This is a genomic window from Enterococcus sp. VV15 (assembly GCF_005236045.1).
Lineage (GTDB): Bacteria > Bacillota > Bacilli > Lactobacillales > Enterococcaceae > Enterococcus_B > Enterococcus_B durans.
Genome location: NZ_QPTY01000008.1, coordinates 1 through 57,671, shown reverse-complemented (window position 1 = coordinate 57,671; position 57,671 = coordinate 1). Strand labels below are relative to the sequence as shown.

The 57,671-nt window shown below is 37.6% G+C and carries 47 protein-coding genes, 1 tRNA gene, 3 pseudogenes and 1 other annotated feature (1 of these 52 running past the window's edge); of the genes and pseudogenes, 40 read left to right on the top strand and 11 right to left on the bottom strand.

The genetic code is table 11. The features are described 5' to 3' along the window. Both DVW83_RS04840 and DVW83_RS04835 read left to right on the top strand, forming a co-directional pair. Nucleotides 1–1,013, top strand: the 3' portion of a protein-coding gene (locus tag DVW83_RS04840; RefSeq protein ID WP_123862657.1) for an ABC transporter permease/substrate binding protein. Its footprint begins 715 nt before the window's first position; 1,013 of the gene's 1,728 nt are visible here — the last part of the coding sequence; its start codon lies off the left edge, out of view; the stop codon is at nucleotides 1,011–1,013. 176 nt (nucleotides 1,014–1,189) lie between these two features. Next, nucleotides 1,190–1,993, top strand: a complete 804-nt coding sequence (locus tag DVW83_RS04835; protein ID WP_104661935.1) for a Cof-type HAD-IIB family hydrolase — start codon at nucleotides 1,190–1,192, stop codon at nucleotides 1,991–1,993. A 181-nt stretch (nucleotides 1,994–2,174) separates the two neighbouring features. Here DVW83_RS04835 and DVW83_RS04830 read toward each other — a convergent pair. Continuing rightward, nucleotides 2,175–2,247 (bottom strand) — tRNA-Lys (locus DVW83_RS04830). Nucleotides 2,248–2,566: 319 nt separating this feature from the next. After that, nucleotides 2,567–3,511, bottom strand: a complete 945-nt coding sequence (locus DVW83_RS04825; protein ID WP_123862656.1) for a tocopherol cyclase family protein — start codon at nucleotides 3,509–3,511, stop codon at nucleotides 2,567–2,569. 254 nt (nucleotides 3,512–3,765) lie between these two features. On the opposite strand from DVW83_RS04825, the gene DVW83_RS04820 reads away from it, so the two are divergent. From DVW83_RS04820 to DVW83_RS04780, 9 genes are all read left to right on the top strand, one after another. Next, entirely contained in the window at nucleotides 3,766–4,332 is a 567-nt protein-coding gene (locus DVW83_RS04820) for a DUF1836 domain-containing protein (RefSeq protein ID WP_137239088.1), read from the top strand. Further along, nucleotides 4,322–5,179: a DegV family protein gene (locus DVW83_RS04815; RefSeq protein WP_137239086.1), complete on the top strand. Its 858-nt coding sequence runs from the start codon at nucleotides 4,322–4,324 to the stop codon at nucleotides 5,177–5,179. Before DVW83_RS04820 ends, DVW83_RS04815 begins: the two co-directional genes overlap by 11 nt. Nucleotides 5,180–5,405: 226 nt before the next feature. Continuing rightward, nucleotides 5,406–6,089: an MIP/aquaporin family protein gene (locus tag DVW83_RS04810; RefSeq protein ID WP_104661937.1), complete on the top strand. Its 684-nt coding sequence runs from the start codon at nucleotides 5,406–5,408 to the stop codon at nucleotides 6,087–6,089. 338 nt (nucleotides 6,090–6,427) lie between these two features. After that, nucleotides 6,428–7,132, top strand: coding sequence for a response regulator YycF (gene yycF, locus DVW83_RS04805; protein ID WP_005878934.1), 705 nt, complete (start codon nucleotides 6,428–6,430; stop codon nucleotides 7,130–7,132). A 3-nt stretch (nucleotides 7,133–7,135) separates the two neighbouring features. Beyond that, complete coding sequence (gene walK / locus DVW83_RS04800) at nucleotides 7,136–8,971, top strand: cell wall metabolism sensor histidine kinase WalK (RefSeq protein ID WP_005878932.1); 1,836 nt, start codon at nucleotides 7,136–7,138, stop codon at nucleotides 8,969–8,971. Further along, complete coding sequence (locus DVW83_RS04795; protein ID WP_104661938.1) at nucleotides 8,968–10,278, top strand: YycH family regulatory protein; 1,311 nt, start codon at nucleotides 8,968–8,970, stop codon at nucleotides 10,276–10,278. Before walK ends, DVW83_RS04795 begins: the two co-directional genes overlap by 4 nt. Continuing rightward, a complete protein-coding gene (locus DVW83_RS04790) occupies nucleotides 10,279–11,157 on the top strand; it encodes a two-component system regulatory protein YycI (RefSeq protein WP_104661939.1) in 879 nt (292 codons plus the stop codon). A 51-nt stretch (nucleotides 11,158–11,208) separates the two neighbouring features. Further along, nucleotides 11,209–12,018, top strand: a complete 810-nt coding sequence (locus DVW83_RS04785; RefSeq protein WP_104661940.1) for an MBL fold metallo-hydrolase — start codon at nucleotides 11,209–11,211, stop codon at nucleotides 12,016–12,018. 225 nt (nucleotides 12,019–12,243) lie between these two features. Continuing rightward, nucleotides 12,244–13,179 carry a hypothetical protein gene (locus DVW83_RS04780; RefSeq protein ID WP_104661941.1) on the top strand — a complete coding sequence of 312 codons (936 nt, stop codon included), beginning with the start codon at nucleotides 12,244–12,246 and terminating at the stop codon, nucleotides 13,177–13,179. Nucleotides 13,180–13,477: 298 nt separating this feature from the next. Here DVW83_RS04780 and DVW83_RS04775 read toward each other — a convergent pair whose 3' ends face one another. After that, complete coding sequence (locus tag DVW83_RS04775) at nucleotides 13,478–14,146, bottom strand: CPBP family intramembrane glutamic endopeptidase (protein ID WP_104661942.1); 669 nt, start codon at nucleotides 14,144–14,146, stop codon at nucleotides 13,478–13,480. 389 nt (nucleotides 14,147–14,535) lie between these two features. On the opposite strand from DVW83_RS04775, the gene groES reads away from it, so the two are divergent. Further along, nucleotides 14,536–14,820 (top strand): co-chaperone GroES, encoded by a 285-nt coding sequence (gene groES / locus DVW83_RS04770; RefSeq protein WP_104661349.1) that lies wholly within the window; start codon nucleotides 14,536–14,538, stop codon nucleotides 14,818–14,820. Nucleotides 14,821–14,872: 52 nt separating this feature from the next. Continuing rightward, nucleotides 14,873–16,498 (top strand): chaperonin GroEL, encoded by a 1,626-nt coding sequence (groL, locus tag DVW83_RS04765; RefSeq protein ID WP_005880136.1) that lies wholly within the window; start codon nucleotides 14,873–14,875, stop codon nucleotides 16,496–16,498. A 269-nt stretch (nucleotides 16,499–16,767) separates the two neighbouring features. On the opposite strand, the gene DVW83_RS04760 is transcribed toward groL, so the two are convergent. Both DVW83_RS04760 and DVW83_RS04755 read right to left on the bottom strand, forming a co-directional pair. Continuing rightward, nucleotides 16,768–19,518, bottom strand: a complete 2,751-nt coding sequence (locus DVW83_RS04760; protein WP_137239084.1) for a cation-translocating P-type ATPase — start codon at nucleotides 19,516–19,518, stop codon at nucleotides 16,768–16,770. Between the two features lie 501 nt (nucleotides 19,519–20,019). Beyond that, the gene (locus DVW83_RS04755; RefSeq protein WP_104662156.1) at nucleotides 20,020–20,448 is read right to left on the bottom strand and encodes a GFA family protein; all 429 of its coding nucleotides are present in this window, start codon (nucleotides 20,446–20,448) and stop codon (nucleotides 20,020–20,022) included. 900 nt (nucleotides 20,449–21,348) lie between these two features. On the opposite strand from DVW83_RS04755, the gene DVW83_RS04750 reads away from it, so the two are divergent. From DVW83_RS04750 to DVW83_RS04740, 3 genes are all read left to right on the top strand, one after another. Continuing rightward, complete coding sequence (locus DVW83_RS04750) at nucleotides 21,349–22,749, top strand: PTS sugar transporter subunit IIC (RefSeq protein ID WP_104662155.1); 1,401 nt, start codon at nucleotides 21,349–21,351, stop codon at nucleotides 22,747–22,749. Nucleotides 22,750–22,820: 71 nt separating this feature from the next. Further along, entirely contained in the window at nucleotides 22,821–23,093 is a 273-nt protein-coding gene (locus tag DVW83_RS04745; RefSeq protein ID WP_104662154.1) for a hypothetical protein, read from the top strand. A 16-nt stretch (nucleotides 23,094–23,109) separates the two neighbouring features. Next, complete coding sequence (locus tag DVW83_RS04740) at nucleotides 23,110–24,033, top strand: LacI family DNA-binding transcriptional regulator (RefSeq protein WP_104662153.1); 924 nt, start codon at nucleotides 23,110–23,112, stop codon at nucleotides 24,031–24,033. A 389-nt stretch (nucleotides 24,034–24,422) separates the two neighbouring features. Here the strand turns inward: DVW83_RS04740 and DVW83_RS04730 are convergent, their stop codons facing one another. Further along, nucleotides 24,423–25,178, bottom strand: a complete 756-nt coding sequence (locus DVW83_RS04730; RefSeq protein WP_104661347.1) for a MerR family transcriptional regulator — start codon at nucleotides 25,176–25,178, stop codon at nucleotides 24,423–24,425. A gap of 193 nt (nucleotides 25,179–25,371) precedes the next feature. On the opposite strand from DVW83_RS04730, the gene DVW83_RS04725 reads away from it, so the two are divergent. From DVW83_RS04725 to DVW83_RS04690, 8 genes are all read left to right on the top strand, one after another. Next, a complete protein-coding gene (locus DVW83_RS04725; RefSeq protein ID WP_104661346.1) occupies nucleotides 25,372–25,734 on the top strand; it encodes a DUF1827 family protein in 363 nt (120 codons plus the stop codon). Between the two features lie 147 nt (nucleotides 25,735–25,881). Next, complete coding sequence (locus DVW83_RS04720; protein ID WP_104661345.1) at nucleotides 25,882–27,354, top strand: nicotinate phosphoribosyltransferase; 1,473 nt, start codon at nucleotides 25,882–25,884, stop codon at nucleotides 27,352–27,354. A gap of 12 nt (nucleotides 27,355–27,366) precedes the next feature. Next, on the top strand, nucleotides 27,367–28,194 hold the full coding sequence (gene nadE / locus DVW83_RS04715; RefSeq protein ID WP_104661344.1) for an ammonia-dependent NAD(+) synthetase: 828 nt from the start codon (nucleotides 27,367–27,369) through the stop codon (nucleotides 28,192–28,194). A 301-nt stretch (nucleotides 28,195–28,495) separates the two neighbouring features. Then, complete coding sequence (locus DVW83_RS04710; protein WP_104661343.1) at nucleotides 28,496–30,364, top strand: LTA synthase family protein; 1,869 nt, start codon at nucleotides 28,496–28,498, stop codon at nucleotides 30,362–30,364. Between the two features lie 111 nt (nucleotides 30,365–30,475). Beyond that, the gene (locus DVW83_RS04705) at nucleotides 30,476–30,910 is read left to right on the top strand and encodes a hypothetical protein (RefSeq protein WP_104661342.1); all 435 of its coding nucleotides are present in this window, start codon (nucleotides 30,476–30,478) and stop codon (nucleotides 30,908–30,910) included. Nucleotides 30,911–31,223: 313 nt separating this feature from the next. Next, nucleotides 31,224–31,919 carry a GTP pyrophosphokinase gene (locus DVW83_RS04700; protein WP_123862611.1) on the top strand — a complete coding sequence of 232 codons (696 nt, stop codon included), beginning with the start codon at nucleotides 31,224–31,226 and terminating at the stop codon, nucleotides 31,917–31,919. Between the two features lie 58 nt (nucleotides 31,920–31,977). Further along, on the top strand, nucleotides 31,978–33,204 hold the full coding sequence (locus tag DVW83_RS04695) for a chloride channel protein (protein WP_137239082.1): 1,227 nt from the start codon (nucleotides 31,978–31,980) through the stop codon (nucleotides 33,202–33,204). 146 nt (nucleotides 33,205–33,350) lie between these two features. Continuing rightward, the gene (locus DVW83_RS04690; RefSeq protein WP_005880167.1) at nucleotides 33,351–33,692 is read left to right on the top strand and encodes a DUF1831 domain-containing protein; all 342 of its coding nucleotides are present in this window, start codon (nucleotides 33,351–33,353) and stop codon (nucleotides 33,690–33,692) included. A gap of 98 nt (nucleotides 33,693–33,790) precedes the next feature. On the opposite strand, the gene DVW83_RS04685 is transcribed toward DVW83_RS04690, so the two are convergent. After that, entirely contained in the window at nucleotides 33,791–34,570 is a 780-nt protein-coding gene (locus DVW83_RS04685) for a hypothetical protein (protein WP_104661340.1), read from the bottom strand. Between the two features lie 125 nt (nucleotides 34,571–34,695). On the opposite strand from DVW83_RS04685, the gene DVW83_RS15825 reads away from it, so the two are divergent. Both DVW83_RS15825 and DVW83_RS04680 read left to right on the top strand, forming a co-directional pair. Next, complete coding sequence (locus tag DVW83_RS15825; protein WP_261796690.1) at nucleotides 34,696–34,827, top strand: hypothetical protein; 132 nt, start codon at nucleotides 34,696–34,698, stop codon at nucleotides 34,825–34,827. Nucleotides 34,828–34,892: 65 nt separating this feature from the next. Then, a complete protein-coding gene (locus DVW83_RS04680) occupies nucleotides 34,893–35,498 on the top strand; it encodes a metallophosphoesterase (RefSeq protein WP_104661339.1) in 606 nt (201 codons plus the stop codon). Nucleotides 35,499–35,613: 115 nt separating this feature from the next. Here the strand turns inward: DVW83_RS04680 and DVW83_RS15420 are convergent, their stop codons facing one another. Next, nucleotides 35,614–36,576: a hypothetical protein gene (locus DVW83_RS15420; protein WP_224784405.1), complete on the bottom strand. Its 963-nt coding sequence runs from the start codon at nucleotides 36,574–36,576 to the stop codon at nucleotides 35,614–35,616. Nucleotides 36,577–36,614: 38 nt separating this feature from the next. After that, the gene (locus tag DVW83_RS15415) at nucleotides 36,615–37,532 is read right to left on the bottom strand and encodes a hypothetical protein (RefSeq protein ID WP_224784406.1); all 918 of its coding nucleotides are present in this window, start codon (nucleotides 37,530–37,532) and stop codon (nucleotides 36,615–36,617) included. Between the two features lie 1,195 nt (nucleotides 37,533–38,727). On the opposite strand from DVW83_RS15415, the pseudogene DVW83_RS04660 reads away from it, so the two are divergent. Further along, nucleotides 38,728–39,369 (top strand): annotated as a pseudogene (locus DVW83_RS04660) (hypothetical protein). Between the two features lie 285 nt (nucleotides 39,370–39,654). Further along, nucleotides 39,655–40,776, top strand: coding sequence for a tRNA 2-thiouridine(34) synthase MnmA (gene mnmA, locus DVW83_RS04655; protein WP_104661337.1), 1,122 nt, complete (start codon nucleotides 39,655–39,657; stop codon nucleotides 40,774–40,776). Nucleotides 40,777–41,215: 439 nt separating this feature from the next. Here mnmA and DVW83_RS04650 read toward each other — a convergent pair whose 3' ends face one another. Further along, entirely contained in the window at nucleotides 41,216–42,499 is a 1,284-nt protein-coding gene (locus DVW83_RS04650; RefSeq protein WP_104661336.1) for a multidrug efflux MFS transporter, read from the bottom strand. A gap of 149 nt (nucleotides 42,500–42,648) precedes the next feature. Between DVW83_RS04650 and DVW83_RS04645 the strand changes: the two genes are divergently transcribed. From DVW83_RS04645 to DVW83_RS04635, 3 genes are all read left to right on the top strand, one after another. After that, nucleotides 42,649–43,215 carry a TetR/AcrR family transcriptional regulator gene (locus DVW83_RS04645; protein WP_005880196.1) on the top strand — a complete coding sequence of 189 codons (567 nt, stop codon included), beginning with the start codon at nucleotides 42,649–42,651 and terminating at the stop codon, nucleotides 43,213–43,215. A gap of 124 nt (nucleotides 43,216–43,339) precedes the next feature. Then, nucleotides 43,340–43,717, top strand: a complete 378-nt coding sequence (locus DVW83_RS04640; RefSeq protein WP_005880198.1) for a DUF1033 family protein — start codon at nucleotides 43,340–43,342, stop codon at nucleotides 43,715–43,717. After that, nucleotides 43,650–45,722 (top strand): DNA topoisomerase III, encoded by a 2,073-nt coding sequence (locus tag DVW83_RS04635; protein WP_104661335.1) that lies wholly within the window; start codon nucleotides 43,650–43,652, stop codon nucleotides 45,720–45,722. The genes DVW83_RS04640 and DVW83_RS04635 overlap by 68 nt, the downstream gene beginning before the upstream one ends. Before the next feature lie 360 nt (nucleotides 45,723–46,082). Here DVW83_RS04635 and DVW83_RS04630 read toward each other — a convergent pair whose 3' ends face one another. Continuing rightward, nucleotides 46,083–46,568 carry a prolyl-tRNA synthetase associated domain-containing protein gene (locus tag DVW83_RS04630; protein ID WP_104661334.1) on the bottom strand — a complete coding sequence of 162 codons (486 nt, stop codon included), beginning with the start codon at nucleotides 46,566–46,568 and terminating at the stop codon, nucleotides 46,083–46,085. Nucleotides 46,569–46,657: 89 nt separating this feature from the next. Next, nucleotides 46,658–46,888, top strand: a binding site (T-box leader). Nucleotides 46,889–47,088: 200 nt separating this feature from the next. Here DVW83_RS04630 and DVW83_RS04620 point away from each other — a divergent pair. The 9 genes and pseudogenes from DVW83_RS04620 to aac(6') all read left to right on the top strand — a co-directional run bounded on the left by DVW83_RS04620 (nucleotide 47,089) and on the right by aac(6') (nucleotide 57,388). Next, on the top strand, nucleotides 47,089–47,730 hold the full coding sequence (locus DVW83_RS04620) for an amino acid ABC transporter permease (RefSeq protein WP_104661333.1): 642 nt from the start codon (nucleotides 47,089–47,091) through the stop codon (nucleotides 47,728–47,730). An 11-nt stretch (nucleotides 47,731–47,741) separates the two neighbouring features. Beyond that, entirely contained in the window at nucleotides 47,742–48,377 is a 636-nt protein-coding gene (locus DVW83_RS04615) for an amino acid ABC transporter ATP-binding protein (protein ID WP_081134115.1), read from the top strand. A gap of 17 nt (nucleotides 48,378–48,394) precedes the next feature. Then, nucleotides 48,395–49,213, top strand: a complete 819-nt coding sequence (locus DVW83_RS04610) for an amino acid ABC transporter substrate-binding protein (RefSeq protein ID WP_104661332.1) — start codon at nucleotides 48,395–48,397, stop codon at nucleotides 49,211–49,213. Nucleotides 49,214–49,631: 418 nt separating this feature from the next. Then, complete coding sequence (locus DVW83_RS04605; protein WP_104661855.1) at nucleotides 49,632–51,068, top strand: glycoside hydrolase family 1 protein; 1,437 nt, start codon at nucleotides 49,632–49,634, stop codon at nucleotides 51,066–51,068. 170 nt (nucleotides 51,069–51,238) lie between these two features. Next, nucleotides 51,239–51,965 (top strand): annotated as a pseudogene (locus DVW83_RS16100) (cell division protein FtsK); the annotation flags it as partial. Between the two features lie 203 nt (nucleotides 51,966–52,168). Further along, nucleotides 52,169–53,680, top strand: a pseudogene (locus DVW83_RS16095) (DNA translocase FtsK); the annotation flags it as partial. Between the two features lie 379 nt (nucleotides 53,681–54,059). Continuing rightward, nucleotides 54,060–55,082, top strand: a complete 1,023-nt coding sequence (locus DVW83_RS04595) for an LLM class flavin-dependent oxidoreductase (RefSeq protein WP_104661853.1) — start codon at nucleotides 54,060–54,062, stop codon at nucleotides 55,080–55,082. A gap of 172 nt (nucleotides 55,083–55,254) precedes the next feature. Continuing rightward, complete coding sequence (gene rlmN, locus DVW83_RS04590) at nucleotides 55,255–56,328, top strand: 23S rRNA (adenine(2503)-C(2))-methyltransferase RlmN (RefSeq protein WP_081134119.1); 1,074 nt, start codon at nucleotides 55,255–55,257, stop codon at nucleotides 56,326–56,328. 508 nt (nucleotides 56,329–56,836) lie between these two features. Beyond that, nucleotides 56,837–57,388 carry an aminoglycoside N-acetyltransferase AAC(6')-Ii gene (gene aac(6'), locus DVW83_RS04585; RefSeq protein WP_104661852.1) on the top strand — a complete coding sequence of 184 codons (552 nt, stop codon included), beginning with the start codon at nucleotides 56,837–56,839 and terminating at the stop codon, nucleotides 57,386–57,388. The last annotated feature ends 283 nt before the right edge of the window (nucleotides 57,389–57,671 follow it).

Genomic DNA, 57,671 nt, shown 5'->3' with positions numbered 1-57,671 from the left:
TAGGACGTGGCGTGTTATCTGCTTTACAACGTGCGCAAGTCGGTAACGGATTTGTTAATGGGGTAGCATTAGTCATCTTGGCTATTATCATTGACCGCTTCACACAGCATTTGAACCAGCCAAATAGTAAAAAAACAGTAAATGGCTCAAAACAACCAAATAAAAAGCGTCAAGGGATCATCATTGGGGCTGTAGTCGTAGTGCTTTTAGGTGCGATCGGTTTAGGTAGTTTCTCAAGCGCAAAAGAAACGAAAAAAATTAATCTCTCTTACGTTGAGTGGGATACAGAAGTCGCTTCAACAAATGTTGTTGCGGAAGTGTTAAAGGGAATGGGCTATGATGTTACGATCACTCCTCTTGATAACTCGATCATGTGGGAATCTGTTTCAAAAGGTGAGTCAGATGGGATGGTTTCTGCATGGTTGCCAAAAACACATGGTTCACAATATGCACAATACAAAGATCAAATCAACGATCTAGGTGCCAACTTAACAGGTGCTAAAGTCGGCCTAGCTGTACCTAGTTATATGGATGTCAACTCTATTGCAGATTTAACTGACCAAGCAGATAAAAAAATTACTGGGATCGAACCTGGTGCAGGCGTCGTCAATGCAGCGGAAAACACGGTCAAGCAATACGATAATCTAAAAGGATGGACTGTTGAAACTTCCTCATCAGGCGCAATGACTGTTGCTTTAGGACAAGCAATCAAAAAGCATGAACCAATTGTGATCACCGGTTGGACACCACATTGGATGTTTGCTAAATATGATTTGAAGTATTTGGAAGATCCAAAAAAAGTGATGGGAGATGCTGAAGAAATCCACACAGTTGTACGTAAAGGATTAAAAGAAGATCAGCCTGAAGCTTATAAAGTATTAGATAAATTCCATTGGACAGAAAAAGATATGGAAAAAGTCATGTTGGAAATCAACAATGGAAAAGAACCACAACAAGCAGCACAAGACTGGATCAAAGAAAATCAAAAAACAGTCGATAGCTGGAAAGAATAAGCATACTTTTCAAATTCAATGGGGAATAAGGAAACATCTAGCGTAGAAGAACTAATTCTATTCTAGATGTTTTTTTGTAAATGAGGTTGCAAAAATCTGAGCATGGATTGACTTGTTGCTGCCAGTTGTTACACTGAGAAAGAAGGACATTTTAGTGAGGTAGGAGAGAGTAGAACATGATCAAATTGATATTGACTGATTTAGACGGAACATTTTTGGATAGTAAGGGTAGCTTCGATAAGGAGCTTTATGAACAGGTAAAAGGATCGATGGATGAACAAGCGATTTACTTTGCTCCTTGTACAGGAAAACAATGTGAACGTGTAGAAGAACTTTTTGGACCAGAACTTTCTAAGGATTTATGGATCTTAGGTGATAGTGCGACACGTATCAAGCACAATAATGAATACGTTTACGAATCGTTGTTGCCGAATAATCTTGGAATCAAACTGATCAATAAATTAGAAGAAATTGCCAATGATTATACTATCATTGCTTGTACGCCGACTGCAGCGATGATCAAAGAAACTACGTCTGAAGAGGACAAACAGATGGTGAGAGGTTCCTATCGAGAAGTTCAATTGGTAGAAGCGCTTCATAAAATAACCGAAGATTTTGTGAAAATCACTGTCTATGATAGAAAGAAAAGATGTTTTGAGTATGTAAAGGAACTGATGGAGTTCAAAGAACAGGCGTATATCGTTGCTTCTGAAGCCGCATGGATCGATATTTCAAATGCGGGTGTGCATAAAGGAACGACAGTGAAGGAATTGCAAAAACTGTTAGGGGTCACCAAGGAAGAAACGATGGCATTTGGTGATGGTTTAAATGATATCGAATTGTTGAATGCTGCTACGTACAGTTTTGCGATGGGAAATGCTTTTGAGGAAACAAAAGCAGCAGCGAATTTCATCACTCGATCAAATGATGAACAAGGGGTACTACAGACGATTCAAAAAATAATTGCATTGCAAAAATAGTATAACGTTAGTTTTGCTAAGAGGTATCCTCAAGAAGTATAGAACATCGAATCAAACGCAAGTAAGAATAAGTGAATACCCGAAAATCCTACCCGAAAACAAAAAAATGTCATCACGTACATCTTTTTCGAAACTACCGAAGTAGCCAAAGATGTACTGATGACGTGGGTTTGGCACCCAATGGGCCGTGAGGGGCTCGAACCCGCGACCCGCTGATTAAGAGTCAGCTGCTCTACCAACTGAGCTAACGGCCCGTATGAAAAGTACTTTATAATAGTAGCACTATGGATTTTAAAATGCAAGTCTGCGTTTGTAAAAATTCAAAAAAAACTTTACTTCTTTATAGGAAATCATTCATAGATTATTCATAAATGCCCCCTATTATATAAGTATACCAACCAACAAAAGTTCTTGTAAGAGAGCAAACCCTAACACTTTTTCATTTTTTTACTCCTTCCCGCCGTTACCCGCGGCGGGTCTCCTAATCTTAACGATGCTTAAAGAAACAAAGAGAAAAGTCACCACTGAAAGTTTACTTTCAATGGTGACTTTTTGTTCATTCTGGTTGCTTTATCAGTAAGTGTATCCACGCAAATTCCCGACTTGTTCGAATCCGGCAGCGATTCCTGACTGATGAAACAGAATCTGTTTGTTCTTTTGTAAAGTCACTGTCATCTCAGTACTAGCTTTTTCCCGAATGACACGATTCATCAGTCCTTTATGAGGAGCTATCAATGGATGACCACCGTTTTGCAGGACTTTGATCTGTAATATATATTGTTTTTGCTTGATTATTATAATCAACTGGTTTTCTTCACAGAAGATGTCCATGATCTTGGCACCATAATAAGTAGCAAAACGATATTCTTTCCCGTGATAATGCAATACAGAGATGATACCTAAAAAGTGACTACCCATAAAGGGGATTTCTGCTGCAGAAAAGAAAAAATTCGCTTCGGAAGTCGCAAACTGATTACATTGCGCCCAGAGATACGTAGCTGGAAAAGAACTGCCCCAATCTTTTTCCAAATAACCAATACCGTTCGTAAAATCAATGATTTTTCCATTCCATACCAAAGTTCCCTTTAAAGAATGCCTCATACTTAAGATGCCATGGTAACACTCCATAAATGAGAGATAAGAAAAAGGCCCCATAATACTGGGAGAATAGGTTGATTTGTTTAGCACAGTAAAATCGCCAAATGTGATCGTCCCTTGGATTGTTAAGTTCGGACCTTTTAATGACAGAGAAAGTCCTTTTTCACTAAATACATTTGTCTCGATCTTAACAAATAATTGATCTTCTTTGATCCATAGATCTTGAGGTTCAAAATAGAACATTTCGGAATGCTTATGATTGATGACTTGGATAAAGGGATATTTCAGGCCATCTTTCCCAACTGAATAACCGGGAATAAAGGCATAAACGTCTTTTTCGATTTGTTGCTTAAAATACCATCCTTCAAAAAAAGGATATTTTCTTTGTTCCCCTTGGAAATATTTATCTGTTGAAAGCATTCTCGTTCCCTCCGTTCAGGTACATTTTACCATGGGAGATTGAAAGCTTATGCATAAAAGGCTTCTTGATATAGAGGAGGTCGGTTATTCGGTTAGTTAGTCATAATAAGTGGGCAATTGTATTTGTTTTTTTCTCAATATTTTTTTAAAATACAAAATTAATATAAACTTTTCATCTAGTTAAGGTAACTAGATTGAATGTTTTTGATAACTTTGATAAGATGTAAATGAAAACAAAAGAGGGAGATAAAACCATGGAAAAGATGAAGCAACAATTAATCGAGTGGGGAAAAGACCTAGAAGATTTCCACTTGCCACATTGGGAAGAACTTCCTGATTTAGATCTTTATATGGATCAAGTGAGAACATTAGTCGATCGCTATCTTTCTCCAGTCATTCAAGGAGAAAAGCATCCTTTACTCACCTCATCAATGGTCAATAATTATGTGAAACTTGGGTTGATACCAGCGCCTGTCAAGAAAAGATATAACAAAGAACATGTGGCATTTTTGATTGCGATCACGACTTTGAAACAGGTCTTGACGATTCCTGAAATCAAGGAAGGTATTTTATTTCAAGGGAAAACAGTAGGAATCCGTGAAGCCTATAATTTATTCTGCTCTGAACAAGAAACTGCGGTCAAAATGGTCAGCCGACTAGCGCAAGGAGAAAATTATCCACCGTTCGTTGATCAAGAAACGCCGGTGGAATATATTGCTGTTCGGTCTGCCACGTTGTCTTTTGCTATGAAGTTATTGGCAGAAAAGACGATTAGCTTAGAAACAGAGTATTTAATTGAGGAGAAAAAAAATGAAAAATAAAATTGCTATTTTAGTAGATTCTGGTACAGATGTACCACAAGAATTGATTGAAAAATATCAGATGTATGTTATCCCATTAAAAATCATCTATAAAGATAAAGTTTATACAGATAAAGTCGATATTACGCCAGAAGAGATCTATCAAAGATTACCGCAAGAAATTCCTGGAACCTCTCTACCAGACGGAGAAACGATCACTAAGATTTTTGAAAAGATCAAAGCAGATGGTTACGATAAAGTGTTAGCTATTACTATTTCTAGTGGGTTAAGTGGTACTTTCAATATCGTGCGACTGATTGCAGAACAGCAAGAAGAATTGGAAGCGTATGTATTAGATACGAAGAACATTGGAATCGGAGCAGGTTTCTCTGCGATCCAAGCAGCAAAGTGGTTAGAAGAAGGAGTCGAATGGCAGACATTGATCGACAAGTTGAACGAACTAGTTGAGCACACAAAAGTGTTCTTCAATGTAGCGACTTTAGAATATCTGCAAAAAGGTGGACGTATCGGTTTGGTTGCTTCTATCCTTGGGAATGCGTTAAAACTAAACCCCATCATCTCTTGTAACGATGAAGGCATTTATTATACTGTTGGCAAGGCAAGAGGTCGTAAGAAAAGTTTAGATAAAACAGTTGGCTATGTGCGCGAACGAATTGGCACAGCTAAAGTGTTCAATCTAGCGGTTGCACATGGTGATGCGAAAGAGGAAGCCATAGTAATGGTGGAAAGACTAAAAACTGAATTTCCTCAAGCACAGCACGTTTACTTTGGACAAATCTCTCCAGCGTTAGTTGTCCATACAGGGCCGGGATTGCTAGGTGTAGGAATACAAGTTTTGGGAAACTAAACAATCGTTGAAAAGAATACCAAGAATGTAGTGAAGAAGTCTTTCGAAAAAGTCAGGTTGGAAATCCATCTGTGAAGGACAAACTATTTTCTTGGTGTTTTTTTGCGAAGCTTTCCAATAAAGGAGCTACGTAAGAAGGACATTTTCTAAATGACACCATATTTAATGATATGTGTTATTGAAAGTTTGCAGAAAATGTTATAATCAGAAGCGAAGGTGTTTTTTTATGAAAAAAGGAATTGCAGAACTTATTGGTACGTATATTTTAGTTTTTGTAGGAACGGGAGCGGCTGTACTAGGCGGTGGTGCTTCAGGAATCGTCGGTACTACTGGGATTGCCTTGGCTTTTGGTTTTACGATCATTGCAGCAGCATATAGTATCGGAACGATTTCAGGTGCACATCTGAACCCAGCTGTTTCAATTGCAATGTGGTTGAACAAACGCATTACAACAACTGAATTATTTTATTATATGGTGGGACAAATCGTTGGGGCTTTTGCGGCGTCATTATCCTTGGCGGGCATATTAGATTCTGCTGGTAAAGGTGTCGACAATCTAGGGCAAAATACATTTGAAATGGGTGTAGGTGGTGCCTTGGCAGTTGAAATCATCCTCACATTTATTTTTGTATTAGTGATCATGACAGTGACAAGTCCAAGCAAAGGAAACAGTAGACTAGCAGGAATCGTTATTGGATTGACATTGACACTAGTCCATTTCGTGGGCGTACCATTGACTGGAATGTCTGCCAATCCAGCTCGTAGTCTAGCACCAGCATTCTTAGTAGGTGGACAAGCATTGAATCAAGTCTGGGTATTCGTAGTAGCACCAATCGTCGGGGGAATCATTGCGGCACTTGTAGCAAAATACCTCTTGGAAACCGAAGATCTAGATACCATCGAAGTTTGATGTGAGGTCAGTGTCATTCTGAGTGATGACAGCAAGAAACTGTAGAAGCGAGAAACAGAAATATTCGTTTGAAAAATCGAAAATGGAAATGCTAAGGTTCAAAGGAATAAAGGTCAAGAAATTATTCTTAAAATTTTGAGGATTTTCGCTTTATTCTTAGAAAAGTGTTTGCCATAGTCATCGATTAGTCGAATTTAGAGGTGAGACAAAAGTGGTTTTTACTTTTGTTCCACCTTTTTTTAGGCTTTTGAGACCTTGTTTTTTACAGAGATGAAACATATTCGGAAATAAGTTATAATAGAAGAGTATGACAATAAATAAAAAAGAGGTGGCTCTTTATGAAAAAGATTTTAGTTGTCGATGACGAAAAACCGATTTCGGATATCGTCAAATTTAATTTAGCCAAAGAAGGCTATGATGTTTACACTGCTTATGACGGGGAAGAAGCCTTGGAAAAAGTGACTGAGGTAGAACCTGATTTGATTTTACTGGATTTGATGTTGCCAAAAATGGATGGGCTGGAAGTGGCTCGTGAAGTACGCAAAACTTACGATATGCCGATCATTATGGTAACGGCAAAGGATTCTGAAATCGATAAAGTTTTAGGTCTAGAATTAGGCGCAGATGATTATGTCACCAAGCCGTTTTCTAATCGTGAGTTAGTCGCTCGGGTCAAAGCAAATCTTCGCAGAGGAGCAACTGCATCTAAAGAAGTAGAGGAAGAAACGCCGTCAGAATTAGTGATCGGCGATTTGACGATCCATCCAGATGCGTACATGGTAACCAAGCGAGGAGAAACGATCGAATTGACGCATCGCGAATTTGAATTGCTCTTTTATTTAGCCAAACATATTGGACAGGTAATGACCCGTGAACACTTATTACAAACTGTTTGGGGTTATGACTATTTTGGGGATGTACGAACAGTGGACGTTACGGTACGACGTTTACGCGAAAAAATTGAAGATAATCCGAGTCACCCTAATTATCTAGTGACGCGTCGAGGTGTCGGTTACTATTTACGTAACCAAGAACAGGAGTAGTTGATGAAAAGGAAAGTCCGCTTTTTTCGATCAGTCAATTTTAAAATAGCCATTACATTTATTTTGATTTTGCTGATCTCTATTGAAATTATTGGAGCGTATTTCATCCGAGGACTGGAACGTTCAACGATCAATACGTTTATCAAAGATATGAATCAGACGGTTGAATCATTAGCAACTACGATCAGCCCTGAGTTGAATCGTAAAGATAGCGCAGATACAGACGAAGTAAATGCGAATATCAAGCGATTTATTGAAACGAGTGCATCTAGTGATATTCTGGAGATGCGTGTGGTGGACGAAAAAGGGATCATACGTGGGACAACAGATGTGAGTGAGCAGAGTTCTATTGGTAAAAAAAATGATTATGTCGATATCAATGACTTCACAACCAAACGCTATGTAGCACTCGATAATGACGATAAGCGGGTGAACATCAATATTCAACCTATCCTATCCCCGACCGGTGATGCCGTTATCGGGGCTCTTTACGTCAAAAGCAATATCGAACAAAAATATTCAGAAATCAATAATACCGCACTTATCTTTTTCACTGCCTCATTGATTGCTGCATTTATCTCTATGATCGTTTCCGTCCTAGTCGCGCGTTCCATCACCCAACCAATCGGAGAGATGCGTGAGCAAGCGATTCGGATCGCCCGAGGAGATTATAGTCGGAAAGTCAAAGTCCATGGTCAAGATGAATTGGGGCAACTGGCTGATACATTCAATCAATTGGCTGAACGTATCGAAGAAGCACAAGATACGATGGAAGCTGAAAGAAATCGGCTAGATAGCGTCCTTTCTCATATGACAGATGGAGTAATTGCCACAGACCGTCGAGGCAAGGTGATCACGATCAATGATATGGCGATCTCATTGTTGGATGTAAAAAATGAAGAGGCGATCGGACAGTCGATCTTAACATTACTGGATATTGAAGAAGAGTATACGTTACGAAAATTGTTGGAAGATCCGAATGAAATGGTTCTCGACCGTTCAACGGGATTGATGGAAAGTGATCAAATGATTTTACGCGTAGAATTTTCGATGATCCGCAGAGAATCTGGATTTATCAGTGGTTTAGTTGCGGTTCTTCACGATGTCACAGAGCAAGAAAAAACAGAAAGAGAACGACGTGAGTTCGTATCGAATGTTTCACATGAATTGCGGACACCATTGACAAGTATGCGCAGTTATATCGAAGCATTAAGTGAAGGTGCTTGGAAAGACGAAGAAGTTGCCCCTAACTTTTTAAAAGTTACGCTAGATGAAACGGATCGGATGATTCGGATGATCAATGATCTGCTAAATCTTTCAAGGATGGATACAGGAAATACGCAACTTCAACTAGAATATGTGAATTTCAATGAACTAGTCAATTTTGTACTTGACCGATTTGATATGATGGTTGGTAATCAGGAAAAAAATTATCGGATCAAAAGAGAATTTACCCAAAGAGATTTATGGGTGGAAATCGATACAGACAAGATCATTCAAGTGGTGGATAATATCATGAATAATGCAATCAAATATTCTCCAGATGGTGGAACAATCACCTGTCGATTACTAGAAACACACAATAATGTGATTTTAAGTATTACAGACCAAGGGCTAGGGATTCCTAAAAAAGACTTGAACCGAGTTTTTGAGCGCTTCTACCGTGTTGATAAAGCACGAGCAAGAGCCCAAGGAGGAACTGGGCTGGGTCTTGCGATTTCAAGAGAAGTGATAAAAGCACATCGTGGTGCAATCTGGGCAGAAAGTAAAGAAGGACAAGGTTCAACTTTCTATATTTCTTTACCATATGAACCTTATGAGGAGGAATGGTGGGAATGAAAATATCTGAAAAAGTTGTTCGGATCGGACTGATTTTGATGATTGCTTTAAGCATCTATTTCTCTTATGCCATTTGGTTAAGCCCAGCAGGAAAGACATCGATCAATGTCGATGAAACTAGCTCTCAAGTAGTGGAATCTCAAAATTATCGTAAAGCATCAGAGGTATTTCTACCGTTGCATCTAACTTGGATAAATGCTGGATCGCTGAAAGAAACAAACAGTGAGAATCTTATTACCCGTTTACAAACGGTCGTTGAAGGGGCAAGATTTGGTCGACTTTCTGAAGTAGTTTCTGGAAACTTAGAAAAGTTCAATCAGACAAAAACAATTGATGAGGGTGTCGAACTTACGTATAATGCACCTTTGCTTTTAAGCGAATATAAAGATGCCTTTCATTTGAATTTTGATATTTCAGCAATTACCAAGGAAGATGATACGTCTTATTTCAATCGTATCCAATTTGATGAGAAAAAGGATAAAGTACGTTTTATTAATTATTCTGATCACACGATTTATGAGGCGAGTATTTCGATCGATTGGTCGGATCTAGAGAAAGAATTAAAAGCTACAGGGATTAAATGGACAGAAATGAATACTGAACCATCTATCATGCCAACGCAGTATGATACAAAAAATCCGGTTAAACTGAAGAAATATAGTTACATCTTGTCACAACAACCATATACAGTATTTCGAAATGCTTTTTTTCAAAAACCTGACGAAGTAAAGAATAATGATGAGAGCAGTGAATTGATTTTCTATGATAGAAATGAAACGATGTCGATCCACTCGGATACACAAGTCGTTGATTTTCGGGGAGAAACTCCGGAAGAAGCCTCTGGCGATATTTTTTCCGAAAGTTTCCCTTACATTAGTAAGCTAGGTAGTTCTCTTGGTAATATGCGCTACTTTGATCGTAAGGAAAATAAAATCGATTATCGGATATTTGTAGAAGGATTCCCCGTCTTTGGTTCGGATAGTAAGGGACAGGTTGGAATTGAGATTGGTGATGATTCCGGCGGGTCAGAGGTGAATATCCAAACAAGTTTGAATACGATCCAAGTGCCGATCCCTTCTGATGAGGAAGTAGAATTACCGAATACAGAAAATGTTATTCAAAATTTAGTCGATAAAGGTGCAGATAAAGGGAAAATCCAATCGATCATCGTGGGGTATACATGGCAAAATATCAAAGAAACGAATCGTGTCGTCGATCTATTGCCAGAATGGTATGTGAAATATCAAGAACAATGGTATTCCGTAAGTGAGTTGCTTGTAAGGTTACCTGGATCGGAGGCGAAATAAATGGATTTCAAAAAGATTGAATGGATCTTTTTCGTTGCCTTTTTAGGTCTTAACATTTTCTTATTCAGTAGTTACCATGATGCTGTAAATCAAGAAAACAATGTTATTCGCTCTGATCAAACAGAATCGATCCAGCAACGCCTTGCCAGTGATGACATCTCATATACAGGGAAGATCTCCTCTGAAAGTCGTCAAGGGTATTATCTTAGTGCAGAAGAAACAGATCTTAGCAATGTGCTGACGGATTATCGCCGTAATTCAGATAAAAAAGGTTTGCTAAGTAGTGGGGTCGTATTAAATGATGACGTGCTAACAAAGACGTTATCAGAAACAGAATCAGAATCAGAAAAGAGTACGTTTGATCCTGATCAGTTAGGTCATTCTGTTGAGGATCTTTTAGCTAATAAAGAGGATGTATTGTTTGGCACTGATTATATGTATATGAAGCATTTCTCGACACTAGGTGGAGACTCTCCTGAAATTGAAGCAAGTCAAGTGTACGAAGGCTTACCTTTCTATGATGACACAGCGAAAATCGTATTTTCATTGGATAAGGTAGATAACCGCTACGCAGTCACCAAATACACCCAGACACATCTTTCAGGTATTGAACAGCTACGTGAGAAAACAGAATTACACACAGAAGAAGATGCAATCAAAACATTGTATATAAATAACAAAATTTCCCGAGGTTCAAAGATTTTATGGCGACAATTGGCGTACTCCTGTATTCTTAAAGTACGTGAAAAAAATGTTTATGTACCTATCTGGTATGTAGCAATCGAAACAGCTGATAAAGTAACGCAAGTTGAATCAGTCAATGCATTCAGTAATACAATTATTACAAATAATACGATTCCAAAGGTGGAAGATCATTAAAAAAGTAGGTATAATGAAAAAAGTTTACAAAGTAAGAAGGGAAGTAGTGAAATGGCTGAAGAAAAACCAGCTTTCAAAATCAGTATCCTAGCAAGCGGAAGCTCTGGAAATTCACTTTATATTGAAAGTGATAAAAAACGACTTCTGGTGGATGCTGGACTCAGCGGAAAAAAAATTACTTCTTTAATGGCACAGATTGATCGGACACCTGACCAATTAGATGGGATTTTAGTAACACATGAACATCGAGACCATATTCATGGGGTGGGTGTATTAGCGAGAAAGTATCATTTAGATGTCTTTGCCAATGAGAAAACTTGGGAAGCGATGTCGCCATTGATCGGAAGGGTTCCAATTGAGCAAAAACATTTATTTGAAATGGGGAAGGTTCAAACTTTTGGCGATCTAGACATTGAAAGTTTTGGGGTATCACACGATGCAGCAGCACCTCAATTTTATCGTTTCTATAAAGAAAATCGGTCATTTGTCATGTTGACAGATACCGGATATTGTAATGATCGTATGCGTGGGATCATCAAGAATGCAGATGGCTATCTTATGGAAAGCAATCATGATCTGGAAATGCTTCGCATGGGACCTTATCCGTGGAATCTAAAGCAACGGATTCTAGGGGATCGAGGCCATCTTTCTAATGAAGACGGGGCGCTAGTCATGACGGATGTGATTGGTGACCGAACAAAACGAATCTATCTGGGACATTTAAGTAAAGAAAACAATATGAAAGAACTTGCGCATTTAACCATGGAAAATGTCCTTAAAGAAAAAGATCTAGGTGTTGGTTATGACTTTGATGTCTATGACACAGATCCAGATGAAGCAACGGAACTATTTTCAATATGATCGTTCCATGATTAGAGAAAAGTAGTTGTATATATACACTAAAAAAGAATGTTCTCTTCATAACAAGTTAGGACTCACAAATTTTTGTGAATCCTAACTTGTTTTTTTGTCATCTTAAATCAGAACAACTATTTCTAAATGAAGAAATAATGATGGCTTGTTTGTTCCAAGAATCGGTTATGCTCAAAGCAATCAAACGTTTAATCCAAAAAAAGGGGAAAGAAAATGAGAAAAAAAACTAAATTGGTGTTAACCGTAAATCAAAGACGTCATATTGAACGTGAACTACTCAGAGTGACAAGTGTAACAAAGGTTGCTAGATCTAGCCATGTTCCTCCAAAATTAGTAAAATTTGTCAAACAAGAACTAATCAAAAAAAAGAAACTAACAGGAAATGAAATAAGGCAGTCTATCAAAAAGAAGACAAATGCTTTTCAAAAGGAAAGCGTAAAATCAACGCCGATAAAAACTGTAGAAAAACAAAAAGATTTAAGACAGAAGCAATCCGATGATACGGCAAAAATGCCGTCGAATCGGGCGAGAAAAAAGCAAAATCTAGAGAGAAGCATATCCAATGTGTCAGGTAATAGGAATACAAACAGGCAAGAATTGAAAATTAGTACAAAAGCGCAAGTTGAACGTCTAAAATATAAATATAAAAGACAAAAATTAAAAACTTACAGAAATAAATTAAAGCTTGATTTAAACAAAATCGACATGATTGAAAAAGAAGTAAACCTAGAAAGAAGAAAAGTGGAGCTAGAGAGAAAAGAAGTAGATCTAGAAAGAAGAGAAGTGGACTTTAAAAAAAGAAAAACAGACCTAGAAAAAAGAGAATTATGCTTAGAGAGAAAAGAAGTAGACTTAGAAAGAAGAGAAGTAACTATAGAGAGAAAAAATCTAGAGCTGATAATGAAAGAACAAAAAAACAAACAAACAGGTGAGAGGCCAGAAATAAATGAACAAAGGCAGAAACGAATGTACTTGGATTCATCCTATATACATAAACAAAAATTATTACATGATAAAGACAGCGGTGGAGTTGAAGCAGAAACCTATATGAGTATTACGGATCTGAAGAAACGTGGGTATGAATTTATGTCTAATAAGAAAATTTTGCATGATAGGACTGAGTCGGCAATAAGATCTCGTCAGGACTAAGGTAACGTTCATTGAAGATATCATCGTAGAACTATTTAGAAAAATTGGCGAAGGGATTCTGCATGTGCTAACTTTCAGTTGTGTATCGAGAAAGAAAAGTAGAAGTGAAAGAAATAAGGAGAAAAGCAACAGATGAAACAAGGAAAATAATCCTGTTTCTGGCAATGAAGTGTTATCTAAAAGAAAACAGTAAAAAAATAAAAAAGCTTTTCCTATAAAAATGAACGAGCTGTTTATGCTGGTATCGTTCTATTTTTTATTGAAAGCTTTTTTATTTTTATCAAATCAATGGTAATTTTTAATAGGAAAGCAATCCTTTTTGGATAGCGAGTTGGACAATCACGACAAGTGTGTTCATTCCGACATGAGTAATCATTGATGTCCAAATTCGACCAGTTACCTTATATTGTAAGCTGAAGAAAAAACCTAAGAAAAAGTAGATCAATAAATGTCCGTCATTATGTGCGAACGCAAAAAGCAAGGAACTAACAATGGCACCTATCCAAAAATTACTATATCTTCCAACAATACCCAAAATGCTACGACGAAAGACGAATTCTTCCATGATCGGTCCAGCAATCGTAGTTGCGACAATGAAGGCCGGTGCTTCAAGTATCATCTGGATGATATTTTGTGTATTTTCAGAAGGCGCACTTTCTCCAAATAAAAATGTTTCCAATGTTACAGCTAAACTTTGCAGAATCAAGGCGATAAAAATACCAACAAGTCCATAAAGAATAATTTTTGGTACAGAAGATTTAGGAACTGCTGCTTCAATGGATAAAGGTTCCCTTTGTCTAAAATAAAGGAAGGCTAAAACGATCGCACCTAAAATATAAGCAATTGCTGTCGCAGTAATCAAATCTGTGGTTGTATGGACGATTCCAATAGAGGAAAGGATCAAAGGTGAAATGAAAATCAATCCATAGCAAAAGGTACTCAGAAAACTATATTTTTTTAATGACATAAGGTCCTCCTTAAAATTAGGCAGAATAAAGAGGCTGGGACAGAAGTGTTTAACTCCGAGAAATAAGAAGAAATTAACGAAAATTGCTGTTCAAATTTTTGTGAATTTCGGCTTATTTAAGAAGGCGTTGCTTCTGCTCCCACCGTTTATTCGTTTTTAAAGAATGAGACAAAAGTATTTCTTACTTTTGTCCCAAGCTCTCTTTAATTATAACATACTTCATTTACCTTCTTTTGTTTTGAAACGTAAGGGATAACGTAAAAATTATAGAACTTCATCTAAAAAGCTTGCAAAAAAATGGAAGAATGAGTATTATTAAAAATGTAGGTTAGCACTCGACTTGTTAGAGTGCTAATAAATTCAAAAAAGAGTTATCGGAGGGATTTATCGTGTTAAAACCATTAGGTGATCGCGTCGTTATTGAAGTCGCAAAAGAGGAAGAAAAAACTGTTGGAGGAATCGTTTTAGCTTCATCAGCTAAAGAAAAACCACAAACTGGAACAGTTATCGCAGTTGGTGAAGGCCGTTTGTTAGAAAACGGGGAACAAGTTCCTGCTACTGTAAAAGTAGGCGACCAAGTAATGTTTGAAAAATATGCCGGTACAGAAGTGAAATTTGAAGGAAAAGAATATTTGATCGTCGCTGGAAAAGATATCATGGCGATCGTTGAGTAAAAACAAAGCAATCAATTAAAATGAATGAAAAATTTTGATGAGGTGAATAGATATGGCAAAAGAATTGAAATTTTCAGAAGATGCTCGTGCAGCAATGTTACGTGGCGTAGATAAATTAGCAGATACAGTGAAAGTAACATTAGGGCCAAAAGGTCGTAATGTCGTATTGGAAAAATCATATGGCTCACCATTGATCACAAATGATGGGGTAACGATTGCGAAAGAAATCGAATTAGAAGATCATTTTGAAAACATGGGAGCAAAATTAGTTTCTGAAGTTGCTTCAAAAACAAACGATATTGCTGGTGACGGTACAACAACTGCTACAGTCTTGACTCAAGCAATCGTACGTGAAGGATTAAAAAACGTTACAGCAGGAGCTAATCCTTTAGGTATCCGCCGTGGGATCGAATTAGCAACAAAAGCTGCTGTAGAAGAATTACACAATATTTCAACTGTTGTTGATTCAAAAGAAGCCATTGCACAAGTAGCGGCTGTTTCATCTGGCTCTGATAAAGTAGGACATTTGATTGCTGACGCTATGGAAAAAGTTGGGAACGATGGCGTAATCACTATTGAAGAATCAAAAGGGATCGAAACAGAATTAGACGTAGTTGAAGGAATGCAATTCGATCGCGGTTACCTATCACAATACATGGTAACTGACAATGATAAAATGGAAGCTGTTCTAGAAAATCCATACATTTTGATCACTGATAAAAAAATCTCTAACATTCAAGACATCTTGCCATTGTTAGAACAAATCTTACAACAATCTCGTCCATTATTGATCATTGCAGATGATGTGGATGGCGAAGCTTTACCAACATTAGTCTTGAATAAGATTCGCGGAACATTCAACGTTGTCGCTGTCAAAGCTCCTGGATTTGGTGACCGTCGCAAAGCAATGCTTGAAGACATCGCTATTTTGACTGGTGGTACAGTGATCACTGATGACCTAGGCTTAGAATTGAAAGATGCAACGATCGAAAACCTAGGAAACGCATCAAAAGTTGTTGTGGATAAAGACAACACAACAATCGTTGAAGGATCTGGCGAAAAAACAGCTATCGAAGCGCGCGTTCAATTGATCAAAAATCAAATCGCTGAAACAACTTCAGACTTTGATCGCGAAAAATTACAAGAACGCTTAGCAAAACTTGCAGGTGGTGTGGCTGTCGTTAAAGTCGGCGCTGCAACTGAAACAGAGTTGAAAGAATTGAAATTACGCATTGAAGATGCATTGAACGCAACACGTGCCGCTGTTGAAGAAGGCATGGTTTCTGGTGGGGGCACAGCATTAGTGAATGTCATCGGTAAAGTTTCTGCAGTAGATGCAGAAGGTGATGTTGCTACAGGTATCAAGATCGTTGTTCGTGCATTAGAAGAACCAATTCGTCAAATTGCAGAAAATGCTGGTTACGAAGGTTCAGTCATTGTTGATAAATTGAAAAATGTTGAATTAGGAACAGGATTCAATGCCGCAACAGGTGAATGGGTAAACATGGTAGAAGCTGGTATCGTTGACCCAACAAAAGTTACACGTTCAGCATTACAAAATGCAGCATCTGTTTCTGCATTGTTATTAACAACAGAAGCTGTCGTAGCTGACAAGCCAGAACCAGCGGCTCCAGCAGCGCCAGCAATGGATCCATCAATGATGGGCGGCATGATGTAGTATTTAAGAGAGAACCTTGATATATCAGGGTTCTCTCTTTTTTTGAAATTTCTGAAAAACTGACTTTTGTACTTTCGTTTATTCGAGAGTCTGTAGCAAAACTGATTTGTAGATTTGTCCCATATTCGCTTTTTTGTTAGGAAAACTCTCTGAAATGGTTTTCAAACATCTCTAGATATTAATTTTTCAAAAGAAAAAGTACCCAACTGTTAAAAAAACGAATAGTTGGGTACCAATTATATCAGCTAGATGCTCAATGATTTACAGTTTTATTTCACCAGAGTCCTATGTCGCAATATGGCTTTACGCAACTCTTCCAATAGAATGATCGGAATCGGGATCAATGCCAAGCCAAACCAAGCAATCAATGGAATATTGGTGGTGTTGAAGGCATCCTGCAAGAAAGGAATGTTAATCAGAGCGGCTAACAGGCAGATTTCAAAAAAAATACCTAACAAAACTCGTTTGTTGCTGAAAAAGCCGATCTTGAATAAGGATTCTTTTTCTGCTCGACAGTTGAAAACAGCACCAATCTGACTAAAAACAATTGCTGCTAAAGTCATTGTAGTGGCCATTACATAAGTTTTGCCTGTACTTGCCAATGGAATAGTTGGCCAACCGTCAGAATAATTGATTACGAAATAAGCACCAATCGAGATTACAGATGCCATCAGACCATACCAACCAAATGCCTTCCAGATCAACTTTTTGGTCAAGAGATGATCTGTTCGTTTGCGAGGCGGTTTGTTCATCGTTCCAGGTTCGGTTTTTTCAGTGGCTAGGCTTAGTGCCGGCAACATATCGGTCCCTAGATCGATAGAAAGGATCTGCATTACCGTTAAAGGCAATGGGATCATTCCCCGAGAAAGCAGAAATAAAATTGATGGAAAAGCTTCTGGCATATTGCTATTTAAAATATATAACAAGAATTTACGTATATTATTATAGACCGTACGACCTTCTTCAATAGCATTGACGATCGAAGTGAAATTATCATCTGTTAAGATCATGTCGGCGGCTTCTTTTGCGACATCAGTACCGGTGACTCCCATTGCCACCCCGATATCAGCTTTTTTCAAAGCTGGGGCATCATTGACGCCATCTCCAGTGGAAGCAACAATTTCACCTAAGGATTGTAAGAGAGAAACGATCCGATATTTTTGTTCTGGTGCGACTCGGGCAAAAATGATTTGATGGGTAAGATTTTCCTTTAGTTCGTCATCAGACATCGCTGATAGTTGTTCGCCTGTCACGACACGGACATCGTCACCTTCAACGATCCCGATTTTGCGGGCGATACTTTCAGCGGTCAAGCCATAGTCACCTGTGACCATGATGATCCGAATGCTAGCAGCGTGACATTTTTTTATTGCTTCGATGACGTTTTCCCGTGGTGGATCTTGGCTGGTAGTGATGCCGACGAAGATCAACTGAGTTTCCGTTTTTTCAATGCTGTATTCAGCTTCATCCGGATTTAATCGGCGGTAGGCGAAAGCCAGTGTTCGCAGACCTTCTTTGGCTAAAATGTCATTTTGATCAAGAATCTGTTTTTTACGTGTATCATCGAGAGGCTTGATTTCTCCATTCAGTAAAAAGTAAGTACAACATTCGAGGACTTCGGTGATTCCGCCTTTGGTAAAAATAAAGCGATCATTTTGTTGCTGATGGATCGTCGACATTCGTTTGCGTTTTGAATCAAAGGGTAGTTCACTAAGCCTTTGATAGCGTTCTTTCTCTTCTGCCAGATCATAATCCGCTTTATTCGCTAATATGAGTAAACTGCCTTCATCGGGACTACCTACTAATTGATATTCTTGATCTGTTTGTTGGATAGCAGAGTCGTTATCTAATGTACCGATACGGATCAGCTGTAATAGATCTTTTTCTTTAGCTAATTCGATTCGCATGCTGTCTTTAGTTACGATACCATTTGGTTCATAACCAGTGCCAGACACTTCATACTGTCCATAAGGCAACCACACTTTTTCGACGGTCATCTGGTTTTTAGTCAACGTTCCGGTTTTGTCAGAACAGATAACCGAAGTTTCTCCTAGTGTTTCAACGCTATTTAGGTGTTTAACGAGAGCATTTTTCTTAGCCATCGTCTGAACTGCCAGCACTAAAGATAGAGTGACCGTTGGTAACAACCCTTCTGGAATAAAGGCTACCATCATTCCTAAGGCAAAAATAAATGATTCAACAACAGGATTTTTTACGAAAAAGACTGCTGCTAGAAAGAAAATCACACCGATCACAATGGCGATCAGGGAAAGTTGCTTCGTTAAGACGTTTAGTTCTTTTTCTAATGGGCTGGGAGTTGCATCAACGGAGCTGGTCAAAGAAGCAATTTGCCCAAATTCAGTTTTCATCCCTGTTTGGGTAACTACCATCAATCCACTACCACTGACCACGGAAGTTCCTTCATAAACCAGATTCGCTTCGGCAAAGCGCCCAGCTGCTTTGACTTCATCAGCGGTTAATGTGGCGCTATCCTTGTTAACGGTGGTGGATTCACCAGTTAAAGAAGATTGATTGACTTGCATGCTGTCAGCTTGCAATAGACGGCCATCCGCAGGAATATTATCACCACTTTTGATCTGTACGACATCTCCGGGTACGATATTTTCCACCAGAGTGTTTTCTACTTTACCATTGCGTAAGACGCGAGCATAGTTTGGTAACATTTTTTGCAGGGCAGAGGTTGCTTGACTAGCGCGATATTGCTGCCAAAAACTGAAGAGCCCGTTGATCACATTGACCAACCAGATGGCGATCCCTAATTCGATCATACCGGCAAATAAAGCTATAAAACCCGATATCCATAATAAGAGTGCCATCAGACTTGTGAAATTTAATAAAAATGTTTTGATAATCGATTCTTTTTTTGTCGTGTTGATTACATTTTGACCGTATTTGGTTAAGCGTTGCTGCACTTCATCCGCTGAAAGTCCCTTTTCTGAACTTGCTAGTGCTTGATAAGCCGCTTGGACCGAACTAGTTGCCCAATTTATCTTGTCCATGGTCATCACCTCTGTTTGTATTTTCCTCCTAAGATCCAAAAATTGCAAATCGGTTTATGGGTTACCTGAAATGATGTGAAAAGAAAAATAATCGTAGAAAATCAGTAATATGTTTGGACTGATTTCTTCATAAAATTTCGTCAGTATCAGGTGGGGTAGCATTGATCATCAGATATTATGGATGGAATGGAAAAGCTGATTCTAATCCCAGACATGCTTGGCCTATTTTTCAATGAGGTACTTCACTATATGTAAGTTTAAAGAACGATCAGAGAGGCTGGTATAAAAGTAAGAAACACGTTTGTCTCATTCTTTAAAAACGAATAAACGATGGGAGCAGAAGCAATTCCTTTTTAAATAAGCCGAAATTCACAAAAATTTGAAAAGCAATTTTCGTGAATTTCGGCTTATTTCTCGGAGTTAAACACTTCTTTCCCAGCCTCCCGTAATATTTTCATCTATTGAGGATGATTGTCGTTGAGCAAAACCTCAATGTAGTGCCTATTCTTTATTAAAATACGTTTCTTGTACTATTTTCATGACATCGGCTTCAGTTAGTTTTTTCGTGTCATTTGCAAAGCTGTAGTAAGACGGTTTTTGATCGTAATAGACTTCGACTGTCAATGTTGCTCCTTCCTGATCTGCAAATAAATCGATTGGGATACTGTAGGAATCCCCTTGAAGAAGATGATAAAAAAGATGTGACCCACAAATTGAGCAGAAACCACGTTCCGCCCATTCAGATGATCGATAGCGGGTAACTAAATTGTCAGGTTGTATAGAAATAGTTGCACCAGTTCCTGCTTCAACCGTAAGCAGCGGTCCTGCTCCCCAACGACGACACATCGAACAATGACAGGCGCCTACCTCGGAATGAATGTCTTGAACTTCCATTGAAATAGCGCCACATAAGCAATTTGCTATCTTCATTTACTTTCCTCCTATTGTTCTTTTTTGTTGGATAGTGGAAAAACTTGAAATAGAAAAAATACAGTATTGATATTCAAGGGATCATAAGTGAATGAACTACTTACTATTTTCAGTGTATCATAGGGGGAACGAAAAAACCTTTAGGAACTGATTTATCAATATTGAAAAGGATCTCATTATGATTCATATCTTCATGGTCACTTATCCTAGTGCAGCCAGTGTTTCTTTGAAAGTTGTCTGGATAAAAAAGCCCTTCATTGACAGTGAAGATCTGCATGATAAGAAGGGTAATAGTTGCGGTTTTAGCAATCAATAGTTTTATACGGTTAAGGAGGGTGCTTCAATGAGGAGCTTTGAGGAAAAAAGGAATGTGGGACAAATCTAAAAATCAGGTTTGCTACTGACTCTCGAATAAACGAAAGTCCAACAGTCAGGTTTTTCGGAAAATTCAAAAAAGAGAGTGAGAAAACAATCGAAGCTTTTTTCATCATCTATTCCCCTTTTTCTTTACTCTATCACTAAAGTTATTTCACAACAATCAGACCTAAGTAGTAGTTAATGAGGAAGCGCATTTTTCAGTTAAACAAAGGGAAAACCTGTTGCCATGAGAAAATAAGATCAACTCTAGGAGGAAAAGATAAAATCAATGTAGGTGGAAATAAAGAAGAAAAACATGTGAATCAAAGAAATGGAGAGTGCATTAAAACGAAATAGTTTCATGACAACCTCGATTTATCACATATAAATGAAAAAATTGCTACAGAGTGTACTATTTTTCCTAGGTATAAAAAATTCTTTTGACATTAAGTAGGCACGCTTAGAAATATATGTTATATTTGTGATATCGTTATAATGTATGCGGATGCAAAGTGACGAAAAATAGACTTTAGGAGGATAAGAATGGACGGATTGATGAAGTGGATGGAAAGGTATATTTTACCAGTCGCAACAAAAATAGGTTCAGAAAAACATTTAGTTGCTTTACGTGATGCTTTTATTGGAACAATGCCAGCTACTATGGCTGGTGCAATCGCAGTGTTGCTAAATGCATTTATGCGTGATTTTCCCAATACGTATCTAGGAGAAGGAAATGCAATAACTACATTTTTTACACCAGTTATCGGTGTGAATGGTCTGATCTGGAATGGAACATTGGCGATCATGGCGGTTGTTTTTGCACTATCTTTAGGGGCTAACTTAGCCAAAGCTTATGGGGTAGATCCAGTTTCCGGTAGTATCGTTTCTTTAGTTGCTTTTATTATTGGATTACCTGATGCTGCTACGGCGGTGTTGACATTGCCGGAAAAATTATCAGAAGAAGCAGCAACGATGATTACTTCCGCTGGGGGAGTTCTTGCTGATACGGAAGGTGGGCAAACACTTTCAATGGGGGCGTGGGGCTATTTTAATTTTGGAAAATATATGGGTGGCTCTGGGCTTTTTACAGCCATGATTTTTGGGTTTATATCAGTTATCATTTTCGCACTTCTAATTCGTAAAAATATTATTATTCGTATGCCTGATTCTGTTCCTCCTGCTGTCTCAAAAGCTTTTGCTGCTATCATACCTGCAGTAGTCTCATTGTATGTCGTTGGTACTATCAATTATCTGTTCAAACAAACTGCTGGTGTCCCTTTGATTGATTGGATCTCAGAAGCGATCCAAAGACCTTTGATGCATCTTTCACAGGGCTACGGGGCTGTCTTTATTATTGTTCTGCTTGTCCATGTTCTCTGGTTCTTTGGTCTTCATGGAACGAATATCATGTCGCCTGTTTTACAGACTTTATATGGAACAGCGATGGTAGAGAATACGAATGCTTTTCAAAACAATGAACCGATCCCCTTCAAATGGGTAGCTGGTTCATTTGAGGCTTTTGTATGGCCTGGTGGAGCAGGAGTGACGTTAGTGTTGATCATCATGATCTTGGTACTATCTAAGCGCGCTGATTATAAAACAGTGGGTAAATTAGGAATTGCTCCTGGGTTATTCAATATCAATGAACCTGTGATGTTCGGTCTGCCGGTCGTCTTGAATCCGTTGTTGATGATTCCATTTATTTTAGCGCCATTAGCAACTGCGACCATTGCATACTTTGCCACGATGGCAGGATTGGTGCGTCCGGTAGTAGTGAATGTGATTTGGGTCATGCCTACGATCATCAGTGGCTTTCTTGCAACGGCAGGTGACTGGCGGGCCATCGTCTTGACAATCATAAACTTGTTAGTGGCTGCCTTGATCTGGGCACCATTCATTCTGGCGGCCAATCGATTGGATCCTACTGGGGAGCCAGAAGAATAATCAGAAACAAACTCCTTGCTCTGAGACGCGTTTCATAAGCTATACTCAAAGCATCAAAGGAGGGATTTATAATGAATACCTATATCAAAACGACCAATGAAACAACCAATGATTACTTTTATGCTTTCGTAGAATTTAAAGGATCAATGCTGTTACTTTCCAGTTTTCAAGGGTTAAATAAAACGATGGTTCAGAAAATTCCTTTAAGTGAAATTACTAGTTTGACAAAAGACACATATTTAGGTGGTCAACGCATCAGCTTTGAATATGATGAAACATTCTATCAATTTTTCGAATGTGGGCATGCTGTGGTAGACTATTTACAAGAAAATCTTTTCGTATAGGTGGCGAAAACCGAGTATGGCAAACATTCGAGATATCGCAAGACTCACTGGCTACTCTGTTTCAACAGTATCACGAGTGATAAATCAACATCCGTATGTGGATGAAGTAAAACGCGCAGAGATTCTGGCAATGATGAAGAAGCTTGACTATGTTCCGAATGCAAGTGCAAGGCAGTTAAGTTATGGGAAAACAAGAAATATCGGCGTCATTTTGCCCTATGCAAATCACCCATATTTTGATCAACTGATCGGCGGAATCATTGAGTCGGCTTTTAATGAGGACTATAAGGTGACTTTATTACCTACAAATTACCAAGCGGACCGAGAAATGATGTACATGGAAGAATTTGCAGGTAAAGCCTTTGATGGGCTGATCATTACTTCTCGAGCGAATCATTTAGAGGCTTTGCTTCCTTATCAAAAATATGGACCGATTGTGTTTTGTGAAGAAATCAAAGAAAAAAAGGCAAACTGCGTCTTTATTGACCGTGAACAATCGATTGAAGAAGTACTTTTCTTTCTACGTGATCAGGGAGTCAGACGTCTCGGTGTGACATTAGGTAGAAGCAGTCGACTCAGTTACAATTCAAAAATCACATTAGAACTTTGTAACAAAGTGTTTCCGGACTTTGAAAATCAGCATGTTTATTGGGATTGCATCGACCATGAGCAAGGTATCAAAGCTGGCACTTTTTTTGAAAAGCAAGCAATTGATGGGGTGCTAGCAAATTCAGATACAGTCGCAGCTGGAATTTTACAGCAATCTTTTTTGGAAAGTAATCGACGGATAGTTGGTCGGGATAATTTACTGATCAGTGAAATCATGAATTTTCCAACGATCGATCACGGGCTGATTGCTTGTGGAGAAATGGCATTCCAACTTCTGATCGAGGAACGGTTGGAACAAATCAAAATTCCTTATCGATTTATCGAGAGATGAATAAAAAGAATAATCAATAAAAAAGAGGTCGAGACAAAAGTCGTTTAGGTTTGAGAAATTGGAGAGAAAAACGTGGTTGGGACAGAAGTGTTTAACTTCGAGAAATAAGAAGAAATTAACGAAAATTGTTTTTCAAATTTTTGTGGATTTCGGCTTATTTATCGGAGTTGCTTCTGCTCCTATCGTTTATTCGTTTTTAAAGAATGAGACAAAAGTGTTTCTTACTTTTGTCCCACGTTCCTTTATTCGAATAATCGTTATTTCAAAAGTCACTATTACAAAAACAAATCAAAATTTCACAAAAAGATAAATATTTTTAGGAAATCTATGCTTGTTTTGTAGCAGACAGCTTTTGTCACAATCGCTATTTCTATTTGATACTAGTATGATTATTCTGTTTGTTTTTTTATGATCTCACTTAATGCTTTTGTTGCTCCCACACCGCTACGGCTATCATAGTAAGAAGTAAATCGTTCATCGGACAGATACATTGCCGCTAATCCTTTATGCGCTGCTAAACTGTAAGTAGGCCAACTAAAAGCGAGCCACTTTTTATGCGAAGAAAAAATAGACTCTTCTAGTTGTTGATTTGTAGGATCTTGAAGATAGTGAGTCAAATCAGCTAGAAGCTGTTCTTCGATTGTTTCCATGTCACGATAAGTTTCCTTATCCATCTCTTGCCACTTTTTAGTTGTCGCATGTACTGCCTTGTTGCCGTATTTTTCTCGTATTTCTTGACCATAGTGCAGTTCGTTTTCTGCTATTTTTTGCTGTTTGAATCCTTCAAATTTTTCTTGATCAGTCATATGTGTTCCCCCTTCGTAGTTCGTCAGTGTTTGCTGGATAGTTGTCAAGAGAGTATCGATCTGGTCTCTTTTTTCCTGTAACATTTTCTGATGTTCCAATAATGCCTGTTGATGGTCAAATTTTGGGTCGTCTAAAATCTCGCGGATCTGTTCCAATTTGAATGCAAGCGAACGATAAAACAAAATATGTTGCAGACGGTCCACTTCTTTTGGTCCATAGATACGATAACCGGAAGATGTGATCCTCGCTGGTTTCAAAAGACCGATTTCATCGTAAAAACGCAGTGTTCGCGGACTAACACCAGAGAGTTGAGCCATTTTTTTGATAGTGTATTCCATTTTCTACCTCCTGACATCTTTAGCATATTCCTTGACGTAACGAGAAGGTCAAGGGAAAGGATGACTATTTTTTTATCGCTGGATTTATGTTATACTAAATATAACAGAAAAAGTTTTTTTCTGTTATTGTTTGATTTAATTGAAAGCGATTCCTTTGGACGCTTATCCATATAAAAAAGAAAAGAGGAATGAGATGAAATTAATCGAGACACCTGTAACAAATAATTTGAATATCAAGACGTTTTACCCTAAGATAGTCGATTTTTTCTTTGGCGGTTCAGCAATCAAATATTATAAGCTGTATTCGTTAGATCGTACCCAAATTCTATTTGTAGATACGTATGATAAACAAGAATTAGTGATGATCAATACAAAGAAAAAAATCACAAAGAAGGAAATAGACTTTGCGGTTCGACGGATTTTAAAATCTGATCGTGAAGACGTCAAGGTACATATTGGCGTAAAACAAGACTTGGAGCAAAGAGGAATCCAGTTTAAGCGACCAAACAAAGACATCGTAATCGTTGAGCAGCGAACTATCGCCTCTGCTGTATAAATAAAAGACCACTAAGATCACTTGAATATCTGATTTTAGTGGTTTTTTTGTACGTTTTTCAGAAAATAATCAAGATTTCTTCTCCTAAGGTTTTTTTTTGTTATAATGGGAAAGAAATGAAAACTTGCCAAGAGGAGTAATAAAAAAATGAATAAAATATACCCAGATGACAGTTTGACTTTGCATACAGATTTATATCAAATTAATATGATGCAAACGTACTGGGAATTAGGTCGAGCTGATCTGCACGCTGTTTTTGAATGCTATTTCCGTGAAATGCCTTTTAACCATGGGTATGCCGTGTTTGCAGGGTTAGAACATTTAGTCGAATATTTAGAAAATTTGACATTCACAGAGACGGATATTGAGTATTTACGTAATATGAATGTTTATCCAGAAGGTTTTTTAACTTATCTAAAAGAATTTAAGTTCAAAGCAACAGTTCGTTCTGCCCGTGAAGGAGAACTAGTTTTTGCGAATGAACCCTTGATCCAAGTGGAAGGTCCACTAGCGCATTGCCAGTTAGTTGAAACAGCTTTGTTGAACATCGTGAATTTCCAAACACTGATTGCCACCAAAGCTGCTAGAATCAAATCAGTTATCGGCGACGATCCTTTATTGGAATTTGGAACAAGGAGAGCACAAGAACTTGATGCAGCAGTTTGGGGAACTCGTGCAGCATACATCGGTGGAGCAGATGCCACAAGTAATGTACGTGCAGGGAAAATATTCGGGATTCCTGCAAGCGGTACGCATGCACATTCACTTGTTCAATCTTACGGAAATGATTATGAAGCTTTTATGGCATATGCCAAGACGCATAAAGATTGTGTTTTCTTGGTGGATACGTACGATACGCTTAAATCAGGAGTTCCTAGTGCGATCAGAGTAGCCAAAGAATTAGGTGATCAAATCAATTTCCAAGGTGTACGTATCGATAGTGGAGATATGGCTTATATTTCTAAACGAGTACGGGAACAGCTAGATGCTGCTGGATTTACTGAAGCAAAAATCTATGCGTCAAATGATTTAGATGAAGCAACGATTTTGAACTTAAAAATGCAAAAAGCCAAAATAGATGTCTGGGGTGTCGGAACAAAATTGATCACTGCATATGATCAACCCGCTCTAGGAGCTGTTTTCAAGTTAGTTTCGATTGAAAGTAAGGATGGTAAAATGATCGATACGATCAAACTATCCAGTAATGCTGAAAAAGTAACAACTCCAGGTAAAAAGCAAGTTTGGCGTATCACGCGTAATTTCGATGGAAAATCAGAAGGGGATTATGTCACTCTTTGGGACGAAGATCCACGAGAGGAAGAAGAAATCTTCATGTTCCATCCAATTCATACATTTATCAATAAAACTGTGCGAGACTTTACTGCACGTCCAATCTTACAAAATATCTATATCGATGGAAAACTTGTCTATGATTTGCCTGTTTTAGATGAGATCAAGGAATACACTCGAACGAACCTTGATTCACTTTGGGAAGAATATAAACGTGACCTTAATCCACAAAAATATCCCGTTGACTTATCTACGGATTGTTGGAATCATAAAATGGCGACGATGGAACGTATGAAAAAAAGTGTTGCAGACATGCACAATGAAGCGTAAGGAGGAAAAACAATGAACTTACAAAAAGAAATCATCCAAGAATTAGGTGTCGAACCAACGATTGATCCAAAAGCTGAAATTCGAGTAAGTATTGATTTTTTGAAAGCATATTTGAAAAAATACCCATTTTTAAAGACATTCGTCTTAGGGATCAGCGGGGGACAAGATTCAACATTAGCAGGGCGGTTAGCGCAATTAACAATGGAAGAAATGCGTGAAGAAACAAAAGATGAGGACTATCAATTCATCGCTGTTCGTTTGCCATATGGGGAACAAGTGGATGAAGAAGACGCAAAAGCAGCCTTAGATTTTATCAAACCAGACGTTAGTTTACGAGTGAATATCAAACCGGCCGTAGATGCAGAAGTCACAGTTTTAGGTGAAGCTGGTGTAGAAATCAGCGACTTCAATAAAGGAAATATTAAAGCACGTCAACGAATGATCACGCAATATGCGATTGCAGGAGAACGAGCTGGAGCAGTTTTAGGAACAGATCATGCTGCAGAGAATATCACAGGTTTCTTTACGAAATTTGGTGATGGTGGAGCAGACATCTTGCCATTGTTCCGCTTGAATAAACGCCAAGGAAAACAATTATTAAAAGAACTAAATGCGCCAGAAAAATTATACACGAAGATACCAACTGCAGATTTAGAGGATGGCAAACCATTGATTGCAGATGAAGTAGCACTCGGTGTGACATATGATGAAATCGATGATTATTTAGAAGGCAGAGAAATTCCAGTCGATGCGCAAGAAAAGATTGAAGCATGGTGGAATAAAATGCAACATAAACGTCATTTGCCTATCTCAGTTTTTGATGATTTTTGGAAGAAATAAATTGCAGATCTAAATAAATCAGAAATTGAGCGCGAATAAAAGTAAGCGTATAGAGCCGAAAAACTGGGACATCAAAAAGTTGGTGTCTCAGTTTTTTATACTTATAGAGCAAACTCTTCTATTTTTTTGAATAGCCTGATTTCTTATAGTCTGAGTTAGGACTTGTTGTAGCGTTGGTCTTCATAGATGATTCAAAAATCTTCATTAATTCTTCTCGTTTCTTTACTTGTAAAAGGTTAACTACTAAAATAAAGTAGACAGTAATAATAAGCAATTCACTGAAAGTTGAAGGAGTATCTACTTGAAAAGAAAATTAAGCAATCTCTTAAATAAATTGACTTTAACACAAAAGCGTATTTTAAAATACACAGCAATCAGTATTTTTACTTTATTGATTGTTGTATTAAGCAATCTCTATTTACAATGGTGTCAAAATGATCTTTCTGTTGACCTTGCGTTGAACTTTGCTTTTTCGTGGCACACACAAAAATTCTTATTGGCATGTCTTGTATTGTTGATGATTTTTTTACTTTTAGTATCGGTTATGGGATCATTTCTTTTCGGTATGTTCTTTTACATTGTAGGTATCGGGATATTAGGCTATGCAAATTACTTAAAAATGAGTTATCGACAAGAGCCTATCTATCCAGACGATTTGAAAATGATCACGGAGTTCAGTTTATTGAAGGAAATGACTGGGACAGGCTCCTTTTACTTGTTGCTAGGGTTGATCGTGCTCGTCTTGCTTGGTGGTTTATGGGGGATTTACCGAAGTTTCAAAAAAGGACGGCGATTCCAGATACTACGCATGATTACATTGTGTGTAACTATCGGATCATTGGTATATATCAGTCATTTCAATAATCCTAATAATCTTTTGCGTAAGGCCTATAATAAAACAGCATTATGGATTCCTTACAGCCAAAAGATGAATTATTACAATACTGGGTTTATTGGCGGTTTTTTGTATAATTTAAAAATTGACCCAATGGATGAGCCTAAAGGATATTCAGAAGCAAAAATCAAAGAGATCACCGAAAAATATCAGGAATTGGCTGATAAAAAAAATCAAGAAGCAACAGAAGAGCAACCAAACATCATCTATGTCATGAGTGAGAGTTTCTCTGATCCTAGCCGGTTGAATGGTGTGGAGATCTCAGGTGATCCACTGGCAGATTACTATGATGTCGCAAATCAAACCTACAGTGGGAATATGCTCTCTCAAAATTACGGAGGTGGCACAGCGAATATCGAATTTGAAGCTCTGACTGGTTTTTCAATGGCACTATTTAATGCACAGTTGACCACTCCTTATACGATGCTTGTGCCTAAAATCGACCAATTGCCTTCACTCGTATCAACATTGAATGCCCAAAAATATCAGACGACTGCGATCCATCCTTTTAATACATCCATGTATAAAAGGGAAGATGTCTATAAGGTGATGGGCTTTGATCGCTTTATTAGTGAGGACACGATGAAATATACAGAAACGATCGATAATAATCCTTATACTTCAGATGAATCTGCCTATAAAGAAGTCATGGATCTTTTGAAGAATACAGAAACTCCGCAGTTTGTCCATCTAGTAACGATGCAGACACATATGCCATATAATGGAAAGTATTCGAAGCTAGACTATTCAGCAAAGACGATGGACGATAGTGGTACCAACAGTTTAGTTAATTATCTTCAAGACATTGCTTACAGCAGTCAAGCATTGAAAAAATTTACCGAGGAGTTAAAAGATCTTTCTAGAAGAACGCTAGTTGTTTTTTGGGGCGATCATTTACCGGGTATCTATTCAGAAAATATCCAAAATAAAAATGATAAGCAAACGTTACATGAAACGCAGTTTTTGATGTTTGACAATCAGGGGAAATTGACTGAGAACAGTACGCATGATGCGATTACTAGTCCATTTTATTTTGCTGCTAATTTGCTAGAGCAAACCAAACAACCAACGACTGGTTTCTATCAGTTATTATTGGAAATGGAACAAACACTGCCCGCGTTTGAACGAGAATTATACTATCAAGGAGGTCAATGGCGTCAAGAAGCACAATTGAATAAAGAGCAAGAAACACTTTATGATGCCTATAAGATGATCCAATATGATATTGTGTCCGGAAAACAATACAGTTTGAAGGAAGGCTTTTTTAAGAAATAGAGAAAAATGCATCGAATAGTAAATGAAGAAAACCTGTCTTTTAGAAATAAAAACAGGTAAAATAAAAAGTAAAGAGTCAAATGAAATAAAAATCGGAAAGTAGGAAAATGAATGTTACCAAATATGGGCTATTATGTTCAAGCTGTCGATCGAATGGTGAAAGAAACGGAAGAAATCGGAGAAACAATGCATCCCAAATACCAAGTGGTCAGAGAGGCAATCGACCAAAATAAAACGGCTGATCTAAGCTCTGAAGAGTTAACTGAAATCAGTGAATTATTCAAAGATGGAACAAAGAAATACCAACTGATTTTAAAGAAAATCAGTCAGCTTCGTCCACCAGCCAAAGTAATGGGAATCCACAAAAATTTTGAAAAAGCCTATATTTCTTATGTTGCAGGCTGTGAAGAAATGATCCAAAGTATTACGACAAAAGATGGAGTAGATGTAGCTTTGTTCAACGCGTCAGAAGAAAAACAGGACAAAGCGACAGAAAATATTTCATCAGCCATTCAAAAAATGACTAATTTGTTATTGAAAAAATAAAAAAATACTTGATTTTATTGAAAAAAAGAGTTATTTAATCTAAATGTTAGATTATTTTTATGATAGTTTAGCTTAAGTGATTTATGATGGATACGTAACCAAGCTAACCAACAACAAACGAATGATTATTTGAAAAAATAATCTCCCTTTTCCGCTGAGCCTAACCAACTCAGCGGTTTTTTATTTTATCCACGTATTTTTTAACGATTAGTGATTATCCAGTGAGTGCTATTTTAAGTTTAAAACTAGCTTTGTGCTAAACTTATAATGAGAGCGCCATTCAAAAATACTTTTTTCTAAGGAGTGAGATGAAATGTCCGAAATTCCAATTGAGGAATTGATGAATATCTTAAATAAAGAATCAAATGCTACAAGCCGTGCACTGGGTATCGAAGCGATTGAACTGTATCAAGAATTAGAAGTTTATTATCACTCAGCTTTAGATGAAGTAGAAACGAAACTATTCATTATTGATCGTGAATTAAGTAGCAATAGTCACAGAGGAAGAAAAAATAGCATCCACCAAATTCAGAAAAGGATCAAACGATTCAAGAGTGTTGTGAACAAATTGAATCGCAAGCAACTGGATTATTCAGAGCAAGCAATCCTTGCGAATGTACGCGATTTTGCCGGCTTAAGAGTTATTTGTTCCTATAGTGACGATATCTACACGTTGATCAACTCATTGAGCCATCATCCTGATATTACGATTCTGACGATCAAAGACTACTTAAAGCACCCTAAACCGAGTGGGTATCGCAGTGTCCATGTTGTTTTAGAAGTTCCAGTCTACTTTCTTGAAGAAACAAAAAAAATCAAAGTTGAAATTCAATTTCGGACGATTGCCATGGATTTTTGGGCTAGTTTAGAACATAGCTTACGGTATAAAAATAATTTAGAAAATCCTGAACTCTCAGAAAAATTACAAGGGATTTCAGATGACATTGAACATTTGGAAAATGAAATGCTGGCTATCCGTAAAGAAATCGAGGGGTTATCTGAGGAGTAAGGCAGCGATTTAGCAAGTGGCTAAAAATTTCAGTAGGTGTTAGAAAAGGGGCGAAGACATGAGATTTTCTGTGTTATTTGTGGTATACAGCTGTGTATTAGGTCTGATAGTTGGAGCTGTCGCAGCTTTTTTTTTACTAGTCGCTAATTTTTTTATTGATTTAGTTTGGCAAGATATTCCAGCTATGGTTTCACTTCCTTTTTACCCAATGATCGTAGGGGTAGTAGGTGGCGTTTTAGTAGGGTTGCTTCAAAAACATTTAGGCCGCTATCCGACAACGATCGAAGAAACCTTAGGAGAATTCAAAAAAAATAATCGCGTTTCTTATAAACGAAGAATCGGGAAAAACATCTTTGCTGCGCTCGTTGTATTGATGTTTGGCGCAAGCCTTGGACCAGAAGCTGCACTTGCGGGTGTTGTGGGTGGCATGATCACTTGGATGGGGGATCATTTAAAAATAACTTTTGAGCATAAAGACGAACTATTGAAGCTCAGTATAGGAACAATGCTAGCAACGATTTTTCGGGCGCCGTTCGCTGGAATCAGTGAAGCTTTTGATGACAATCATCCTTTCAAATTGAAAAATAAAGCCAGAAAAATTGGTTTGTATGCAATCAGTACATTATTTGGTATTGTAGGTTTTTTATTTATTGAACAGTTTTCGCCAGAGGAAAGTGTTTTTGCACTCCATTTTTCCACTGCGATCCAGTGGGAGTGGCAGGCACTTTTATTTGCTCCTTTAGGTTGGCTGGTTGGAGGGATATTTGGCTGGATATTTTTAAAAATTGAAAAATTGACGAACAAAATAGCAGAAAAAATCATGGGCAAAATGATCAAGGCAGTGCTGGCAGGTATCGGTATCGGTGTATTTGGCTTAGTATCTCCCTATTTTTTGTTTTCTGGGGAACATCAATTGTTGCCTTTATCCAAAGAAGCCCTTCAATTTTCATTTTTCAATTTAGTTCTATTAGGTATAGGGAAAGCCATATTGACGAACTTTTGTTTTGCATTCGGCTGGCGAGGAGGGAAAATCTTTCCGGCAATTTTTTCAAGTACAGCAATAGGTTTTGCTTTTGTCAGTCTATTCCCTTATACGCCAGGATTGCTCGTCGGGGTAGTAGTTGCTGCTAGTCTGACCATGATCTTAGGTCAACCATATTTAAGCATGTCACTCTTGCTTTTTCTATTCCCGATCCAATTTTTCCCAGTCATCTTGCTTAGCAGCCTAGGGCTAGGTAAAGTAAAAAACTTTGTAGAAGCAAAATATGCAGAAACGAGTAAGTAAAATGACAAGGAGATTCTCAATTCTACGTGGAGAAGCGTAAAGCACTGTAGACTGTGAACAGATGATGGAGATGGCTAAAAAATCCTAGTAAAACAAATCAGAAACTTTTATAATAAAAGTAGAATAAATTTACCGAGGTGAAAAGCATGGCATTTGAACAAATAGCAACTGTAATGGGCGCAAAAACGAGTTATCGTCTGCACCCAGATGCAAAAAGATACACCCTTAGAGACAATGGCTTTACTGAAACAAATGGAGGAAACTATCAATTGATTCGTCCGCTAGATGCAACTCCACAAAGTAAAGAAGGTTTTAAGCTGAAAATCACTGTTTCAAAAGACATCAAAACGTTAAAAATGTCGATCACGACTGCGAATGGATTGAAAGCTGTCAATATCTTCAAAGATGACAAACAAAAAATGAGCCAAGATAAATTTTATTTTTTGATGGATGGTATGATCAGTCGCGGACTATTTGAAAAAGTATGATTTCATAGTATGGTCTGAATAAAAAGAGCCAAAGAATCGAAGAGAACAGTTCTTCGACTCCTTGGCTTTGTTTCTTATTCGTAGCATTGGATTTGTGTCTATTCCACTTTTGTCCACTCATCGATGGATTTACCGTTTTCATCAACTATTTCAAGCCAACTATTTGTGCCACCGAAATAAAGGAGCAAGCTGGCTTCATTAACACTTTTCACAATGATATCTTTGGTCGTTTTTCCATTAGAAATACACTTTTTGAAGTCGTCTCGTAATTTTTCACCATATTTTGCTGAATAGCCGATAGAGCCATCTTTATTTCGCGGTGCTTCGGTAAGTAGTGTTGCACCTGATTTGATCAACATTTCATTTCGGTTAAGCCAATATAGTGTTGCTTGGCTGTTTCTGAAGTTTACAGTAAAGGGTATTTCGCTGATCTTTTTTGACCAGCGATGACGAGCCTTTGCTGTTTTTTGCTTTTCCGTTTTTTGCTTTTCGCCTAATGAATAGCCGAAAAGTGCGAGGATAGTCAAAATTTCTTCATTCGGAGTAGCCAATTTTTTCTGGATATTTGTGGGGATTTTTCTATCTAATGTTTCATCTGTCATAATTGTCAGCCCACTTGCTTGTGCTTTTTCAAGTAGAGAAGCAATCATATGTGGGGCTTCGATTTCCCATGACAGTTGGATGAGAATGACTTTATCCCACTTTTTAGGTTCGATCGTCCTGCCAATTGCTTGGCACTCTTTTTGAGCAAAAAAGAGATAAAATGAATTTTCGGGTAAAGGAAGCTTGTCCTCGGTTACACTTATTTTCTCGACTTCATGATCTAATGTGATGGTGATCGCTGAAGGGGTCAGTACAGTTTGAAAAGTAATCTCCATTATCGTTTCCTCCTATTTTTTATTCATTTTACCATGCGCAGAACCTTTTACCTTTTTTTAAGATCCCTTGTTCAATTAGTTTATTGTTTGCTGGACCTTTAGCGGATCGTTTAGGAGTAGAATAATTGTTCCTGTTTGCTAGAGTCGGTATGTTACTTTGTGGCATTGCATTATATGCGATCCCTTCTGATAGGACACATGATCAAGTGCTGCAAAAGAAGAGAAAGTTAGAAACGAAAGAATCAGTTGATGAGTGATATACTTGAATAATTTGAGACTTTTATTTACGCTATAGGAAAGAATGAAAGAAGGAGGATGCGAGATGAATTTTTTTACCAGTGATATCCACTTTTTTCATGCGGCACTATTAGGAAAAAATGATTTTGCGCCTAGGTTATTTGCTACAGTGGAGGAAATGAACCAGCAATTGATCGCCAGTTGGAATGCGGTAGTCAAAGAAACAGATCACGTTTACCATCTTGGTGATTTAGCGATGCATCCGCAATATGAAAAAGGTAGCCTAGAAATACTTGAATTAGTTCAGCAGTTCAATGGAACGATTCACTTTATCAAAGGAAACCACGATAGCCGAAACTTTTTTCGCTATTTGGAAAAACATGATCCTGGAAATAAAGATGGAACGAAAAAATTTTATTTCTATGACGTGGGAGCAATTGTCAAATTCAATCATCATCAATATTATTTAACACATTATCCCATGCTGCTGGGTCCAAATGATACCATCAGAAACCTTCATGGGCATATCCATCATTATAGTGTTCCTATTGGCAATGATGTCAATGTGGGGGTAGATGCGCCTGAGAGAGAACTGTTGAAAGTAAAAAGACCATTCGGGACACCTTTATCTGAAAAAGAAATTGAAGAAATCTACGAAGAAAAGCAAAAAGAACTAGCCAATTTACAATAAACGTCAAAAAGCAGTATTCAAATCAAGCCATTTTAGGTAAGATTGGAGACTGCTTTTTCGTCGATCCCTACGATTATGTATTCAAATTTTTACCGTTATTTCTGCATTTTACACATTATAAAATGCAGTAAACATATTGGCCGCTTTCGTTGAACCCTTTATCGATGATGGCGGTCCCTTTATTTAGTCTGTCGATATCTTTATCAATATCTTTTGAATAAACGATCAACGTTCGTTCTTTTGTGTACTGATTCAACCAATCGATCCCATAATCAACGGGCTGATTGATCATGAGGTTGTAGTAATACTTTCCATATTTCTCTTTTCCTTCTTCTGTCATCGTATAATCATGATTTAGACCATAGCCGTTACGAGCCGCTGCTGCAGTAGAAAAAGAACCATGGAATCGAATATACGTTGCATAACGATACGTTCCATTTTCTAAGCAAATCAACGCATAAAAATTATTGTAAAAATAATACCAGCCACCAGTCAGTTTGTTGTGGGAAATATCAGCAAGCATTGGATTTGGGTTATTCAATTGATAATGCTCGTAGACGGTGAGATTATCTGTGTAATCAAATCGTTGTTGGGTAAAATCGGGTGGGATGTGAACGACTTGATTGATTAGAACATTATTGATAGGGTGCGCTTTTTTTACGATTTCCGTATAACTTGGATTGTAGCGTAAATGATTGAGATCCGTTGTGATGTTTTTAGAATAGACGATTTCAAAAGAACAGTGGGTGTAGGTATTGATCCAGTTCATTACATAGTTAGGGATATCTTCGTTTGCGATCATCTTTGGGATAACTGGAATCGTTGAATCTGCATATTTTTTTTGAGCTTCATCAGTTAACAAGAACTTTGTAAAAATATCTAGTTGCGCCAAGAGTGTCCCAAAGGAATTACGTCCCAAGGTTAGCTCCGTACTGACATAAGGTTTCTGGGTGTTTCTGTCAATGGCGATAAAGCGATAGTCGTTTCTTAGGTGATAGACATTGGACATTTCGCTAAAAGTAAAATCAGCTAGATCGGTACCAGGTTCTTCGACTGGTGAGCTAATAATATTTTGCAAGTAATAATTATAATCTGCGAAGGAAGGATTGGTCTTTTTTACTGCCTCTGATGCTTCTCGCTAGGGCTAACTATATCAAGTTCGAGTATATTTTTGGCTTCTAAATCAATTCCTTGAAAAGAACTATCGTTTTCATCAGTTGTCTCATCAATTCTGCCATCTGGAGTCGCATTCATGTAAGCTGCCCATACAAGCATAGAACAATACCTGTCGCTTCTGGATGAGCTGCGATCTCTGTGGTTGCTAGGTTTCACTATAACGTAAGGTTTCCCAAGTTGACTACCCATAAATTGGATAGCCGATTTTTTTTGTAAAGCAGTCGCTTCAGAAACTCTCAAAATAGTAGCTTCAGTATAATCAAAGCGAGTATCATCTAACACTCCATAGACGACGCCACCTGGTCTAACATCCTTTTTTGTCGCTTCAATCGTTCGAATATAGCGAAAGGTTTCTTCTTTGCCATTAATCAGATGCGTTTCTTCGTAAATTCCTTCTACGATCATGACATGATGGAGGTAGAATCCATGTTTTCCAGCTCGATTTTTTTCAAAAATGATATCCCCAGGCTGAACGGTATTCAATAAATCATACGTACCGTAATTAGGCCTTTCTTCAAAGACCAGTTTCTCTAAAGAATTGCCGATATTGTAAGACCATAAAGGCGGATTTTTTGCTAATCGTTCTGCTTCTTTTGGTGAATATTGCTCATTGACGGAGTGCAGATACTCGTTTAATTGGTCTTCGTCTGACAAGGAGTCTTTTAAGGCAGCTTGCTGATAGTAATTATCGGTAAATTCATCAAGGGTCTGATCAAAGAAAGCGTATTCATTTTTGGAAAAGTCATAGTATTCGGTTAGTTGTTCATCGGTCGTTGTTTCTCCATGGGCATCAGTGACAGGGACAGCGAACAAAAGTGTCCAAAAAGCAGTAACAATAAAAAAGAATTTGAATTTCAAAGGTATCCCTCCTAAGTTTCATGATAGAATAATAACATATAAAAAATAAATAAGCGGACTCAAATAAAATTTTATGTGTTTTTTAATTAAGGCGAAAGGAGCGACATAACAGTGGAGATAAAATAAATTTAAATCCGAAGGTAAACGTATTTATTTCGAACATATGATAAAAATGCTGATTTTAATGACTATGATTGTTGATTCTTAGCAGAGTAATTAATAAAAGAAAGGGTTGAATAAGCTTTGCATATATAATTATCTTGTTAATTTTTTTGTTATTAAATTATAAGGATATTTTTATTTAAGATAACGTTTTAAAGTTTGCGAAATTTGCTGATCCTTGATGTAATGATCGAATTGTTTGCTTCTCGAAAAGGCGCTAAAAGAGTCGTTTTTTATTCAGATAAATGCTTGTATGACTCTTTCGCAGATGACCGCAATCCTATGTTTATCAATTGAAAGGAGATAAATGAAAATGAAGGCGTATTTAGTTGGCTTATGGCTATCCATGTCAGTGTCTCTTTGGTGTGTGATAGAGGTGTATCTTGATTATCCAGGTCCTGTGAGTTTTGTTTTTATGTTTATCATAATCGTTCCAGGCTTAATTGGACTTTACTTTTCAACAAAAATAAAGACTGTAAAGTGGAGATGGTTACTACTAGTAATGAATTACCTCTTTGCAACAATGTCGAATATTGTTCATTTTTTCGTAGTAGCATTTGAACTATTTTTAAAATGAATAAGAAAAGAAAACTGAAAAAGGAGTTGTTTTTATGTTTTCACTAAAAAGTAAGACGTATACTAAGCTTTCTTTGACTTTATCAACAATCACGCTTCTATTTACGAGCTTCTATTTTATTCCGTTTATGAAGGAGAGCCCACTTTTTCTTGCGCTGACTATGGCAGGATACTGGATGAGTGGCAGTGCTAATTTAATGATTTCCACAAAAATTGAGCCTCAGTGGTTAAAAAGAAGCATTATCTTCCTTAATTTGTTCTGTGTGTTAGGGAGCAATTGGTTTTTATATTTATCGAATTGAAATGAAGTTGGGCAAAATGAAATGGATGACCAAAAATGAACGCATAGTTAGTTGGCTTATGACTATCCATGTTAGGGGCTCTCTGGTGTGTGATAGAGACGTATACAAAATAATAAATAGCTAAATGGATGAATTTTTTTAAAGGAGTGATGTTAATGTTTCCAATAAACAGTAAAACATGCACGAATTTTTCAAAGTATTTCTTAATCGGCAGTGTTTTCTTACTGGCATTGATAGTGATGCTAGTTATTCGGTTTAGGAATATTCATGGATCCTTCTAGTTGCTTCATCTTCTAGAGGTAAGTGTAGGAGCTGGCTATTATCTTTCCTGTTTACTCAGTGGTATCAGTTTTATTTTTGCTACAGGCACCCATTCAAAATTTTTAAAAAGGCTAACTGCAGTTGTCCATTTTAGTAGTATTTATGTGTTGTCTATATATATCATCGGCTTATTATTGTGGGAAAGCCCTGCTGTGTTACTTGCAATAGTTGCCTATTTGCTACTATCAATCTGGGTACTGAAAGTATATGAGCAGAAATGGGTAGTAATCACTTGTTTAGGGATACCAATGGTTCTTTCAACTGGCTTGTTTATCGTGCTTAATTACAAAATAATCATTTATGGAGGTCGATGGGGGTGGGATACTCTTGGATACATGGTTATTCTTAACATTTCAGGTTTAATTGGTTTGACTCTTTCGACAACACTCAATAATGGAAAAGCTAAATGGATACTTCTGGGGATCAATTATGCATTTGCGGCCTATTTTCATATTGTTATTTGGATTCTTGGGTGATAACTACAAGTTGACAATGGTAAGTGATTAAAAAAGACAAATGTTCTTAATTAAAAATACTATTGAAAAAAATAGTTGCTACTGGTGAATCGTAGATACTTACATAAAAAAGTTGTCCGTTCAAATCATGAGTTGTTCATTTTTTAATATGATGGGGTCTGTTCAAGGTGTGAGAAATAAAGGATGAAATTTTCAAAAATATGACGTATAATGTAAAATACTGAAAAGTTGCGACCTTCAACTCGTAGATGTTTCAGAAAATCTAATTGAAATGATGGTGATATCATGACAGACAACAGCAAAACACGCGTTGTCGTTGGGATGAGTGGCGGAGTTGACTCATCTGTAACAGCACTTTTGTTAAAGGAACAAGGCTATGACGTAGTCGGGATCTTCATGAAAAACTGGGATGATACTGACGAAAATGGCGTATGTACTGCGACCGAAGACTATAAAGATGTTGCGAAAGTAGCAGCACAAATCGGCATTCCTTATTATTCTGTTAATTTTGAAAAAGAATATTGGGATCGTGTCTTTGAATACTTCTTAGCGGAATATCGAGCTGGCCGAACACCGAATCCTGATGTAATGTGTAACAAAGAAATCAAATTTAAAGCTTTCTTAGATTATGCCATGGATCTAGGTGCTGAATATGTAGCAACAGGTCATTATGCGCAAGTAACACGTGATGAAAATGGTATTGTGCATATGCTTCGCGGTGTAGATAATAATAAGGATCAAACCTATTTTCTTAGTCAATTATCACAAGAACAATTATCAAAAACACTCTTTCCTCTAGGTGGAATGGAAAAAACTGAAGTACGTGCTATTGCAGAACGTGCAGGGTTAGCGACTGCGAAGAAGAAAGACTCTACTGGTATTTGTTTTATTGGTGAAAAGAATTTCAAACAATTTTTAAGTAACTATTTACCCGCCAAAAAAGGGAATATGGTGACACTAGACGGTGAAGTCAAAGGTCAACATGCAGGATTGATGTACTATACGATTGGTCAACGTCAAGGACTAGGAATTGGTGGCGGCGGAGCTTCACAAGAACCTTGGTTTGTCGTTGGAAAAGATCTAGCAACGAATACGCTATATGTAGGACAAGGGTTCCATCATCCAGCTTTGTATGCTACAAGTCTTGATGCAAGTGAAATCCACTTCACTACAAATGAAGACATGCCTAAAGAATTCAAATGTACCGCAAAATTCCGTTACCGTCAACAAGACGTACCGGTAACTGTACGTTTGTTAGAAGGAAACCGTGCAGAAGTAGTATTTGACGAACCTGTACGAGCAATCACTCCAGGACAAGCTGTCGTTTTTTATGATGGAATGGAATGTCTAGGTGGCGGTTTGATCGACCATGCATATCAAGAAACAAAAGTTTTACAATATGTTTAATCACAGCAGTAATTAAACCTTGAATAGCAAGAGAAGGCTGTCTCCTTTTAGTAGACTGTAGGCAAAGAAATTATTTGTCTACAGTCTTTTACTGTAATTGGAAGTAACGGTTGCCTATATTTGGTAACGCTTGTGATTTATCCGAACAAGTATAATTAAGAAAATGTAGAAAAAATGTTAGTAGTAGCATTTTGAGAATAAAATAAAAAAGCAGTTAGAACATTCTACGATGTCTCAACTGCTTTTTGTGTCAATAGGTGATGTGGGGTATAGGGGAACTTCTCATCAAGTCAGAGCGCTCTTTTCACGACCTCTATCCACGGTGTTCAAAAGCTTGCATCTTCAACAATAAGCCCAACCAGATGAAAAACATGAAAAGCTGTTTTTCTCTGTTTGTTCTTATTGCTTGATGCAGACCAGCCTTTTCACGACCTCTTGTTTATTTTGTGCTATGTTGATGCGAGACTGTCGATTGTGTGGTGTCTTCTTGCAATTGTGCGTCATTCTGGATTTCCTGTGTATTATGACGTACTAGTAAGAAGTTTAATAAAACAAGTACAGAGGTTGAAATAAATACACCACGATAACCAAACACACTAGACACACTTGAACCGATCATTGGGCCTACGACATTCCCAGTTGCTTGGAAAGATTGATTGTAGCTAAAGATTCTGCCTGCTGCATTGTGAGGAGAATATTTCGTGATCAACGCCTGAACAGCTGGTAGAAGACACGCATCAGAAATACCGATCAAGAAGCGAAGTCCAGCAAGTTGCCAAACATTAGTAACAAAGGCCATTGGAATATAAACGAGAATGGCGAATCCTAATCCGATAGCTAAAATCCGTTCGCTACCGATCTTATCACCCAAACGTCCAAAACGAGGGGCAGCAATCAATGTCGCAATCCCGGGAATCGAAGCGATAATACCGCTGATCAATGTCACGTTTCCATGACCATTCAGTAACTGTCGGATATACAGGCTGATAATTGGGCTGATCGAATTATTTGATGCTTGTATGATCATTGTAGTCACAAACATGCCGATCACCACATGAGGATATTTTAAATCTTTGAAAATTTGTTTGGCAGAAGACATGTCTTCTTTTTTGATTGGTACGAATTTTTCATGAACAAAGAAGAGACTTAATAAGAAAACGAAGAATAAAATGATCCCAGTAATGAAGAAAGTTGGACGATAACCAAACGCAGAAGCAGAGATTCCACCAAGTAGAGGACCAAGTAAAGTTCCAGTAACAGAACCAGTAGCCAAAGTACCTAATACTTGTCCGCTTTTTTCTTTGGGAGTGCCTGTTGCTACGAGTGCAGTTGCATTACTGATATAACCTGAAAATATTCCTTGTAATAAACGTAGAGCGACTAATTGATAGACACTTGTGACACAGCCCATTAAAGAAATCACGATTGCCATCCCTAATGAGGCACGTAAAAGCATCAATTTTCGGCCTTTTTGGTCCGCTAATTTTCCCCACCAAGGTGAGATGAGTGTCGTAACTAAAAAAGTAGAAGAAAATGTTATACCGCTCCAAAAATTTAACTGCGATGTAGTATAAGATCCCAAAGTATCTATGTAAAGTGACATGAAAGGCATGACTAGACTAAAACCAATACCTGCCATAAATGTACCAAACCATAAGACAAACAAGTTTTGCTCCCATGGCTCTCTTTTTCTAAACAATTTTTCCTTTATCTGTGTGGCCAATGCAATATCCTTCTTTCTGAAAAATTCCATTTACAGTTAGTTATTATAAACTACAATATGTAGTTTATCAATGAAACTCTCTTTTTTATCTTGGTTTTTCATGGTAAACTTATTTTGTTGAGGATTTAACTTATGAGAGGACCGTAGAAATGAAAAAAAGAAATCTATCTCAAGAGAAAATCATCGCCTGCTTCCGTGAGTTAGCAGAAGAGATGGATGTTCCACAAATCACGTTTCAACATTTAGCTAAACGTCTGGATGTCAAATCGCCTTCATTGTATAACCACTTTAAAAATATGCGTGAAGTAAAGACGGCTTTGACAGCGAGATTACTGCAAGAACTCAATGATGAATTACGTCGTGCATTAGTAGGGAAAAGTGGAGCAGAGGCTTTACGCATCTATGCGCAGATCTATCAATCTTTTGCGTTTGCGAATCAAGCTGTTTACGAATTACTGATCAGTATTCCGCATACAAATGAGGAAATACTATTGGACGGGATACATGAAACAAACCAGATCATTCTTCAAATTTTTGACTCATTCCCGTTAACAAAAGAAGAAAAAACACATCGTAGTAGAGAATTGAGAAGTATGATTCATGGGTATCTTTCTCTACGATTTTTGGGCTATTTCACTAAGGAACCAAAAGTCTCTCCTGAAGACAGTTATTCTTGGATGATCAATGATTTTATTGCAACTTTACCAAGTAAATGAAACAATCGTTATTTTATATTTAGTCCCTTCATAAAATGTCCCTTTTATAAGAGAAAATTCTTGCAACTTTCTTGAAAAGTGACTAAGATGAGTCTAAGAAAAAGCGAAGAAAAGGAGTACGAATATGTATCAAGTAGTTATCATGTTCGGTGACAATGAGCCTTGGTGGTTTTTTGAAAACTGGGAAGACGATATTGAAATCGAAGAGTCATTTGATTCTTTTGAAGAAGCACAAGCAGAGTATGAAAAAAAATGGCTTACAATCAAAAATCAATATGAGTATATCAATGCAAAAAGCAACTTTCTAAGTGCCTTCTGGAATGATGGCGAGGAACGATGGTGTGAAGAGTGTGATGATGATCTACAACAATATAAAGGATTGGCTTTATTGAAAAATCATCAACCAATCACCTTAGAAAGCAGAAAGGAATTTTATGAAACAACTAATTCTAGCGGAAAAACCAAGCGTTGCGAAAGACCTAAGCAAGGTGCTTGGTGCTAATCAAAAATACAAAAACTATTACGAAGGACCTAAGGTGATCGTTACTTGGGCCCTTGGTCATTTACTGGGGTTAAAAATGCCAGAAGACCTGAATAAAGAATGGCAAAGTTGGCAGATGGAAACATTACCAATGATTCCTAAAAAGTTAGGCATCAAACCATTACCAAAAACAGGTCATCAATTGAAAGCAATCAAACAATTAGCTCAACGAAAAGATGTTTCAGAAGTGGTAATCGCGACTGATGCAGGACGAGAAGGAGAATTAGTTGCTCGTTGGATCTTGGAGTATGTACATTTTAACAAACCAGTGAAAAGACTTTGGATTTCTTCACAGACAGACAAAGCAATCAAGACTGGATTCAAGCAACTAAAACCAGCTAAAGCTTATGATACACTATATGATTCAGCATTAGCTAGAGCAAAAGCAGACTGGTTGGTTGGTTTGAATGTTGCTCGTGCATTGACTGTGAAATATCAAGATAATTTATCAGCTGGTCGTGTACAGACACCTACATTAGCGTTGGTAAGAGACCAAGAAAGAAAAATCGAAACGTTTAAACCACAAACATATTTTTCGATTTTGTTGAATGTAGAAAAAGAACAAGCAAAAATGGCTCAGAAAAATCAATTTGCGTTGAAGTCACAGGAAGAAGCGCAAGCACTGGTTCAACGTTTAAGCCAACAAAAAGGAATCGTTTCATCTATTGAAGAGAAAACGAAGACTGAGAGCGCACCTTTACCCTATGATCTAACAGAGATCCAAAGAGAAGCAAATCAGCGTTATGGCTATTCTGCTAAGAAAACGTTGGGGTTAGTCCAAAGTTTGTATGAAACACATAAAATCGTAACGTATCCTCGGACAGATAGCAAATATCTGACGAATGATATGAAAATTACAATGAGTGAACGGTTGCAAGCGGTCAGCGATTTTGCTCCAGAGGTCAAACAATATCTAAAAAACGGGGCTGTAGTCCGTCAAACCAAAGTCTTTCAGGATAATAAAGTAACTGACCATCATGCGTTGTTGCCTACTGAAAAACGTCCTCGTTATGAAAAACTAAGTAATGAAGAACAAAAAATCTATCAAATGATCGTGACCCGCTTTTTAGGGTTATTTGCAGAACCACATAAAGTGAGCCAGACAAAAATTACTGTCGTTTTTGACAAAGATGAATTTATTTTCCGTCAAACCAAAGTATTACAAGCAGGGTGGAAAACAGTAAGCCAAGAGGAAGCAAGTAAGTTTGATTGGCAACAAGGACTACGTATCCAACCGAATTTTACGATCAAAAAAGAACTGTCCGCACCGCCAAAACCGCTGACTGAAGCGAGTCTTTTAGGTCAAATGGAAAAATATAGTTTGGGTACACCAGCAACAAGGGCAGAGATTATCGAAAAGCTGATCAAATCTGAATTGATGGAACGTACTCCACAAGGCTTACAAGTTTCTCCTAAAGGAAAACAATTATTAGAGTTGGTGAATCCTTCACTCGTTTCTCCAGAATTGACTGAAAGTTGGGAGAAAGACCTAGAGGCGATTGCTGCTGGTAAAAAACAGGCAGAACACTTCTTAAAAGAAATCGAAAAAGAAACAAAACGTTTAGTTCAGGAAATTAAAACAAGTAAGCAAACGTATCAAGATTTCTCAATCACACAAAAGAAGTGTCCAGAGTGTGGGGCCAATCTCCGCGAAAAAAATACGCGCGATGGAAAAATCTATGTTTGTACCAATCAAGACTGTGATTATCGTCGTCGAAAAGATCCCAAAGTGTCCAATCATCGTTGTCCACAATGTCATCGTAAAATGGAAATTATTGAAGGTAAAAATGGTGCCTATTTCCGTTGCAAATATGATGGTACAACGGAGAAAATGCTAGGGAAAAAAGAACAGAAGAAAAAAATGACCAAACATGAAGAACGTCGATTGATAAAAAAATATTCTCAAGCAGATGAACCAGAGGAAAGTCCACTGGCAGCTGCACTAAAAGCAGCCATGGAAAAATAGAGAATAAGAAATCAGAACAGAAGTGTTCAACTCCAAGAAGTAAGAAGAAATTCATGAAATTGTTTTTCAATTTTTTGAATTTCAGCTTATTTACTCGGAGTTGAACGGTCTTATCACGACCTTATCCGCGGTGTTCAAAGAGCTGACCTTCAACAATAAGTCAAAAAATCTCAAAATATGGAAAGCTATTTCGAGATTTTCCTTCTTATTTGCTCAGGTCAAAGCGCTCTTTTCACGACCTTATCTGCGGTGTTCAAGAAGCAACTCCTCAACAATAAGCCTTAGATTTCCAAAATATGGGAAGCTATTTTAGAAATCTAAGGCTTATTTTCTCGGAGCTGAACGCTTCTTTCACAACCTTTATAACCTTTCATAAATCGGCTCATGGTCTAAATGGGTTAATATCGTTAGGAAATCGGTGAATTTTAGGATCAATGTGGTTGTATTTATATTTGGGTGGAAGCCGACAGTGCTTTTTTGATCGATATCAGAGTCGATGATTACTTTAATCAGATGATTCTTATCATGCATCAATGCGAGAGGTGTAACTGTGCCTGGTGCAACACCTAATAAGTCTTTGAGCTGTTCTTCTGAGACAAAAGATAGACGTTTTTCTTCTAGTTGATCTGCAAGTTGTTTTAGATTTGCTTGTTTTTCGTCGGGTAAGATAACTAGATAGATTTGTTTTCCTTTTTTGGCTTTTAATAATAAGTTCTTTACTTGTGGTCCTGGAAGAGTAAATGGGATATTTTTAACAGAAGTTATTGCTGGATGCTCCACTTTCTGATAAGAAATGCCTAAGTGATCAAGCAACTCGTAGGCTTCTTGTTCAGTTGCAAGTGCCATATTATAAGACGCCTCCTTTTTTTATTAGTTTATCATAAAAAAGAGTTGACAAACTAAAAATAATCATGTAAATTACACGTAAGTTAAAACAAACGACATCGAAAAGAAAAGTAGCGATTAAATGTTTTAAGAGAGTCTCTGGTAGGTGAGAAGAGATAGCAGTTAATAGTGAAACACATCTTGGAGTCGATTTTCTGAAATAGAGTAGGAAAATCCGGGAAGCCCGTTATAGCTGCGGTCGTTGTTAGATGACCAGATAAGGTTAGTATCCGTGAGGTGCTGACAAAAAAAGGTGGAACCACGTAATTTACGTCCTTTGATCGTTTGATCAAAGGACTTTTTTTTATTTTCGTGGCTATCCAAGCAAAAAAATTATCTTATTTGGATCGATCTGAATTCTGGAAACGACTGTTAGAGGTTTCTTTTGTGAAGAAGAAACAAACAGAGGTGGGAACACGTGTTATACGTCCTCTTGACGAGAGTCAAGAGGATTTTTATTATTTAAAGGAGGAAGAAAGAAATGAATTATTTGATTGAAGTAATGCCGCAATTGTTAGTGGGAGCTCTCACAACCTTGAAATTATTTGTTTTTACCTTGATTGGTTCATTACCATTAGGAATCATCTTAGCGTTAGGATTATCTCTGCATTTTAAACCGATTCGCTATATTTTACAGACTTATGTTTGGATCATGCGAGGCACACCTTTGCTACTTCAATTGATTTTTGTATTCTATGGGTTACCAACAATAGGAATCGTCTTTGATCGTTTTGAAGCTGCATTGATCGCATTTATTTTAAATTATGCCGCTTATTTTGCAGAAATATTCCGTGGTGGTATCCAATCGATTCCTCAAGGACAATATGAAGCAGCACAAGTGTTACAACTAAGCCCATTTCAAACTGTCACAAAAATCATTATTCCACAGGTAACGAAGATCGTTTTACCATCAGTTGGGAATGAAGTAATCAATTTAGTCAAAGATTCTTCACTGATCTACATTTTGGGATTAGGGGATGTGATGCGTGCCGGCAAGATTGCGATGGAACGAGATGCTACATTGTTGCCGCTACTAGGGGTTGCAATCATCTACTTAGTATTAACTGGAGTCTTAACAATCATCATGAAACAAGTTGAAGGAAAATTGAACTATTATCGCTAGGAGGAAAGCACATGATTGAATTAAAAAAAGTAAGCAAAGCATTTGGAGAAAAGAAAGTAATCAACGGACTAGATTTAACGATTCCAGATGGTCAAACAATGGCAATCGTTGGTCCTTCTGGCGGTGGTAAAACAACCCTTTTAAGAATCTTGGCAGGAATCGAAAAAGCAGATAGCGGGAACTTTTATTTAGATGGAACACCATTTGATCCATTTGAATTAAAAACAAAAGAACAAGTTGTTGGTGTAGTTTTTCAAGATTTCCAACTTTTCCCACACTTAAGTATTTTTGATAATATTACATTAGCACCAAAAATGGTGTTGAAACAGTCAAAAGAAGAGTATACGAAAAAAGCAAAAGAACTGGCCACATCTTTGGGAATCAGCGATCTGTTAGACAATTATCCGTATCAATTATCTGGAGGACAAAAACAACGGGTAGCAATTGCACGAGCACTTGCGATGAACCCACGAGTTCTAGCCTATGATGAACCAACTAGTGCATTAGACCCAGAGTTGCGTCAACAGGTTGAAAAACTGATTCTATCATTGAAAGAAGAAGGCGTGACACAGATCATTGTTACGCATGATCTTGTCTTTGCTGAAAATGTCGGTGATCAATTAGTGAAAGTTGTTCCAAATAAGTAAGAGGGAGGATATGTGTCATGAAAAAATTTAGTTTTGTACTTGCAATCATTGCAGGAATCATCCTTCTTTCAGGTTGTACAAACAAAAAAACAACAGAAGATAATTGGTCCACAATCAAAGAAGAGAAAAAAGTAATCGTTGGATTAGATGATACATTTGTACCTATGGGATTTCGAGATAAAGATGGTAAACTGACAGGATTTGATATTGATCTTGCGACTGCTGTCTTTAAAGAATATGACATCAATGTTGAATTTCAACCAATCGATTGGTCAATGAAGGAATTTGAATTGAACAATGGCACGATCGATCTCATCTGGAATGGTTATTCGAAAACGGATGAGAGAGCCAAAAAAGTTCAATTTACAAAGCCATATATGGAGAACTCCCAAGTATTGATCACTCCTAAGAAATCTGGAATTACGAGTTTTGCACAGATGAAAGATAAAATCATTGGCGCCCAAAACGGTTCTTCCGGTTATGATATCTTCACAAGACAACCTAAAACTTTGAAGGATATCGTAAAAAATAAGGATGCGGTCTTATATGATAGTTTTAACGAAGCTTTGATCGATTTGAAAAGCGGTCGAATTGATGGCTTGTTGATGGATAAAGTTTACGCGGGTTACTATTTAAAACAAAAAAATGAAATAGATGAATTCAATATGACGACTGGTGACTATGAAAGTGAAAACTTTGTAGTAGGTGCCCGTAAAAGTGATGATGAATTAGTGAAGAAAATCAATGATGGAATCGCACAACTAGAAAAAAATGGCGAGTTCCAAAAGATATCAGATAAATGGTTTGGAGAAGATGTGACACCAGGTGCATCATAAAAAAGAGTTGGTATAGTGTACAGAAAGAGATTGTACACTATACCAACTCTTTTATATACTATTCAAATGAAGAACCTATGGATGTTTAAAAGAAAATAGGATCAGCTAGATATTGAGTAGTCAGATATGTAAGATCTAGAATGTGCCTTCATAAAATATGAGTCAAATCAGGGATGATCCATAATGGTCATTTTTTCAGATGAAACACGAACGGATGATTTGATCCTGATGGGATGAACGAAAAAGTAGTATTGCAGATTTATACCTTAAGAGAAAAAATAGTATACAAGCGAAACATACTATTGAAAATCATTATTTGTTGTTTAGTTGTTCTACTGAGATAAGTTCTATTTTGAATTGAAAGGGATTTCGTGTTATTCTTACATGGTAAGGATTGAAGCAAGAAAGGAAGAAGTTTATGGAACACCAAAAGTTAACTGAATTTTCCAATGATTTTTTATGGGGATCAGCCTCAGCAGCTTACCAAGTCGAAGGTGCATGGCAAGAAGGTGGCAAAGGAGAATCTGTTTGGGATCGTTTTGTCCGTATCCCTGGGAAAACATTTAAAGAGACCAATGGCGATCTAGCCGTAGATCATTATCACCGTTTTAAAGAAGATATTGCCTTGATGAAAGAACAAGGATTGAAGGCTTATCGTTTTTCTGTCGCTTGGACAAGGATTTTCCCTAATGGACGTGGCGAAGTCAATCAGGAAGGATTAGCTTTTTATGAAAATCTGATCGATGAATTGATCAAAAATGATATTGAGCCAATGTTGACACTGTATCATTGGGATCTTCCGCAAGCACTTCAAGATGAATATGCTGGGTGGGAATCACGTCAGATCATTGCTGATTTCACAAACTACGCAGAAACGTTATTTCAAGCATTTCGTGGAAAAGTCCATTATTGGATCAGCTTGAATGAGCAAAATATTTTCACTTCATTAGGATATTTATTAGCTGTACATCCTCCTGGAGTCACTGATCCAAAACGGATGTATCAAGTTAATCATATTGCGAATCTAGCAAATGCGTCTGTTATCAATAAATTCCATGAATTGGAGATGCCTGGTAAGATTGGTCCAAGTTTCGCGTATACGCCAAATTATCCAATCAATAGTGATCCTAAGAATATTTTAGCTGCCGAAAATGCAGAAGACTTAATGGCAAATTATTGGATGGATGTCTATATGTGGGGCAAATATCCAATTGCTGCAATGAAATTCTTAGAAGAACAAGGATGGGCACCTAAAATCGAAGAAGGAGATGCTGAATTACTTGAATCAGCAAAACCAGATTTCTTAGGGATCAATTATTATCAAACAGCAACTAATGCCTTTAATCCATTAGATGGTGTGGGTGCAGGGAAGATGAATACGACTGGGAAGAAAGGCTCGTCAGAAGAGACTGGTGTTCCGGGCATGTACAAAAAAGTAGAAAATCCATTTGTTGAACGTACAAATTGGGATTGGGAAATTGATCCTGAAGGGTTAAGGATTGCCTTGAGACGAATTACTAGCCGTTATCGTACACCGATTTTGATTACTGAGAATGGATTAGGAGAATACGATAAATTGACTGAAGACAATAAGGTCCATGATGATTATCGTATTGCTTATCTTTCAAGTCATGTCAAAGCAATCAAAGAAGCAATTTCTGATGGTGCCGAAGTGTTAGGGTATTGCACTTGGTCTTATACAGATTTACTAAGTTGGCTAAATGGCTATCAAAAGCGTTATGGATTTGTCTATGTGGATCAAGATGAAACACAGAAGGGTTCTTTGACACGCTATAAAAAAGACAGCTATTATTGGTATCAACAAGTGATCCAAGAAAATGGGAAAAATATCTGATAAGTACAGCTTGAACTGTTGGCCTTAGGGACAGCAACTTCAAGCTGTTTTTTCATCGTCAAAATGATTATTCTTTCATCGAAATAAAAGAAACAACCAAACTTTGAAACAAAACTTTTGTTCCCTCGCTTTTTTTTGTATAATGGAACTTGATGAAATGAGGGATAAAAATGGCAAAGAAAAAACGTCCTGCTAAGAAAAAGAAAAAGACGAAAAAGCAAAAACAGCAGCAGGAACAACTTCTTGCGATCTGTGTAGGCTTTGCTTTGATATTATTTGCCGTCTTCGGCTTTTTAAAATTGGGATTCTTAGGTATTTTAGTTGCAAACGGCTTTCGAGTCATTTCCGGAAATACGTATCAAATTCTGTGTTTGTTACTAGCCATTATTGGTTTTTTGGTTGTTATCAAAAACACTGACTTTAAAATAGGAAAGAGTCGACGCTGGTTTGGTGGTCTCCTTTTTTACTTAGGGATATTACTTTTTCTTCATGCGCACTTGTTTGGTAAATTACACAGCGGTCAGCCTAATATCATAGGTACGACCTGGGATTTGCTCGTAAGTGACATTAAGCAAAGTCAAGTAGGCAATAATGTTGGTGGTGGGATGATCGGTGCAATTTTGTATCATTTTACGTACTTTTTGATTGCTCAACCAGGAAGCTATTTTGTGGCATTTCTACTATTAGTTGGTGGTGCGATCCTGTTTAGTAATCTTCAAGGGTATCAATTGCTAGATGGTCTGCAAGCAATGGGAGAAAGACTTCAGGAATTATTGGAAGGTGATCCAGTTAAACAGGCACAAAAGCAAGCGGCAAAAGAAGAACGACAAAAAAAACGTGCAGAAGCTAGAGAAGCAAAAAAACAGGCAGCAAAAGAAGCAGCAGAAGCGGAAATCGCAGAAATGGGAAATCGGCGATCAAAGAAACGTCGAGAAGAACCGGCACATTCCTATCAAGAAGAAGTTTCTGAAGATGAACCAGAACAATTGAGTTTTGTGCCGATCGACAGTTTTCAGGGAACGGTTCAATCAACGTCAACGAATTCTGTGAAAACAGAACAGCAACCATCACCTTCCTCATCAATGTCAGGTATAGAGGAAGAAGGCATAGAAGATGACGGAACAGCGTTAGAGTTTGAAATCGAAGCGGAACAGGAAAATCATGATTATGAATTGCCATCTATTGATTTGTTAGACTCCGTAAAAACGACAGACCAAAGTGATGAGTATAAGAAAATCGAAAAAAATATTGGCGTATTAGAACAGACATTCCAAAGTTTTGGAGTGGATGCTAAAGTAGTGAAAGCGAGTTTAGGACCATCCGTGACGAAATTCGAAGTACAGCCAGCCGTAGGAGTCAAAGTAAGCAAAATCGTTAGTTTGACTGATGATATCGCTTTGGCGTTAGCAGCGAAAGATGTTCGGATGGAAGCACCGATTCCTGGGAAATCATTGATAGGAATCGAAGTACCAAATAGCAAAATCAGCATGGTCTCGTTTAGAGAAATCATCGAAGCACAGCCAAATCATCCAGATAAATTATTAGAAGTTCCGTTAGGGCGCGATGTTTCTGGACGGGTACAAACAGCGGATCTTTCTAAAATGCCTCACTTACTTGTGGCAGGTTCAACAGGTAGTGGGAAATCAGTTGCAATCAATGGGATCATCACTAGTATTTTGATGCGGGCAAAACCACACGAGGTCAAATTGATGATGATCGACCCTAAAATGGTTGAATTGAACATGTACAATGGAATACCGCATCTTTTAACACCAGTGGTAACCAATCCAAGAAAAGCAGCTCAAGCACTACAAAAAGTAGTGCAAGAAATGGAAGAGCGCTACGAAAAATTTGCTGCAACAGGGGTTCGAAATATCACCGGGTACAATGAATTTGTACAACAAAAAAATCTTGAAATGGGAACGAAGCATCCAACATTACCATTTATCGTAGTTATCGTGGATGAATTAGCTGACTTGATGATGGTAGCAAGTAATGAAGTTGAAGATGCAATCATTCGTTTAGCACAGATGGCCCGTGCCGCTGGAATCCATATGATCTTGGCAACCCAAAGACCAAGTGTAGATGTTATCACAGGGATCATTAAAGCCAATGTTCCTTCACGAATGGCATTTGCAGTTTCAAGTGGAACCGACTCTCGAACGATCATTGACTCAAATGGTGCAGAAAAACTCCTAGGAAGAGGGGACATGCTCTTCTTACCAATGGGTGAAAATAAGCCGATCCGTGTTCAGGGAGCCTTTATTTCCGATCATGAAGTTGAACGAGTTGTAAGTTTTGTAACGGATCAGCAAGAAGCACATTATGAAGAAAAGATGATGCCAACGGATGAAGTAGAAACAAGTGGTTCGGCAGAACAACCGCAAGATGAACTATTTGAAGAAGCAAAGGCGTTAGTGATCGAAATGCAAACAGCAAGTATTTCATTGTTACAACGTCGGTTTAGGATTGGCTACAATCGTGCTGCTCGATTAGTCGACGAGTTAGAAGCTCACGGAGTTGTAGGACCATCAGAAGGAAGTAAACCACGTAAAGTATTTATTGAACAAACAGAAGATCCGATGGATTCTCTGCCATCTGATCAAGAATGAGAAAAACAACGGGTGACTACCTGAAATATAGTCAATGAGTATAACAAATTGATTTTATCTGAAATAAAGCACTCCTTTCCTAATGATTTTTGGAAAAGGAGTGTATTTTTTATGGAGATCATTTTTGACTGTTGTGAATCATCTAGATAACGTACTGGATATAACTGACAAATGATGGGATAGATTTTCTGTCGTGTAGAAAAAAGTGAGTAGTTTTCCCTTTGAAAATGGTGGAAAAAGGAATAATTTTCTCTATATATGTGTGTATTTTCACAAAATGTGTTTTTCGAGATGTTTTATTCGTTTTTTAAAATAAAAAGTAGTAGAATCACTTCAAGCTAACAAATAGTAAGTGCTAGTTAAAAGGAGGGAATCTGGAATGAAAAAAATTGGTTTTTTAAGTTTTGGTCACTGGATGGATGAAGGATCACTAGTCAAGACGGCGAGTGATGCATATCTGCAATCAATCGAATTGGCGGTTGAAGCAGAAAAAATTGGTATCGATGGTGCTTGGTTTCGTGTACATCATTTTGCCGATCAGATTGGATCACCATTTCCACTGATGGCTGCTATCGGTGCTAAAACTAGCAAAATCGAAGTGGGTACTGGTTTGATCGACATGCGTTATGAAAATCCTTATATGATGGCGGAAAATGCTGGTTTGACGGATATTATCACCCAAAGCAGAGTGCAATTGGGTGTGGGCCGTGGCTCACCAGAACAAGTTTTAGATGGTTGGAAATATTTTGGCTATGATTACAGTGAAGAAGAAATTAAGGAAATCACTCGTCAGCGGACATTGGAATTTTTAAAATTATTAGAGGGCAAGCCTTTCGCCGAACCAAATCCGATGCCGATGTTTCCTCAAGGGCCAGGGAAATTACGCATTGAACCTTACTCAGATGGATTAAGAGAACGGATCTGGTGGGGGTCTGGTTCCACTGAGACGGCAGTTTGGGCAGCCAAACAAGGAATGAACTTACAATCCTCTACACTCGTCAATTTTGAAAGCAAAGAACCATTTCATATCCAGCAAGCCAAACAATTGCGTGCATTTAAGGAAGCTTGGAAAGAAGCAGGACATGATTTTGAACCAAGGACTTTGGTGACTCGGTCTATCCAACCGATCACAACAGATTTAGATCGTCAGTTATTCGGTGAATTAGGTGACGAGGCAACAGATCAAGTAGGATTTTTAGCTTATCATCGCAATCCAACGATTTTCGGCAAAACTTTTGCCGGTGAACCAGATAAAATCGTTAAACAATTGGCAGAAGATGAAGCAATCAAAGAAGCGGATACTGTACTAGTCACAATTCCAAATACACTAGGTGTCGAATACAATCTGCATCTACTAGAATCTATCGTAAAAGACGTAGCGCCTGATTTGGGCTGGCGTTAAAAAATAAGAACACTCCAAAAATCTTAGTAAAGGAGATCTTTGGAGTGTTTTTTATTTAACAAAAAGACGCATATCATCTATTTACATAGTGTTTATTTTGTGAAGAGTTGCATTAGTTTGAAGAATCAGTTATAGTATGTAGCGATACTTTGAAAAAAAGAGGGAAATAATCTTGGAAAAACAATCCATTTATGGTTTAACAATTGAAGAATTGACCGCATGGTTTTTAGAAAATGGCGAGAAAAAATTTCGAGCTGCACAAGTATGGGAATGGTTATATCAAAAGCGTGTAAGAGATTTTTCTGAAATGACGAATCTTTCAAAAGGTTTGATTGCTAAGTTGAGTGACCAGTTTATTATCAATCCATTAAAACAGATGGTCGTACAAGAGGCGTCAGATGGCACAGTCAAATACTTGTTTGAATTGCCTGATAAAAACATGATCGAAACAGTGTTGATGCGACAAGAATATGGTTTGTCTGTCTGTGTAACGACACAGGTCGGCTGCAATATCGGTTGCACATTTTGTGCGAGTGGTTTGTTGAAAAAAAATCGTGATCTAACAGCAGGAGAAATCGTTGCACAAATCATGATGGTGCAACATTATTTTGATGAACGACAAGAAGGCGAGCGAGTATCTCATGTGGTAGTCATGGGGATTGGTGAACCATTTGACAACTACGACAATGTCATGAACTTTCTATATATTATCAATGATGCGAAAGGTTTGGCCATCGGTGCACGTCACATCACTGTGTCAACTAGTGGCTTAGCGAACAAGATCAAAGAATTTGCAAACAATGGATTACAAGTAAACCTAGCCATCTCATTGCACGCGCCAAATAACGAAGTACGCACATCGATCATGCGAATCAACCGTAGCTTCCCAATCGAGAAACTGATGGAAGCTGTAGATGAATATTTGGAAAAAACAAATCGACGGATCACATTCGAATATATCATGCTGAACCAAGTGAATGATCGTCCTGAACATGCACAGCAATTGGCTGATTTATTGAAAGATAAAAAGAAACTAGTCTATGTGAATTTGATACCTTATAATCCTGTCAGTGAGCATGATCAATATTCACGAAGTCCTAAAGCTGATGTATTGAAGTTTTATGATGTACTGAAGAAAAATGGCGTAAACTGTGTCATCCGTAAAGAACATGGAACGGATATTGATGCAGCCTGTGGCCAATTACGCAGTAAGCAAATGAAAAAAGAAAAAGCAACGAGCAAATAAGGCATCAGAAGAGTTTGACTCTGCGAAACGAAAAGGGATTCATGAAATTTTCTTTCAAATTTTTGTGTATTTCAGTCCATTTTCGAAGGAGCTGTTTCTGCTCCCACCATTTATTCGTGTCTAGAGTGTGAGGCAAAAGAAATACTTTTGTTTCACACTCTTTTTCTGCGCTAGTGATCAGGCTAAATCGCTTCTTTCACAACCTTATCTACAGTGTTCAAAGAGCTGACCTTCAATAATAAGCCTAAACAGATGAAAAACACGAGAAGCTGTTTTTCTCTGTTCATTCTTATTGCTTGATGCAGAACAGTCTTTTCACAACCTTATTCACGGTGTTCAAAGACCAACTCCTTGAAATAAGTCTGAATTTTTCAAAACATGGAGAGCTGTTTCGAAAAATCCATTCTTATTGTCAGGGGAGCTGAACGGTCTTTTCACAACCTTTGGTATAAAATTGTTCATTTTTCTTCCATCTACTGCTAAAATAGGCAGAAATGGGGGGATGGGTATGATTATCAGTGAGTTTGATCGTGATAATTTGGTTTTACGTGACCAATTAGCCGATCTTTTGAGATTGACTTGGCCAGATGAATACGGTGAACAGCCGATGAAAGAAGTAGAGCGACTGCTAGAAGATGAAAGGATCGCCGTCTCTGCAATCGAAGGAGATGAGCTGATTGGTTTTGTCGGTGCGATTCCACAATATGGTCAAACTGGTTGGGAACTGCATCCCTTAGTCGTCGAAAGTATGTACCGTAAACAACAAATTGGTACACGCCTAGTGAGTTATCTAGAAAAAGAGATTGCCTCACAAGGAGGAATCGTTGTCTATTTAGGAACTGATGATGTGGAGGGGCAAACAAGCTTGGCGATTGAAGAAGACTTATTTGAAGATACCTTTGGCAAGCTTGAAACGATTCAAAACAGGAAAGATCATCCTTATGAATTCTATGAGAAACTTGGCTATCAGATCGTTGGGATAATTCCGGATGCGAATGGTTGGAACAAGCCAGATATCTGGATGGCCAAACGAATTGCTAGAAAACATGGAAGTGAGTGATTTTTAGCAATAGAGAATATATTGAAATAAGAAATAGTAACTTGGAGAGTAATTTACTTGCTTTCCAAGTTTTTTTTGCAAATTTTGAGAGTACAGTGCTTGAAATAGCATAAAACCATCTGTTAGCAAAATTATTTAATTTTTTTAGATAGTTACTTAAACCCTTTAAAAATAAAGATTTTCAGAAATAAAATGTAAAAAATTCAGATAAAGTCCATATAATTGTGTAAAAGATAAAAGGCCATGTAACAGCCCTTTTACGGTACAATGTTTTTAACCACAA

Excerpts from the sequence above, each read along its gene's own strand:
- DVW83_RS04795 (WP_104661938.1), top strand. The coding sequence starts at position 8,968 with ATGAAAATATCTGAAAAAGTTGTTCGGATCGGACTGATTTTGATGATT.
- DVW83_RS04835 (WP_104661935.1), top strand. The coding sequence starts at position 1,190 with ATGATCAAATTGATATTGACTGATTTAGACGGAACATTTTTGGATAGT.
- DVW83_RS04760 (WP_137239084.1), bottom strand. The coding sequence starts at position 19,518 with ATGGACAAGATAAATTGGGCAACTAGTTCGGTCCAAGCGGCTTATCAA.
- DVW83_RS04740 (WP_104662153.1), top strand. The coding sequence starts at position 23,110 with ATGGCAAACATTCGAGATATCGCAAGACTCACTGGCTACTCTGTTTCA.
- DVW83_RS04820 (WP_137239088.1), top strand. The coding sequence starts at position 3,766 with ATGGAAAAGATGAAGCAACAATTAATCGAGTGGGGAAAAGACCTAGAA.
- DVW83_RS04815 (WP_137239086.1), top strand. The coding sequence starts at position 4,322 with ATGAAAAATAAAATTGCTATTTTAGTAGATTCTGGTACAGATGTACCA.
- DVW83_RS04685 (WP_104661340.1), bottom strand. The coding sequence starts at position 34,570 with ATGGAGATTACTTTTCAAACTGTACTGACCCCTTCAGCGATCACCATC.
- DVW83_RS04635 (WP_104661335.1), top strand. The coding sequence starts at position 43,650 with ATGAAACAACTAATTCTAGCGGAAAAACCAAGCGTTGCGAAAGACCTA.
- nadE (WP_104661344.1), top strand. The coding sequence starts at position 27,367 with ATGAACTTACAAAAAGAAATCATCCAAGAATTAGGTGTCGAACCAACG.
- DVW83_RS04705 (WP_104661342.1), top strand. The coding sequence starts at position 30,476 with ATGTTACCAAATATGGGCTATTATGTTCAAGCTGTCGATCGAATGGTG.
- DVW83_RS04690 (WP_005880167.1), top strand. The coding sequence starts at position 33,351 with ATGGCATTTGAACAAATAGCAACTGTAATGGGCGCAAAAACGAGTTAT.
- DVW83_RS04790 (WP_104661939.1), top strand. The coding sequence starts at position 10,279 with ATGGATTTCAAAAAGATTGAATGGATCTTTTTCGTTGCCTTTTTAGGT.
- DVW83_RS04720 (WP_104661345.1), top strand. The coding sequence starts at position 25,882 with ATGAATAAAATATACCCAGATGACAGTTTGACTTTGCATACAGATTTA.
- DVW83_RS04700 (WP_123862611.1), top strand. The coding sequence starts at position 31,224 with ATGTCCGAAATTCCAATTGAGGAATTGATGAATATCTTAAATAAAGAA.
- DVW83_RS04825 (WP_123862656.1), bottom strand. The coding sequence starts at position 3,511 with ATGCTTTCAACAGATAAATATTTCCAAGGGGAACAAAGAAAATATCCT.
- walK (WP_005878932.1), top strand. The coding sequence starts at position 7,136 with ATGAAAAGGAAAGTCCGCTTTTTTCGATCAGTCAATTTTAAAATAGCC.
- DVW83_RS04745 (WP_104662154.1), top strand. The coding sequence starts at position 22,821 with ATGAATACCTATATCAAAACGACCAATGAAACAACCAATGATTACTTT.
- DVW83_RS04615 (WP_081134115.1), top strand. The coding sequence starts at position 47,742 with ATGATTGAATTAAAAAAAGTAAGCAAAGCATTTGGAGAAAAGAAAGTA.
- yycF (WP_005878934.1), top strand. The coding sequence starts at position 6,428 with ATGAAAAAGATTTTAGTTGTCGATGACGAAAAACCGATTTCGGATATC.
- DVW83_RS04695 (WP_137239082.1), top strand. The coding sequence starts at position 31,978 with ATGAGATTTTCTGTGTTATTTGTGGTATACAGCTGTGTATTAGGTCTG.
- DVW83_RS04785 (WP_104661940.1), top strand. The coding sequence starts at position 11,209 with ATGGCTGAAGAAAAACCAGCTTTCAAAATCAGTATCCTAGCAAGCGGA.
- DVW83_RS04750 (WP_104662155.1), top strand. The coding sequence starts at position 21,349 with ATGGACGGATTGATGAAGTGGATGGAAAGGTATATTTTACCAGTCGCA.
- DVW83_RS04610 (WP_104661332.1), top strand. The coding sequence starts at position 48,395 with ATGAAAAAATTTAGTTTTGTACTTGCAATCATTGCAGGAATCATCCTT.
- DVW83_RS04775 (WP_104661942.1), bottom strand. The coding sequence starts at position 14,146 with ATGTCATTAAAAAAATATAGTTTTCTGAGTACCTTTTGCTATGGATTG.
- DVW83_RS04755 (WP_104662156.1), bottom strand. The coding sequence starts at position 20,448 with ATGAAGATAGCAAATTGCTTATGTGGCGCTATTTCAATGGAAGTTCAA.
- DVW83_RS04605 (WP_104661855.1), top strand. The coding sequence starts at position 49,632 with ATGGAACACCAAAAGTTAACTGAATTTTCCAATGATTTTTTATGGGGA.
- DVW83_RS04640 (WP_005880198.1), top strand. The coding sequence starts at position 43,340 with ATGTATCAAGTAGTTATCATGTTCGGTGACAATGAGCCTTGGTGGTTT.
- mnmA (WP_104661337.1), top strand. The coding sequence starts at position 39,655 with ATGACAGACAACAGCAAAACACGCGTTGTCGTTGGGATGAGTGGCGGA.
- groL (WP_005880136.1), top strand. The coding sequence starts at position 14,873 with ATGGCAAAAGAATTGAAATTTTCAGAAGATGCTCGTGCAGCAATGTTA.
- DVW83_RS04780 (WP_104661941.1), top strand. The coding sequence starts at position 12,244 with ATGAGAAAAAAAACTAAATTGGTGTTAACCGTAAATCAAAGACGTCAT.
- DVW83_RS04810 (WP_104661937.1), top strand. The coding sequence starts at position 5,406 with ATGAAAAAAGGAATTGCAGAACTTATTGGTACGTATATTTTAGTTTTT.
- DVW83_RS04645 (WP_005880196.1), top strand. The coding sequence starts at position 42,649 with ATGAAAAAAAGAAATCTATCTCAAGAGAAAATCATCGCCTGCTTCCGT.
- DVW83_RS04680 (WP_104661339.1), top strand. The coding sequence starts at position 34,893 with ATGAATTTTTTTACCAGTGATATCCACTTTTTTCATGCGGCACTATTA.
- DVW83_RS04595 (WP_104661853.1), top strand. The coding sequence starts at position 54,060 with ATGAAAAAAATTGGTTTTTTAAGTTTTGGTCACTGGATGGATGAAGGA.
- DVW83_RS04725 (WP_104661346.1), top strand. The coding sequence starts at position 25,372 with ATGAAATTAATCGAGACACCTGTAACAAATAATTTGAATATCAAGACG.
- DVW83_RS04620 (WP_104661333.1), top strand. The coding sequence starts at position 47,089 with ATGAATTATTTGATTGAAGTAATGCCGCAATTGTTAGTGGGAGCTCTC.
- DVW83_RS04630 (WP_104661334.1), bottom strand. The coding sequence starts at position 46,568 with ATGGCACTTGCAACTGAACAAGAAGCCTACGAGTTGCTTGATCACTTA.
- DVW83_RS04730 (WP_104661347.1), bottom strand. The coding sequence starts at position 25,178 with ATGGAATACACTATCAAAAAAATGGCTCAACTCTCTGGTGTTAGTCCG.